This is a genomic window from Agromyces chromiiresistens (assembly GCF_029167465.1).
Classification (GTDB): Bacteria; Actinomycetota; Actinomycetes; order Actinomycetales; family Microbacteriaceae; genus Agromyces; species Agromyces chromiiresistens.
The window spans coordinates 282,397-337,181 of record NZ_JARFNL010000002.1 but is presented as its reverse complement, the minus strand read 5'-3'; the positions used below and the strand labels follow the sequence as shown (position 1 = coordinate 337,181).

Genomic DNA, 54,785 nt, shown 5'->3' with positions numbered 1-54,785 from the left:
ACACCGCCTCGACCATCGCGTCCTTCACGCCCTCGATGTCGTGCGGGTTGACGAGCACGGCCTGGCGCAGCTCATCGCTCGCGCCGGTGAACTCGCTGAGCAGCAGGACCCCGTCTTCGTCGAATCGGCACGCGACGTACTCCTTCGCGACGAGGTTCATGCCGTCGCGCAGCGCCGTCACGAGCATGACGTCGGCGGCGAGGTAGAGCGCCACCATCTCCTCGCGCGGGTAGCCGTGGTGCAGGTACGCGATCGCCTGGTGGCCGAGCGTCGAGTAGTCGCCGTTCAGGCGGCCCACCATGAGCTCGATCTCGTCGCGGAGCTGCCGGTACGTCTCGACGCGCTCGCGCGACGGACTCGCGACCTGCACGAGCGTGGCCTGCTGCACCGAGAGGCGTCCGTCGCGCAGCAGCTCGCCGAACGCCTTCAGCCGATGCCGGATGCCCTTCGTGTAGTCGAGCCGGTCGACCCCGAGCATGATCGTCTCGGGATCGCCGAGGCTCGCGCGGATCTCGCGGGCCCGGGCCTGCACCTCGGGCCGGCGGGCGATCTCCTCGAAGCCGGCCGAGTCGATCGAGATGGGGAACTGCCTGGCGACGACGTGCCGCACCTCGCCCGAGTCATCGGGCACGTCGATGACGCTGCCGCGCGTCGCGAAGCCGAAGAGCCGCCGCACCGCCCGCGTGAAGTTGCCGGCGTCGGCAGCGCGCTGGAAGCCGATGACGTCGGCCCCGAGCAGTCCGTGGACGACCTGGCGGCGCCACGGCAGCTGCGAGTAGATGCCGTACGCCGGGAACGGGATGTGGTTGAAGAAGCCGATCACGAGGTCGGGCCGGCTCTCGCGCAGCATGCGCGGCACGAGCTGCAGCTGGTAGTCCTGCACCCAGACGACGGCGCCCGGCGACGCGGCCCTGGCGGCCGCCTCGGCGAAGCGCCGGTTGACGCGCACGTACGCGTCCCACCACTCGCGGTGGTACGACGGCGGCGCGATCACGTCGTGGTAGAGCGGCCAGAGCGTGTCGTTCGAGAACCCCTCGTAGTACTCCTCGAGCTCCGACTCGCTGAGCGGCACCGGGATGATGGAGATGCCGTCGTGCTCGAACGGCTCGAACTCGCGGTCGGCCACGCCGGCCCACCCGATCCAGGCGCCGTCGGCGGTGCGCATGACCGGCTCGAGGGCGGTGACGAGCCCGCCGGGCGAGCTCTTCCACTGCGTCTCGCCGTCGGGCCCCGCCTGGTAGTCGACGGGCAACCGGTTCGAGACCACGATCATGTCGTAGGCGGCATCGACGTACAGGTCGTCGCGTGATGGTTCGGGGGCGTTCATAGAGCGGATGTCCCTCCTCGCGCTGTCCTCAGGCTAACAGCGCCCCCGCATGCGCCGGACGGTCGGGTCGACGCGCACCCCGATGTCGGGGGTTCCTGCCAGCATCGGGTCATGGACATCCAACGCCTCCAGCCAGACGGGCTCGTCGTGAGCCCGGCGTTCAGCCACGTCGCGATCGTTCCCGCCGGCGCGACGACCGTCTACCTCGGCGGCCAGAACGGCGTCGACGAGACGGGCTCGGTCGTCTCGGGCGACATCGCCGAGCAGGCCGTGCGCACCATCGACAATGCGGCCGTCGCCCTCGCCGCGGCGGGTGCGTCGCTCGCCGACGTCGTGCAGTGGACCGTGCTCATCGCCGACGGCGCCGATCTGCGCGCCGCCTACGGCGCGATCGCGCCGCGCCTCGCCACGGGCGGCGCGCCGCCCCTCGTCACCGCGGCGACGGTCGCGGGCCTCGGGGTGCCGGGCGCGCTCATCGAGGTGAGCGCGATCGCTGCGCTGCCCGCCTGATTCCACCGCCGGTCGAGTAGCGCCCGAAGGAGCGTAGCGAGACCACCACCGCAGGTGCCCCGATACCCTCCCGGCGCGCCGACTCGACCGGCGGCGGGTTCGCTCAGCCGAGCGCTGCGGCCGCGAATCCGATCGAGCGGATGCCTCGGCGTCGGCCGACCACGATCGCGGTGCCGACGACCCCGATCACGCCGAACAGCGCGATCACGCCGGCCGCGCCCGCGACGGCTCCCCCGCCCGCACCCGACACGATCGTCTGCATGCCCTGCACCGCCCACGTGAGCGGCAGGAACGGGCTGATCGCCTGGTACGGCCCGCTCAGCACCTCGATCGGCACGAGCCCGCCCGTCGACGTCAACTGCAGCGCGACGAGCACGAGCGAGACGAGCAGTCCGGCCCGGCCGAGCCACGCCGTGAAGAACGCGTGCAGCGCCGTGAAGGCGAGCGCGAGCAGAGCCGAGAACGCGAGGGTCTGCGGCAGCAGGCTCCATGCGACGCCCAAGGCGCCGTGCAGCAGGAGCACGACGGCGACCGCCTGCGCGAGCGCGATGAGCCCGGCGCGCGCGAGGGAGCGCCAGACGAGCCCGCCGGTCGAGGCCGTGCTGCGCAGCGCTTCGCGGCCGAACGGCCGGAACACGAGGAAGAGCGCCATCGCGCCGAGCCAGAGCCCGATCGGCACGAACAGCATGCCGATGACCTCGCTCGTCGAAGCGATCTCGTTCTCGCGCGACGTGTCGACGCTCACCGGTTCTGCGACGACGTCGGCGGTCTTCGCCGCGTCGATGTCGCCGAGCTTCTGCGCCTCCTTCGCGCCCGAGGCGAGGCCGTCGGCGAGGGAGTCGGCGCCGGTCGCGAGCTTCGTGGCGCCGTCGGCGGCGCCGTCGGCGCCCGACTCGAGCTGGCCGAGCCCGCCGGCGAGCTCGCCGATGCCCGAGGCGAGGCCGTTCGCGCCGTCGCTCAGCCCCGCGGATCCGGCCGAGAGCTGCTGCGCGCCCGATGCGAGTCCCGCAGCGCCGTCGCGAAGCCCGGCCGAGCCGGCCGAGAGCTTCGCGGCGCCGGTGGAGAGCCCGCCGATGCCCTCCTGCAGCGCCGGCAGCCCGGCCCCGCCGGCGGCGAGCGGTGCACCTTCCGTCGAGAGGGTTTCGGCGCCGTCGCCGACGCCGACGACGCCCGCACGCATCTCGCAGAGGGAGGTGAGCTCTGTCGGCAGCGGCTTCGTAGTGCAGTCGGCGGCTCCGCCGGTCGCGGTCGAGATGGTCTGGTCGATCAGGGCGAGGAGGCCGGGTTCGAGCGCGGCATAGTTGTCCGAGAGCGCCGTGACGCCCCCGGTGTACGCCACGACGCCGTCGCCGAGCTGGCCCAGCTGGTCGGTGTTCTGCTCGAGCTGTGAGAGCCCGCTCGCGATGCCGTCGACGCCCTGGGTGTACTGGGCGACACCGCTCGAGTAGCTCGAGAGGCCGCTCGCGATGCCGTCGACGCCCTGCGTGTACTGGGCGACCCCACCGGCGTACGCCGATGCTCCGTCCGCGGCATCCGAGGCACCGGCGGCCGACTGCGCGACGCCGTCGGCGAGCTGGCCGATGCCGTTCGAGAGCGAGCCCGCGCCGCTCGAGAGCTGGGCCGCGCCGTCGGCGGCGTCGCCGAGCGAGCCTCCCATGGTGGCGAGGTTGCCGTAGAAGCCCTCGAGGTACTGGGTCGTGAGTTCGCGACCGAAGGCGGTCGACATGGCGTCGCCCACCGACTGGGCGACCGAGCCGGTGAGGTAGCCGTGCGCGTCGTCGGTGCGGATGTCGAGGTTCGCACGGGTCGGCGACTCCCCCGAGATCGACGTGACCGACTCCGAGAAGTCGGAGGGGATGGTGAGCACGGCGTACGCCTCGCCCGAGGCGAGCTTGTCGGCGGCCTCGTCGTCGTTCGAGATCGTCCACTCGAACCCTGCGGTGTCGGGCCCGGTGAGCTCGGTCACGAGCTGGCGGCCGGCGAGCACGGGCTGCTCGGTGCCGTCGGGCAGGGTCATCGTGACCATCTCGTCGTTGTTGACGACGACGGCGGGGATCTGCTCGAGATTGTCGTCGGCGCCGCCGAGCGCGCCCGAGACGAGCCCGGTGACGGCGAGGGGGACGGCGATCACGGCGGCGACGAGCACGCCGTAGCGCACGCGGCGTTGGGCGGGGGTCGAGCCGAACAGGCGGGCGAGTCGGGAGCTCATCGCTGTGCCTCCAGGGAGCGTGAAACGGGTTCGATGAATCGGATGCCTCGGGCTGCGAGCTCGGGCGCCGCGTCGGGCGTGCACGACCCGTCACCGAGCCCGACGATGAGGGTGACCTGCGCGGGCAGGAGCCGGCCGAGCGCGGCCCAGAGCTCGTCGCTCGCGTCGCCCGGATCGTCGTCGATGTCGACGACGACGACTCCGGGACGCTCGGCGAGCGCCGCCGCCACGGCGACGACGGTGCGGGCTTCGGCACCGAGCGCCGACAGCGGGGTGTCGACGCCGAGCCGGGTCCGGTCGACGCCGAGCGCGGTCGCGGCACGGTCGGCCCACTCGCGGACGAGCGAGCTCGACGGGGCGAGCCGGTACCACGGACGGGTCGCGTCGAGGCGGGCGGCGATGAGCTCGCCGACGGTCGAGCCGGTCGGAGCGTCGGAGGCGACCTCGGCCATGGCGACCTGCCGCATGACCCGCCCCGCGCCCGTCGGCAGGGGTGTGCCCTGCACCGCGACCCGGCCCGAGACCGGTGCGAGCCGGCCCGCGAGCGACGCGGCGACGACACGGCGGTCGACGGCCTCGCCGCGCACGACGAGCACGCCGCCGGTCGGGACCTCGACCGCGAGCGGCCCGATCGGCCGCTCGGGCAGCCCGAAGACCGCTTCGTCGAGGTTGACGGCCGCCGGTCGCGCCGCCGCCCACTCGGCCTGCTCGAGGTGGGCGCGCAGGCCCTCGCCCTCGATGTCGACGTCGGGGAGGATGCGGGCGAGCCACTTCGGCAGCCACCACGCCGACGTCCCGGCGAGCGCCATCGCGGCGGGCACGAGGGTCATGCGCACGAGGAAGGCGTCGAAGGCCACGCCGATCGCGAGGGCGAACGCGATGCCCTTGATGACGCCGGACCCCTCGGGCACGAACGCGAAGAAGACGAAGAACATGATGAGCGCGGCAGCCGTGACGACGCGTGCGGCGTGCTGGAACCCGTGCACGATCGACGTGCGCGGCTCCTTCGTCTTCACGAACTCCTCGCGCATGCCCGACACGAGGAACACCTCGTAGTCCATCGCGAGGCCGAACAGCACGGCCATGAGCAGGATGGGGAGGAAGCTCAGGATCGGGCCGGGCTCGACGTGCAGCAGGTCGGCGAACCATCCCCACTGGAAGATCGCGACCGTCGCGCCGATGGCGCCGAACGCCGACAGGAGGAAGCCGAGTGCGGCCTTGATCGGCACGAACACCGAGCGGAACACCATGAGCAGGAGCACCACCGAGAGTCCGACGACGATGAGGGCGAACGGCACGAGGGCGTCGGCGAGCCGGTTCGAGATGTCGATCGCGACCGCGGTGAAGCCGGTCACCGCGATCGGAGTGCCGTAGTCCCGCTCGATCGACGGGGCGAGGTCGCGGATCGAGGCGACGAGCTCCTTCGTCTCGGGCGAGTCGGGCGCCGACTCGGGGATGACCTGGATGATCGCCGTGTCGACCGTCTCGTTCGGCAGGCCGTCGCCGACGTAGGCGACGTCGTCGAGTTCGGCGATGCGGGCGCCGATCGCGTCGAGGTCGTCGAAGATGTCGGTCGTCTGCGTGATGTCGACCGTGACGATGAGGGGGCCGTTGTACCCGGGGCCGAAGCCGTCGTCGATCATCTCGTAGGCCTCGCGCTGGGTCGATCCGGCCTCGCCCGAGCCGTTCGGCAGGTTGAGGTCCAGGCTGAGCGCCGGCACCGCGGCCAGGCCGAGCAGGCCGACCACGGCGACGACGAAGACGACGGGCGCCTTGAGCACGAGGTCGACCCAGCGGCGGCCCATCGTGCGCTCGCCGCCCTCGTCGGCGGCGTTCGCCCGACGGTGCGCACGGCTGCCGGGCTTCGGCGTGAGCTTGCGCCCGAAGACCCCGAGCAGCGCCGGCAGGAGCGTGACCGCACCGGCCACCGCGATGAAGACGGCGAACGCGGCGCCGACGCCCATGACGCTGAGGAACGGGATGCCGACGACGAGGAGTCCGAGGAGCGCGATGATCACCGTGAGTCCGGCGAAGACGACGGCGCCGCCCGCGGTCGCGACGGCCTCGGCCGCGCTCTCCTCCGGGTCCTGTCCGCGGGCGAGCTGGTTGCGGTGCCGCGAGAGGATGAACAGGGCGTAGTCGATGCCGACCGCGAGCCCGATCATGACGGCGAGCATGGGCGCGGTCGACGAGACCGTCGCGAACGCCGCGACGATCGTGATGCCGCCGACGGCGGTGCCGACGCCCACGAGTGCGGTGAGCAGCGGCATCCCCGCGGCCAGCAGCGACCCGAAGGTGATGATCAGCACGACGGCGGCGAACAGCACGCCGAACACCTCGGTGATCGTGAGGCCGAAGCTCGTCTCCTGGAAGACGTCGCCGCCGAACGCGACCTGGAGCCCCGCGTCGGTGCCGATGTCGCCGGTCGCGGTGACCTCGTCGAGCGTCTCGGGGGTCACGTCGGTGACCTGTCCGTCGAAGGTGATCTGGATGTACGCGGTGCGCTCGTCGCCCGAGACCTGGTCGCCCGCGTACTCGTCGAAGGGTCCGAGCACGCTCGCGATGCCGTCGACGTCCTCGAGGGCGGATTCCATGTCCTCGATGGCGCCCTGGTACTGCGCCGATTCGACCGACTCCCCTTCCGGGGCCTCGACGACGGCCTTCGCCGACGCCCCAGCGGTCTGCGGGAAGACGGCGGCGAGCTGGTCGATCGCCTGCTGCGACTCGGTGCCGGGGATGGCGAACGAGTCCTGCAGCTGGCCGCCGAGCGCGACGCCGGTGCCGAGGACGGCGCCGAGCGCGACGACCCACGCGACGATGACGAGCCAGGCGCGGCGGTAGGCGAATCGCCCGATGCGATGGAGGAGCAGAGCCATGGGCGGTGCCTTAACGGGTCGGCCGGCCGTCGGCCGGGATCAGCAGTTCGGTGAGCACGTCGACGAGGGCCGTGCGCACCTCGTCGTCGGAGTGGGTGTTCATGAGCTCGCTCATCTCGTCGTCGTCGAAGAACGTCGCCCCGGCGACGAGGGCGTAGGTGGCCCCGGCGAGCGCGACGCCGAAGCGCATCTGCTCGGCGAGCGAGGCTCCCGAGCAGATCGCGTCGGCGAGGACGCGGATCGCGGCGTTGCCGCGCTTCACGATCGGGATGTCGCCGAGCGAGTGCCCCTGGCTCACGAAGAGGTGCACGGCGAGGCGCTCCCCGAGCAGCAGGTCGACGAACCGGCCGATGAACGCGCCGCGCGCCGCATCGGAGCGGCGCCCCTCGGCGAACTCGGCGACGAGCACCTCGAGCCGCTCGATCGCGGGCGCGATGCCGGCCTCGAGCAGCGCCTCCTTCGAGGCGTAGTGGTAGAGCACGCTCGACTTCGAGTAGCCGGCGTGGTCGGCGATCTGCTGCAGCGACGTGCCGGCGAAGCCGACGGTGGCGAACTGTTCGAGGGCGGCGTGCAGCAGCTCGTCGCTCGCGCGGGCGCGCGGAGGTGCGGTCGCATCGGTGGGCATGCTCCGACGGTACTTGACCGATCGGTCAGATCCTGCACGATCGGTCAGATTCACGGATGACTCCCAGCACGGGCGGGTGGCGCGGTAGCGTGGCGCCATGCGCAAGTACCTCTTCAGCGGAGCCGTGATCTCAGCAGCCGTCAGCGGCATCACCGTGATCAAGGCCACCGCGTCGGGTCCGCGCGACTGGCGACTGCTGCTGCTCTGGATCTCGTGGGCCGCGAGCCTCGCGATCGCGATCGGCACGGTGGCCGAAGAGACGAAGCGACCCGAGCTCGGCGAATAGCCGGTCGCAGCCGCCGCTCTGCGGCGTGTCTTGCGGAATCCGCTCCGCCGTGCCCGAAACTGGAGCGAACGACCCGAATATCGCAGTACCCGCTGCAACACGACGAGAGGGGCCACCGATGTTCCGCCGTTGGCGACGCGCTCGGCTTGCCGCCCAGGCCTCCGCACACGCTGCCGCTCCCGCTCCCGCACCGCGCCCCACCGCGGCCGACCTGCGCGGCGAGCACATCTTCGAACTGCTGAACGCCCGCCTCTCCGAGTTCATCGGCCCGGGCGGCGGCTGGTCGCTCGTGCGCCGCAGCGACGGCGACACCGACCGCATCTTCCACGCGATGCTGACGCACCAGATCGCCGCTGAACTCACCCGTGCGATCCTCGACGAGCGCGACTCGGTCGCGGTCGTGGTTCCCGCAGGCGAAGAGTCGATGGCGCTCGGCTGGGAGCCCGCGCCGCTCATCGTCTGGGCCGACCCCATCGAGACCTCCGGTTCGATCGACGCCGACGCCGACGCATCCGCCCTCGAAGCCGACGTGCGGCCGTTCGGTCCGCTCACCGAGCTCGAGGCTCGCGCCGCCGCCTGACCCCGTCGAGCGGGGTGACGAGCGAGCGCCGGCGCGCCTCGAGACCCCCACCGTGCGCTTCCAAAATCGACCCCCGATTCTTGTACGGCTGGGGCGACGCGACCCCTCCCCGCCCTCATAGCGTGATTCACGGGCACTCCGCCCGCACGCCTTGAGAGGGGATCCCGATGAGCACCGCACCGAGCAGCACCCCGCCCACCGCCGGCCCGACGAGCGGTTCGGAGACCGACGTCGTCGACGCGCCGACGCGGCGCCACACCGCACGCGACCTCGCGCAGATCGCGGTCTTCACCGGCCTCATCGCCGCGCTCGGCCTGCCCGGCGCGATCTACCTCGGCGGCACCGCGGTGCCGATCACGTTCCAGACGCTCGGCGTCATGCTCGCGGGCGCCATCCTCGGTGCACGCAAGGGCTTCCTCTCGGTGCTGCTGCTCATCGCCCTCGTCGCCGCGGGACTCCCGCTCCTCTCCGGCGGCCGCGGCGGGCTCGGCGTCTTCGTCGGCCCGTCGGTCGGCTACCTGATCGGGTGGCTCGTCGGGGTCGTGGTGATCGGCTGGGCGACCGCGCGCCTGCTCCCCCGCTACCGCGTCGTGCCCGCACTGCTCTCGACGGCGCTCGGCGGCATCGTCGCGATCTACGCCGTCGGCATCCCCGTCCTCGCGGCGATGACGGGCACCCCGATCGGCGTCGCCGCCGCCGGCTCGCTGCTGTTCCTGCCCGGCGATGCGCTGAAGGTCGTCATCACGGTGCTCGTCGCGAAGGGCGTGCACCGCGCCTGGCCGGGCCTCATCGAGCCGCGTTCGTGGCCGTGGCCGCGCCGCGCCGCGCTCGACGCCAGGGCGGTCGACGCCGCGTGAGCGAGTGGCTGCGGGGTTCGCCCGGTGCGCCCGCCCTCGCGTTCGGCGGCGACGTCGTGCGCGTGGGCGAGCTCGCCGCGGCGGTCGCCGCGGCCCGCCTGCCCGGCGGCACCGGGTTGGTGCCCTGCCCCGTCGGCACGGCACCGGTCGAGCTCATCACGACCGTGCTGGCGGCCCTCGAGCGCGGTCGGCCCGTCCTCGTCGGCGGGTCGTCCGACGAGGCACGGCGCCTCGACGACCTGCTGCCTGCGGCCACCGCGATCGCGCTGCGCACCTCGGGCTCGTCGGGCACCGCGCCCACGGTCGTGGCCCGCACCGAGGCATCCTGGCTCGAGTCGGCTGCGCCGCTGGCGCAGCTCGCCGGCATCGAGGCCGCCGACCGCGTGGCCGTGACCGGGCCGCTGCACGTCTCGATGCACCTCTACGCGGCGCTGCACGCGCTGTGGGCGGGCGCGGTCGTCGGCGACTCCGTTCGCGATGCGACGGTCGTGCACGCGACGCCGACGAGGCTGGCCCGTCTCCTCGACGGCGGTCTCGACGCCCGTGCCGCCGTGGTCGCGGGCGCCGCGCTCCCCGAGCGGGTGCGGCACACCGCCCGTGCGCGCCTCCGGCTCACGGAGTACTACGGTGCGGCCGAGCTCTCGTTCGTCGCGGCCGGGCACGGCGAGGGGCTCGTTGCGTTCCCGGGTGCCGAGATCGAGCTGCGCGAGGCCGCCGGCGGTCGTGAGCTCTGGGTGCGGTCGCCCTATCTCGCGATCGACGCGGTCGGCGGGATGCTGCGCCGCGACGCCGCCGGTTTCGCCACCGTCGGCGACCTCGCCGAACTGGGCGCTGACGGCACCCTCATGATCCTCGGACGCGGCGATGCGGCGATCACGACAGCCGGTGCCACCGTGATCGCAGAACGGATCGAGGGCGTGCTCGCCGGCCTCCCGGGCGTCGCCGCGGTGGCCGTCGTGGGCGAACCGAACGAGCTGCTCGGCGAGCGCGTGGTCGCGATCGTCGAGCTCGACGAGCTTGACGAGCGCGTCCGCGCGACCGATCGCGACGCATTCGGCGGCGACGACGAGGCCGCGGACCCCCGCGACGCGACCGACCTCCGCGACGAGATCGTCGCGGAGGCGAGGGCGCGCCTCGAGGTCGCCGAGCTGCCGCGCCGCTGGTTCTTCGCCCCGCTGCCGCGCACCGACTCGGGCAAGGTCGCCCGCGGCGCGCTCCGGTCGGCGCTCGCCGCCGGCGGGCTCGACGGCGAGCACCGGGCCGCAGCCCGCCGCCACGACGCGATCCGCGCCGTCGCAGCAGGCGCCGCACCGACGAACGCCGCACCACCGACGGGAGGACCCGCATGACCGCCGCCCCGACCCCCGTCCTCGTCGCCGGCCGCCGTACGCCCATCGGCACTGCCGGCCGCGGCTTCGCCGGCCACTCGGTCGATGCGCTCGCCGCGCCCGTGCTCGCGGCCGTGGCCGCGCGGGTCGCGCCGGCCGAGGTGCCGATCGACGACGTCGTGCTCGGCAACTGCATGGGCCCCGGCGGCGACCTCGCCCGCGTCGCCGCGCTCCGCGCCGGTCTCGGCGTCGGCGTTCCCGGTGTGACCGTCGACCGGCAGTGCGGCTCGGGTCTCGACGCGGTCATGCAGGCGGCGGCCCGCGTGCGGGCGGGCGACGGCCGGCTGCTCGTCGCCGGCGGCGCCGAGTCGGCGTCGACGGCGCCGGTTCGCAACTGGCGCGACACGGGTGCCCGGTACGACCGTGCACCGTTCGCCCCGCCCGGGCTGCCCGACCCCGACATGGGTCCCGCCGCCGACCGGCTCGCCGCCGTCGCCGGCATCTCCCGCACACGCCAGGACGCCTGGGCCGAGCGCTCGCACCGTCTCACGCTCGCCACCCATCGCTCGGGCGGCTTCGATGCCGAGCTCGTCGCCGTCGACGGGGTCGTCCGCGACGACCGGCCGCGCCGGCTGAGTCTCGAGACGCTCGCACGATTCGCGCCCGCCTTCGTGTCGGACCCGGCGGACGAGAGCGATGCCGCCGGTGCCGGCACCGTCACGGCCGGCAACTCCTGCGGCTTCTCCGACGGCGCGGCGGCGATGGCCGTGACCACGCCGGAACTCGCGCGCGAACTCGGGCTGCCCGCGCTCCGCGTCCGCGCGGCCGCCGTCGCCGCGGGCGACCCCGCCCTGCCCGGGCTCGGCGCCGCGCCGGCCGCGCAGGCCGCCCTGGTCCGGGCGGGCCTCGCCCCGGCCGACCTCGGCTTCGTCGAGATCACCGAGGCGTTCGCCGCGCAGCTCCTCGCCGTGACCGATGCCCTCGCGCTCGACGAGGAGATCGTCAACGCCGAGGGCGGTGCCATCGCGATCGGACATCCGTGGGGTGCCTCGGGCGCCGTGCTGCTCGTGCGGCTCGCCGCGCGCATGCTCTCCGCCGACGACGACCGCCCGGGCCTCGCCGCGTGCTCGATCGGCGGCGGCCAGGGCATCGCGATGATCGTGGAGCGCGTCGCATGAGCGGGATCGTCTTCGACCGCGTCTCGCACGACTTCGGCGCCGAGCCGATCGTCGACGACGTCTCGCTCGTCATCGACGAACGACGGGTCGGCATCGTCGGCGCGAACGGCTCGGGCAAGTCGACCCTCGCCCGCATGATCAACGGCCTCGTGACGCCGAAGACGGGTCGGGTGATCGTCGACGACCTCGACGTCGCGCGACGCGGTCGCGACGTGCGCCGCCGGGTCGGCTTCGTGTTCACGAACGCCGACAACCAGATCGTCATGCCCACGGTCCGCGAAGACGTCGCATTCACCTTGCGCCGCCATCGGCTGCCGGCCGAGGATGCCGCGGCGCGCGTCGAGGCGACGCTCGAGCGCTTCGGGCTCATGGGCCTCGCCGATCGACCGGCGCACCGCCTCTCGGGCGGGCAGAAGCAGCTGCTCGCCCTCGCGTCGGTGCTCGTCGCCGACCCGGCGATCGTCGTCGCCGACGAGCCGACCACACTGCTCGACGCGCGCAACGCCCGGCTCGTCGCCGACCACTTCCGCGCGCTCGACCAGCGGCTCGTCGTCGTGAGCCACCAGCTCGAACTGCTCGAGGACTTCGACCGGGTGATCGTCATGGAGTCGGGCCGCGTCTTCGCCGACGACGAGCCCGCCGGTGCGCTCGCCGCCTACCGGTCCCTGATCGGCTGAGCGGCGGAATCGTGATCGGCGTCTTCCACCACGGCGACTCGCTCGTGCACCGGGCGCCCGCGCTCCTGAAGCTCGGGCTGCTCGCCGTGCTCGTGACCGTCGTCGCGGTGCAGAGTTCGCTCGTCGTCCTGGGCGCCGCCGCTGCGGCGACCATCGTGCTGTTCCTCGTCGCGCGCCTTCCGGCGCGCGCCGCCTGGCGGCAGATCGTCCCCATCCTCTGGGTGCTCGCGTTCGCCGTGCCCGTGCAGTGGCTGTTCTCCGGCTGGGAGTCGGCGGCCACGATGGCGTTCCGGCTCGCGATCGCCGTTGCGCTCGCCGCGCTCTACACGCTCACGACGCCCGTCTCCGCGACCCTCGATGCCATGCAGCTGCTCTTGCGCCCGCTGCACCGATGGGTCGACGCCGACCGAGTCGGCCTCGCCCTCGCGCTCGCGATCCGCTGCGTGCCCCTGCTCGCCGACATCGTTCGCGAGGTGCTCGAGGCGAGGAAGGCCCGAGGTGCGGAGGGTTCGGTCATGGCGCTCGCGGTGCCCGTCATCGTGCGCGCGCTGCGCACGGCCGACCATCTCGGCGAGGCGCTCATCGCCCGCGGCTTCGACGACTGAGACGCCCGCCTCGGCGCGCTCGCGTCGCGGCCGCCGCCGCGTCGTCCACCATCGGGGGTACATTGAGGGTCACTCGTCGGAAACCCTCGCGGAGGTGCGTGATGGATTGGTCCTTCTGGCTCGCGATCGGGGTGCTGATCGCCGTCTGGGCGGTCGGCCAGTGGATGTACACGCGTCGCCGCAAGGCCGGCCGCTCCAGCCGACCCGCGCCCGGCGGCACGGACGTCGCGAACTCGGTCGACGTCGAGCGCGAGAAGTCGATGCGGCAGATGCGCGGCGGCATGATGCCCTGACGTCCTCGCGAGAGGTGCGCGCCGCACGACCGCACACGGAAGAAGCCCGGAACCACGCGATTCGCGTGCGTTCCGGGCTTCTCTTGGTGCACCCCCAGGGACTTGAACCCTGAACCCACTGATTAAGAGTCAGTTGCTCTGCCGATTGAGCTAGAGGTGCATCGATTCGGGGCTGTTTTTCAACAACCGAACCGAGCGTCAACGTTATCAGGTCGTTCGCCGCTGCGCCAATCGAGCACGGCACGGCGTGTTCACCCGCGCCCGATAGCCTGAATCGCGTGACCGACCACGCCGAAACCACCGCCCTCGACCTCGCCGACGACCTCGAACTCGCCCTCGAGCTCGCCGACCTCGCCGACGCCGTCGCGATCGCGAAGTTCCGCGCCGTCGACCTCGCCGTGTCGACGAAGCCCGACCGCACGTTCGTGACCGAGGCCGACCTCGCCGTCGAACGGGCGATTCGCGATCGGCTCGCCGAGGCGCGCCCCGCCGACGGCATCCTCGGCGAGGAGTTCGGCACGTCGGGCGACACGACGCGTCAGTGGATCATCGACCCGATCGACGGTACGTCGAACTTCATGCGCGGCGTCCCGGTGTGGGGCGCGCTCATCTCGCTCGCGATCGACGGCGTGCCCGTCGTCGGCGTCGCCTCCTCCCCCGCGCTGGGCCGGCGCTGGTGGGCGGCGCGCGGCGCCGGCGCGTTCACGACGGATGCCTCGGGCGCGACCCCGCGCCGCATCGCCGTGTCGCAGGTGGCCGACCTCGCCGATGCCTCGCTGAGCTTCCAGAGCATCGCCCAGTGGCGCGAGGCCGGCTACCTCGACCGCCTGCTCGCCCTCGCCGAACGGGTCTGGCGCGATCGCGCCTACGGCGACCTGTGGTCGTACATGCTGCTCGCCGAGGGGCTCATCGACGTGACCGGCGAGTTCGACGTGAAGCCCTACGACCTCGCCGCGCTCGTGCCGATCGTCGAGGAGGCGGGCGGGCGATTCACCTCGATCACCGGCGAGCCCGGCCCGTGGCACGGCTCGGCGCTCGCGACGAACGGCCGGTTGCACGAGACGGTGCTCGAGGCGCTCGGCGAGCGGGCGTGACCGGCATGGAGTTCGTCGTCTTCACCGAACCGCAGCAGGGCGCGAGCTACGACGAGCAGCTCGCCCAGGCGCAGGCCGCCGAGCGCCTCGGCTTCGACGGCTGGTTCCGTTCCGACCACTTCCTGCGCATGGGCGACGGCGACCCGCTGCCCGGCCCGACCGACGCGTGGGTGACCCTCGCGGGCCTCGCCCGTGAGACCGAGCGCATCAGGCTCGGCACCCTCGTCTCGTCGGCGACGTTCCGCCACCCGTCGCTGCTCGCGATCCAGGTGGCCCAGGTCGACGCGATGTCGGGCGGCCGTGCCGAGTTCGGCCTCGGCACCGGATGGTTCGCCGAGGAGCACACCGCCTACGGCATCCCGTTCCCGCCGAAGCGCTTCGACCTGCTCGAGGAGCAGCTCGACATCGTCACGGGCCTCTGGGCGACGCCGGTGGGCGAGGCCTTCGACTTCGCCGGCGAGCACTATACGCTCGCCGGCGCACCGGCGCTCCCGAAGCCCGTGCAGTCCCGCGTGCCGGTCGTCATCGGCGGCGCCGGGCTGAAGCGCACCCCCGAGCTCGCGGCGCGGTTCGCGACCGAGTTCAACCTCGGCTTCCGCTCGGAGGACGAGATCGCCGCCGCCTTCGAGCGCGTGCGCCGAGCCTGCGAGGCGATCGGCCGCGACCCCGCGACGATGCGCACGTCCGTCGCACTGCCGACGGTCGTCGCGGAGCACGACGCCGACTACCTGCGCCGCCTCGCCGCGATCGACGAGGACCCCGACGACTTCGCCGAGGTCAACATCGCCGGAACGCCGGCGGCCGCGGTCGAGAAGCTCGAGCGGCTGCGCGAGCTCGGCGCCGACCGCGTCTACCTGCAGCTCGTCGACCTGCACGACCTCGACCATCTCGAGCTCATCGCGGCCGAGGTGCTCCCCGCGCTTCGCTGACCCCGCGACGGATGCCTCGTGGCCGCCGCCGGCCACGAGGCATCCGCTCGCTCATCGACGGGCCGGCCGTGACGGCCTGCGGCTCCACGCCACGCCGATGAGGCAGAGCGCGCCGCCCACCATGCCGAGGACGGTCGGCAGCTCGCCGAGCAGCAGCCAGCCGAGCAGCACGACGATCGCGGGGACGGCGAGCGTCGCCGAGGCGGTGACGCCGGCCGGACTGCGCTTGAGCACGTACGCCCAGAGCAGGAACGCGACCGCCGACGGGAACACCCCGAGGTACACCATCGCCCAGACCGCGGGCGCGGGCGCGGCGCCGACCTCGACGACGGTTTGCGGCAGGAAGGGCAGCAGGGCGGCGGCGCCGATCGCGCAGCCCACCCACGTCGCGCTCAGCGCGTCGGTGTCGCGCAGGGCGACCTTCTGCACGAGCACGCCGAGCGCGTAGAGCAGCGCGGCCAGGAGGCCGAGGACGACGCCCAGCGGATCGGCGTGATTGCCGACGCCGCCGGTCGCGATGAGCACGACGCCCGCGAAGGCGACGAGCATGCCGACCACGAGCGAGCGCGGGAAGCCCTCCTTGAGGAACACGCCGGCCGCGACCGCGACGATGAGGGGTGCGACGTTCACGAGCATCGCGGCGGTGCCGGCGTCGAGATGCCGCTCGGCGAGGTTCAGCACGAGGGTGTAGCCGGCGAACCAGAGCACGCCGTACAGGGCCACGAGTGCGAGCGAGCGTCCGCGCGGCAACGGCGGCCGGCGAACGAGGGCGACGGCGACCAGTGCCGCGGTGCCGACGAGTTGCCGGCCCAGCGCGAGGGGGCCCGGCGAGAGCGCGTCGCCGACGAAGCGGATGGCGATGAACGCCGAGGCCCAGAGCACCAGGACGACGAGCATCGCCGTCAGCACCTTCCACCCCGGCGAGGGTGTCGACGCGGTCACGGCTGGCGGATGGAGGCTCGGGGCGGCGGTTCGCATTCCCCCAGCCTGACGATCGGATCATCTCAGCACAAGCGAACGATCCTTGGGTTCGATTAAGCAGAACTGTACGATTGTGATCATGGTCGATCCGCACCGGCTCCAGGTCTTCCGCACCGTCGTGCTCACGGGCTCGATCAACCGCGCGGCGGCCCGACTCGGCTACACCGCGTCGGCCGTGAGCCAGCACGTCAGCGCCCTGCAGCGGGAGACCGGCCTGACCCTCGTCGAGCGCCGCGGTCGCGGCATCGTGCCGACCTCGGCCGGTGTCGCGGTCGCCGATCGCGCCGGTCGTGTGCTCGATCACCTCGCGGACTTCGATGGCGCGGTCGACGACCTGCGGGCGGGTCGCAGCGGCACGATGCGCATCAGCTGCTTCATGTCCGCGAATCGCGCATGGATGCCGCCCGTCGTGGCCGAGCTCGCCCGCACCTACCCCGACCTCCGGCTCGAGCTCTCGATGGTCGAACGAGCCGGACAGCTCTCAGGCGAGCCCGACCTCGAGCTCTACATCGCCGAGTCGATCCGCGGCGACCGCGACCCGGCGGTGGCCGACGGCTCGCCCGACGGCTACGACCTGGAAGAGCTGCGCACCGAGGGCTACGTCGTCGTGGTGCCCTCGGGACACCGGCTCGCCGCGCGCGAGTCGATCGGACTCGTCGAACTCGAGGGCGAGCCGTGGATCGACAACGACGACGCGCACGGGCCGTGCCGCGAGATCGTGCTCTCGGCGTGTGCGGCACTCGGGTTCGCACCGCAGTACCGCCTGCACGCGCCCGATTACACGAGTGCCTTCGACTACGTCGAGCAGGGCGTCGGCATCACCGTGCTGCCCCGCCTCGGCGCGATCGGACTGCCCGACGGCGTCGAACTGCGGCCCATCGCCGACACGGCCGCACGGCGCCGCATCATGATGCGGGTGAAACGGTCGATGCGCACCCACCCGGCGGTGCTGCGCGCCGCCGAGCTGCTGAGGGCGGCGGCCCGGCGCGACTGACCGCGGCGCCGGCCCCCTCGGATGCCTCGTGGCCGGCCACGAGGCATCCGGATCGTTCGACGCGTGCGATCAGGGTCGCAACTCGGGCAGCGGCCCGCCGCCCCGGGCGTCGGCCCAGAGGTCGATGCCGGCGTCGCCGGCGAACCGGTCGATCTCGGTGAGCTCGTCGGCGGTGAAGTCGCGGCGGTCGACCGCCGCGACGTTCTCCTCGAGCTGCCGCACGCTCGACGCCCCGACGACGAGGCTCGTCACCCGCTCGTCGCGGAGCGCCCAGGCGAGCGCGAGCTGCGCGAGCGACTGCCCGCGGCGCTCCGCGATCGCGGCGAGCCCGCGGATGCGCTCGAGGGTCTCGTCGGAGAGCATCGAACGGTCGAGCGACCCGTCGGCCGCCGCGCGCGAATCGGCCGGGATGCCGCCGAGGTACTTGCCGGTCAGGAGGCCCTGCGCGAGCGCGGTGAAGCCGATGACGCCGAAGCCGTCGTCGGCCGCCGCGTCGAGGAGGCCCTCGGTCTCGATCCAGCGGTTCAGCATGGAGTACGACGGCTGGTGGATCGTGAGCGGCGTGCCGCGCTCGGCGAGCAGGCGCGCCATCTCACGGCTCTGCTCGGCCGAGTACGACGAGATGCCGACGTACAGCGCCTTGCCCTGCCGCACGATGTGGTCGAGGGCGGCCGCCGTCTCTTCGAGCGGCGTGCCGGGGTCGGGGCGGTGGTGGTAGAAGATGTCGACGTGGTCGAGGCCGAGCGCGGTGAGCGAGCGGTCGAGGCTCGCGACCAGGTACTTGCGGCTGCCCCCCACGCCGTGCGGCCCCGGCCACATGTCCCACCCGGCCTTCGTCGAGACGACGATCTCGTCTCGGTAGGGGGCGAGGTCGCTCGCGAGGATACGGCCGAAGTTCTCTTCGGCGGCGCCGTACGGCGGGCCGTAGTTGTTCGCGAGGTCGAAGTGCGTGATGCCGAGGTCGAATGCCCGGCGCACGATCGCCCGCTGCGACTCGAGCGGCCGATCGTCGCCGAAGTTCTGCCAGAGCCCGAGCGAGAGCAGCGGCAGCTGCAACCCGGACCGACCGGTGCGGCGGTGTGGCATACGGTCGTATCTGGCGGCATCGGCGATGTACGGCATGCAGTCATGCTAGCCAGACTCACCGACACGGGCCGTGCGCGGCCCGGCCCGCCTCGAGCCGTATTCCGTTGCCGGTATCCGTCGCACCATGGACACGATGGACAATCGGCTCCGACAACTTCACCGCACCGGCCATATGGCGCCGTGCCGCGCGACTGGCATGATCTTCAACCATCGCGACGCGACTCCCCCACCGCGCGCAGCCCCGACGAAGGATCCGACGATGGACGAGCACCAGCCCGAGAACTGGTACTGCCCCGAGCCCGACTGCGACTACTGCGGGGGCGCGTTCACCGACTGAGCCAGCACGTCGTCCCCGACGACACCCGACCCGTACCGTCCCCGACGCAGAACGCCCGGCGACTCCGAGTGGAGTCGCCGGGCGTTCTGCGGTTTCCGCAGCGTGCGATGACGGCCGGTGGTGGAGATGGGGGGAATTGAACCCCCGTCCATCGCTGAGATTCCACGTCTTCTCCGGGCGCAGCCTGTGAAAGCGCTCTGCTCGGCCCCGACTCTTGCCACAGGCACCTGAGTCGACGGGCCCAGCCTGAAAGAGTCCCGCACGTCGCTCAGGCGACGACGCGCAGCAAGTTCCCTAGATGACGTCAGTGACCGGGGCGGGAACGAACCCGGACTGACGGACTATCGAGCTCGCTTAGGCAGCGAGGGCGAAGTCAGACTGCTTCTTATTGGCAGTTATTTGTTCGCAGGGGGCGTTCACGAGATAACCCTGCATCCTCGGCCCGCTTCTCGTGGGCACACAGGCGATGTCGAAACCGATCATCCCCATGTGACGTCGAACGGATTCGACGGACCTTCATCGCACGCTGTGGAGTTTCCAAGAGTCGCGACCCGTTCGCAGGACGAAGGGGTGCGCGGCCTTACAGTCTAGAACAGGCGACACCGCTCCGCCATTCCCAGACCTCGAGCGGATGCCTCGTGGAGGACCAAATGGCCACCGTCATCGCCGTTCGCGGCACCGCAGAAGAACGCGTCGACCCCGAGCTCGCCGCCGTCACGCTCACGATCGGGGTCTCCGAGCCCGAACGCGACACCGCGCTCGCCCGCACTGCCAGGGCGCGCGAGCGCCTCCTCGCCGAGGTTCGCGATCTCGAGGCCGCCGGGGCGCTCGACACCTGGTCGGCGGGTCAGCTTCGAGTGTGGTCGCACCGCCCGTTCAACAACGAGGGCCGGCAGTTGCCGCTCGTGCACCAGACCAGGTCAGAGGTCGAGATCGTGTTCAGCGACCTCGACCGGCTCGGCGAATGGGTGAGCCGGGTCTCCGACGGCGAGGCCGTCGACCTCGACGGCATCGACTGGCGCCTGACCGAGGCGACCCGCCGGCGCGTGCAGGAGCTCGCGCAGCGCGCCGCGGTCGCCGACGCCATCGCGAAGGCGCGCGTCTACGCGGCCGCCCTCGGGCTCGGTGCGCCGACGCCGGTGGAGCTCGCCGACACGGGACTCCTCACGGCCCAGCCGCTGCCGCCCGCACCGCGCGGCGGCATGAAGATGGCGATGGCCGCCTACGACGGCGGAGGCGCGGGGTCGGGCACCGAGTTCGCACCCGCCGTGCTCGTCGTCGAAGCCTCCGTCGAGGCGCGATTCCACGCCGAGGTCCGAACCGGCTGAGGCGCCGCCCGCGGCTCAGTCGCCGTCGATGAGCAGGCGTTCGAGACCGGCGAGGTCGCCGAGCCCGAGCCCTGACGCGAGCAGGTACTCGCGCACCGACCCGTGCGCGCGCTCGACCGTGTCGAGCACACCCTCGATCGCCTCCCGCGGGCTCCCTCCCATCAGGGTGCGCAGTTCCGGGGTGTCGGGCACGCCGTACTTCGCGATGACCGCGACCATGCCCTCGAGCCATTCGCCCGCGAGGTTCGCCTCGGTCCTGGCGTAGTCGTCGATCACGGCCTCGCGGTCGACGCCGACGGCCAGGAGCGCGAGCGCGACGACGATCCCGGTGCGGTCCTTGCCCGCGGTGCAGTGCACGATGACCGAACGCTCGCCCGCACTCGCGATCTCGCGCAGCGCCGCGACCACGACGCCCGCATGCTGCGTGACGATGCGGTCGTACAGGGCTTCGAGCGAGATGCCCGCCATGCCCTGCGAGGCGCCGGATCCCTCGAACACCGGCAGCCGCAGCACCTCGACGTCGAGCCCGTCGAGGTCGTCGGGCATCGAGCGGGCCTCGTTGTCGTCGCGCAGGTCGATCACGATGCCGACGCCGAGCTCTCGCAACTCGGCCTTGCCGGCGTCGCCGAGCCGGAACAGCCCGTCGGACCGGTAGAGCACCCCGTCGCGCACCCGGCCCGTGCGGGCGGGCAGTCCGCCGACATCGCGGAAATTGTACGTGCCGGGAACGGGGATGCGCATCGACGTCTTCATCGCGACGAGCCTACCTCCGGCGGCCGAGCGGGTCACCCAGGCTCGACCCGGCTCACTCGCCGAGGTGCCGGCGGCTCGCCATCGCGCGATCCGCCTCGCGCTTGTCCTGCCGCTCGCGCAGCGTCTGCCGCTTGTCGTACTCGCGCTTGCCTCGGGCGACCGCGAGCTCGACCTTCGCGCGGCCGTCGCTGAAGTAGATCGAGAGCGGGATGAGCGTGTAGCCCCCCTCCTTGATGCGGTGGCTGATCTTCACGATCTCCTGCTTGTGCAGCAGCAGCTTGCGCTTGCGCCGGGGCGCGTGGTTGTTCCACGTGCCCTCGGTGTACTCGGGGATGTGCACCGCATCGAGCCACATCTCGCCGCCGTCGATGAACGCGTACCCGTCGACGAGCGACGCCCGCCCCTCGCGCAGCGACTTCACCTCGGTGCCCTGCAGCACGAGCCCGGCCTCGTAGGTGTCCTCGATGAGGTACTCGTGCCGCGCCTTGCGGTTGGTCGCGACGACCTTCTGTCCGCGTTCCCTGGGCACGGTGATCTCCTTGCGAATCGAGCTGACACTGACGGATGCCTCCGGCCGATGCCGGGCGAGCCGTTCAGTCTATCCGACTCAGACGCGCAGGTACCGCCTGATCGCGATGCCCGCCGAGACGGCGGCGAGCAGTACCCCGACCACGACGAGCAGCGGCATCACGAGCAGCGCGTCGCCGTTGTCGACGAACGTGAGCGACAGGTTCTTCGCCAGGTAGCCCTGCACGAAGAAGTGCACGATCGCGACGACGGCGCCACCCGCGAGGAGCGACCCGACGAGCCCGGCGAAGACGCCCTCGAGCACGAACGGTGTCTGGATGAACCGGTTCGAGGCGCCGACGAGCCGCATGATGCCGAGCTCGCGCCGCCTCGAGAACGCCGACAGCCTGATCGTCGTCGCAATGAGCAGTGCGGCGGCGACGAGCATGATCGCGGCGATCGCGATCGCCGTGTAGCTCGCCGCGTTGAGCGCGTCGAAGATCGGATCGAGGTAGCGGCGCTGGTCGACGACCTGTTCGACGCCCGCCATGCCGGCGAGGCTCTCGACGATGACGTCCGACTGCGACGGGTCGATGAGGTTGACCCAGAACGCCTCGGGCAGCACGTCGGGGGTCACGTAGTCGGCCGACGGCGTGCCCTCGAACTGCTTCTGGAAGTTCTCGTAGGCCTGCTCGTGGTCCTCGAAGTAGAACTCGTCGATGAAGGGCTTCAGCGTGTCGGACTTCAGCTGCGCCTCGACGGCCGCCTTCTGCTCCTCGTTGGCCTCGCCGTCGGTGCAGCCCGCGGCCGTCGACATCGAGGTGCACAGGTACACCGCGACCTGGGCGCGGTCGTACCAGAAGCCCTTCATCTGGGCGATCTGCAACTGCATGAGCGCGGCGGTGCCGACGAACGTCAGCGAGATGAACGTGACGAGCACCACGGAGACGACCATGGTGATGTTGCGGCGAAGTCCGTTCGCCGCCTCGCGCAGGACGAGCCCGATCCTCATTTCGTCGGCCCCACTTCCTGGTCGCTGTCGCCTTCTCGCGGGCCTCCCGGCGCCCTGAGCCCCAACCGTTCGGCGAGGGTGAGCGGGGCGGATGCCTCGCCCGGGGCCTTCTCCTTCGGCACGAGCTTCTCGGGGTCGACCTCGATGGCACCGGTCGCGGCCTTCGTGATCTCGGCAGCGGCCTCGGTGACCTCGTCGGTCGCCTCGGGCTCGACGTAGAGGGGCTCGGCGTCGCGCATGACCTCGGCCGTGACCTTGGGTGCGGCCGCAGTGGTCGCAGCCATCGTCGCGGCCGGCTGCGCCGTCTCGGACGCCTGCGCCGACTCCGGAGGGACGGCGGCGGCGACGCGTTCGGCGTCGGTCGCGACATCCTCGACGGCCTCGCCACCCTGTTCGGGGACGTACTCGACGTCGCGGACGGTCTGGCCGTCGTAGCCGGCGCTGCGCTCGTCGCGCACGATGTCGCCGGCCGACAGCTCGATGACGCGGCGGCGCATCTGGTCGACGATGCCGGCCTCGTGCGTGGCCATGACGACCGTCGTGCCGCCCGCGTTGATCCGCTCGAGGAGGGTCATGATGCCCGCGCTCGTAACGGGGTCGAGGTTGCCGGTCGGCTCGTCGGCGAGCAGGATCTGCGGCTTGTTGACGATCGCGCGTGCGATCGCCACGCGCTGCTGCTCGCCGCCCGAGAGCTCGTGCGGCATGCGCTTCTCCTTGCCGTCGAGGCCGACGAGCTTCAGCGTCTCGGGCACCGCCGACTGGATGAAGCCGCGCGACTTGCCGATGACCCGCAGGGTGAAGGCGACGTTCTCGAACACCGACTTGTTCGGCAGCAGCCGGAAGTCCTGGAACACGACGCCGAGGTCGCGGCGGAAGTACGGCACCTTGCGGGTGGAGATCTTCCCGAGGTCCTGGCCGAGCACGTGGATCTTGCCCTTCGTCGGCTTCTCCTCCTTGAGGATCAGACGGAGGAAGCTCGACTTGCCGGAGCCCGATGCGCCGACGAGGAACACGAACTCGCCCCGCAGGATCTCGACCCCGATGTCATTCAGGGCGGGCCTCGATTGGCCGGGGTAGGACTTGGTGACGGAGTCGAAGCGGATCATCGTGTTCGAGCCTAGGCAGGCGGCACCCAAAAGTGGGCAGCGACACCGGAAATCGGTGCCGCCGCCCACTCGATCGGGACGACCGGCCCGGTCAGACGCCGAGGAACCCGACCACGAGGTAGCCGGCGAGGCTCAGCACGGCCGCGATCGCCGCGTACGGCAGGATCGCCGTCATCAGGTTGAGCGGCTTGATGCCGGTCGAACGCGACGCGAGGATGATGCCGTCGCCGTAGAGGCACGTCGTCGAACCGAGGGCGGCGCCCGAGAACACCGCGGCCCCGGCGATGATCGGGTTCACGTCCATCGCGAGCGCGAGCGGGATCACGATCGGGGTGATGACGGCGGCGAGGTCCCAGAACGACCCGGTCGCGTAGGCGTAGACGCCGCAGACGAGGAACACCATCGCCGGCAGCAGCGCTCCGATCATGACGGGCTCGGTCGTGGCGATCACGAAGTCGGCGAGCTTCAGGTCGATGTTCATGTGCTGCACCATGAACGCGAGGGCGGTGAGCACGATGACGAAGAGCATGCTGCCGACGCCGTCGAAGGCCGCGTCGAACACGCCCTTGATCTTCAGGCGGCGCTGCACCGTGTACATGACGATCGCGACGACGAGGGCGGCGACCGTGCCCTTCAGCACGTCGACCTCGGTGAGGATCGTGACGGCGATCATGACGGCGATCGGCACGAGGAAGTTCCACGGCCGGGGCTTCGCGATGTCGGGGGCCCGGGTTGCGACCGCGACCGGCGCGGCGGCGACCGCGCGTCCGCCGTCGTCGCCCGACGCGGCGAACTCGCCGACCTCGGCATCCGCCGGCAGCACGCCCTCGGCGAGGCGCTCCTCTTCGGTCGTGCCGGCCGGGAACACGTCGCCCGTGGTGTCGGCGCGCTTCGCGTCCTTCTTCAGCGCCCCGAGCCGCGGGAAGACGCCGAAGGCGACGAGCGCGGCGATCACGAGCGCGATCCAGCCGAAGAAGATGTAGGGGATCGCCTGGAGGTAGGCGCCGAAGCCGGAGCCGTCCACGGTGACGCCCTGCGCTTCGAGGAGACCCGCGAAGAACAGCGCCCAGGTCGAGAACGGCACGACGACCGCGATCGGCGCGGCGGTGAGCTTCATGATGGTGCCGAGCTCGGTGCGCGGCACCCTGTACCGGTCGGTGACGGCCTTCATCGAGGTGCCGACCGTGAGCACGTTGAGGTAGTCGTCGACGAAGAGCACGATGCTGAGCAGGAAGCTCAGCACCGTCGACTTGCGCCGCGAGTTCACGAAGCGCTCGGCCCAGGCGGCGAACTCGCGCACGGCGCCCGAGCGCTCGAAGAGCGTGATCAGGATGCCGAAGAGCACGACGACGAGCATGAGCCACTGCAGGGTCTCGTCGGCCATCGCGGTGCCGAAGTAGCCGATCCAGGAGTCGAAGAAGCCCCAGCCGCCGAGCAGCACGGCACCGACGAGCGTGCCGCAGAGCATGGCGAAGAGGGTGCGCCGGGTGAGCACCGCGACGAGCAGGATGATGACGACGGGGAGGAGCGCGAGCGCGCCGACGTCTTGCATGGTTGCCTCGGATTCGAAGGGGGTCAGGCGGCGGATGCCGCGGTCAGGGGTCGCCCGTCGACGATCGTCGTCAGCACGGGCAGGTCGAGCAGGTCGTCCGCTCCGACGGCGATCGGGCTGTCGGCCCAGACCACGAGGTCGGCACGGTACCCCGGCGCGATGACGCCGAGGTCGTGGTCGCCCTGGGCGAGCGCCGCCCACACGGTGTAGCCCTGTAGGGCCTCGTACGGCGTGAGCACCTGGTCGGGCTCGAACACCGGGGCGTCGGGATTGCCGGGCTCGCGGCGGAGCCGCGCCCAGGCGAGGCCGATGCGCGCGTCGGTCTGCGCCACCGGCCAGTCGGAGCCGAGTGCGACGGGCGCCCCGGCGTCGATCATGTCGCGCACGCGCCAGCCGAGCGCCGCACGCTCTGGGCCGAGCCGCTCGGCCCAGAAGTCGGAGCCGTCGGCCTTGCGCCACTGCATGTGCAGCGGCTGCACCGAGGCGGTGATGCCGGTCTGGGCGAGGCGCGCGAGGTCGCGGTCGGCGAGCAGTTCGAGATGCTCGATGCGGTGCGGGGCGCCCTGGGCCGACTGCACGCCCGCCTTCAGGTACGCGTCGATCGTCGCGCCGATCGCGCGGTCGCCGATCGCGTGGGTCGCGATCTGGAATCCGGCGGCGGAGTAGCGGGCGACGACGCGCTCGAACTCGTCGGGGTCGGCCCAGAACGAGTGGAGGCCCTCGCCGTGCGTGTCGGGCTCGTAGAGCCAACCGGTGCCGGTGTCGATGACGCCGTCGTTGAAGAGCTTCACGAGGCCGCCCCGCCAGCGCCGGCCGCGGCGATCGCGCTGCGCGAGGTGATGCTGCGTGCGCTCCTCGTCGTAGCCGGGGTTGTGCGCCATCGCCGAGACGATGCGCACGGGGAGCAGGCTTCGCGCGTCGCGGTCGTCAGGGGCGGCGGATGCCTCGCCGTCGAGTTCGTCGAGCAGGTCGAGGGTGCCCGGGTTGCCGTCCATGATGCAGCCGCCCGTGATGCCCGAGGCGGTGAGGCCGCCGAGGATCTCGCGGACCCGCTCGAGCGTCTCCTCACGGGTGTACTCGGGCGCGGTGCGCAGCACGATGTCGAACGCCGAGTCCTCGCGGAGCGCGCCCGTCGGACGGCCGGACTCGTCGACGACGATCTCGGAGGTGTCGCCGAACGTGCGGGCGCCCGTGATGCCCGAGCGCCGCAGAGCCTCGCTGTTGGCGAGCGCCGTGTGCCCGTCGAAGAAGAGCAGGAACGCCGGCGCCCCGGCGGTCGCGTCGTCGATCGCCGCGGCGGTCATCGGCAGGGTCGAGAACACGTCGTAGTCGATGTTCCAGCCGCGCACCCAGCCGCCCGCGGTGCCGCCTGCCACGCGCGCGGCCTCGGCGCGGAGCAGTTCGAGGAACCGCTCGGGGTCGCGCACTCCCCCGAAGTCGATGCCGACCGCGAGCTCGACGCCCTGGATGGGGTGCATGTGCGCGTCGATGAGGCCCGGCGTCACCGAGGCGCCGCGCAGGTCGTCGACCGTCGTCGCCGGTCCGCGGAGCTCGGCGAGCGTGGCGGCGTCGCCCACCGCGAGGATGCGTCCGCCCCGGATCGCGATCGCCTCGGCGACCGGCTGGCGCGGGTTCATCGTGATGACCCGGGCCCCCACGAGAATGGTGTCGGCGAAGATGCGCTGCATGCTGCTCGTTTCCGCGCCGTCGCCCTCGTTGGCCGGCTGCGCAATTTAACGTGATTAAATTCGGGCACACGTTACTCCGCCCGCGCAGCACGGCCAAATCGACGACCCGACGACCGACGACACCGAAGGAACCAGGTGAACCCGACCCCGACGAAACGCACCGCCGGTCGCCCGCGCACCCCCGTACTGAGCGCCGACCAGATCGTCGACGCCGCGTTCGACCTCGCGAAGACGGCCGGACCCGACGGGTTCACCATGGCGGCCCTCGCCCGGTCGCTCTCGGTGCACCCGCCTGCGCTCTACCACTACTTCCGCGGCAAGGCCGACGTCGTCCGCGCGATGCGCGGACGACTCGCCGACCTCCTCGACGTGTCGGGCTTCGAGTCCGACGAGGTGCCGCTCGCCGAGGCGGTGGCCCGGTGGGGCAGCTCGTACCGTTCGGCGATGGCCGCCAACCCCGCGGGCATCACCCTGCTCGCGACCACGCCCATCGACGGGCAGGCGCGCTCGGTCGCGAACTACGATGCGATCACCGGGCGACTGCTGCGCGAGGGCTGGCGCGCCGACGGCGTCGTCGACGCACTCGTCGCGCTCGAGTCGTTCATCATCGGGTCGTCGCTCGACGCGCTCGCACCCGCAGACATCATGTCACCGGGCGACGCCGCGGCGGACGCGCCGCAGTACGCCCACGTGGAGTCGCTGCGCTCGGCCGCGGCGTCGGCGCGAGGCATCCGCCCCACCGATCGCTCGTTCGAGCTTGGACTCGCCGCGCTCGTCACCGGCCTGCGGGCCGAGCTCGCAGACGACGAGGCCGGCCGAGCCGACCCGTCGGGCGCGGCGACGTCGGATCGTGGCTAGTCGTCGTCCTTGCGCTTGCGCTTGCGCCACTTGATGCCGGCGGCGATGAGGCCGTCGAGGTCGCCGTCGAAGACGGTGGCGGGGTTGCCGACCTCGTAGCCGGTACGCAGGTCTTTCACGAGCTGCTGGCCGTAGAGGAAGTACGAGCGCATCTGGTCGCCCCAGCTCGCGGTGATCGTGCCGGCGAGCTCCTTCTTCTGCGCCGCCTCCTCCTCCTTCTTCAGCAGCAGGAGGCGGGTCTGCAGCACGCGCATCGCCGCGGCGCGGTTCTGGATCTGCGACTTCTCGTTCTGCATCGAGACGACGATGCCGGTGGGGAGGTGGGTGATGCGCACCGCCGAGTCGGTCGTGTTGACCGACTGGCCGCCGGGGCCCGAGGAGCGGAAGACGTCGACGCGGATGTCGTTCTCGGGGACCTCGACCTCCGTCGCCTCCTCCATGACCGGGATGACCTCGACCGCGGCGAAGCTCGTCTGGCGCTTGTCGGCGCCGCCGAACGGGCTGATGCGGGCGAGCCGGTGGGTGCCCGCCTCGACCGAGAGCGTGCCGTAGGCGTAGGGGGCGTCGATCTCGAACGTCGCCGACTTGATGCCGGCACCCTCGGCGTACGAGGTGTCGAGCACCTTCACCGGGTAGTCGTGCCGCTCGGCCCAGCGCAGGTACATGCGCATGAGCATCTCGGCGAAGTCGGTCGCGTCGTCGCCGCCGGCCCCCGAGCGGATCGTCACGACCGCGCCGCGATCGTCGTACTCGCCGTCGAGGAGCGTCTGCACCTCGAGGTCGCCGATCGTCTTCTGCAGGGCGGCGACCTCGGCGCGCGCCTCGGCGGCCGAGTCCTCGTCCTCCATCTCATTGGCGAGATCGATGAGCACGTCGAGGTCGTCGAGCCGCTGCCCGACCTCGGTGATGCGCTTCAGCTCGGACTGGCGATGGCTGAGCGCGCTCGTCACCTTCTGGGCGTTCGCGGTGTCGTCCCAGAGGTCTGGAGCGCCCGCCTGCTCGGAGAGCTCGGCGATCTGCGCCTCGAGCGCGTCGACGTCGATCACGGTACGGATGTCGCCGAAGGTGGCGCGCAGCGCCGCGATCTCCTGCGAGAGGTCAAGTTCCAACATGGCGCCCTCCAGCCTAGTCGGCTGCGGGGTGGATGCCTCGCGCCGGCGCCTCAGACCCAGGAGCGCCGCACAGCCTCGGCACCGAGCTGCATGCGGCTCGTGACCCCGGCCGTCTCCATGAGCTCGGCCACGCGGCGCTGCAGGGTGCGCAGCGAGATCCCGAGCTGCGAGGCGGCGCCCGCATCGGTCACGCCGAGCAGCAGCAGCCTGAGGAGGTCGCGGTCGATGTCGTCGGAGGACGGTGCCGCGGCGATCGGCAGGAACTCGGTGGCAGAGCGCCAGTACTCCTCGAAGATCGAGATCACGAGGTCGAGCAGGCCGCTCGGGTGGATGAGCAGCGCGCCGAACCCGCGATCCTCCCCCTGCGAACGCATGGGCACGAGCGCCATCTGGTCGTCGGCGATGAACATCCGCGTCGGCAGCGTCGGCAGCACCCGGATCTCCTCGCCGATCTGCGCCATCTCGCGCGCGACGGCGAGCCATCCGGGGCGCTCGAGCACGCCGCTCTCGACGATCACCCGGTAGCGCACCCCGCGTTCGAGCGCGCGGTCCTCCTCGACGTTCTCCTCGCCGCTCAGCAGGGCGACATCGTGCAGCACGAGCGCCCGCACCTGCTCGGTCGACGCCGCCTGCAGCTGGGCGACCCGCTGCCGCACGGAATCGTCGCCGATGACGACGTCGACGACGTCGGCCACGCTCCGCTGATCCGCCGAGCGCCGGTAGAGCTCGCCGAGCTCGACGAGGGCCTCGTGCGCGCGGGTGAGCCCGCGCTCGCGTTCGAGCAGCAGCGGGCGGAGCGAGATCGACGGCGGCGACGCGACGAACCGGTCGCGGTTCGAGCCCTGCCGTGCGAGCAGCCCGAGCCCCTCGAGCTCGGTCGCGATCGAGCGAACGCGCGGCACCGACATGCTGAGCATCGCGCCGATCTCGGCGGTCGACGCAGACGGCTGCTGCAGCACGCACCGGTACACCGCGGTGTGCGCCGCGTCGAGCCCGAGCGCCTCGAGCACGTTGACCTCCTCGCCCGCCCGACCGTGGCGGATCATGGCCATGGCGGGACTCCGCCACCACTTTAGGCGAGCGGGCGGCGAAGGTGGGAGACGGAATCCCCTACACCGAGAGGCTCGCGCATGTCACGACCCCAACCCTTCGGTCGCCGTCTGCTTCCGATCGTCGCCGCCACGAGCGGCCTGGCGATCGGCATCGCAGGCGTCGGCCTCTCATCCCTGCCGGCGGCCGCCGGCCCTGCGTCCGGCGTTCCCCACGCCAGTGCGGCCGCCGGCAGTGCCCACACCGTCACGCTGATCACCGGCGATCGCGTCACGGTCACCGACCTCTCCGACGGTACGCACACCGTCTCCGTCGACACCGCCGTCGACGGAGCCGGCGTGCAGACCTTCGAGACTGGGGGCGACCTGCACGTCGTCCCGCAGGGCGCGATGCCCTACCTCGCGTCGGGAGCGCTCGACGGCGACCTGTTCAACGTGACGAAGCTCATCGAGTTCGGCTACGACGACGCGTCGGTCGATGCGACCCCCGTCATCGTCGAGCAGGACGGCGCGGCCGCCCGCACGTTCGCCGCGCCCGTGCCCGGCCTCGAGGTGCGGGCGCAGCTCGAGAGCATCGGCGGGGCCGCGGCGACGCTCGGGCACGACGACGCGGCATCGGCGTGGCAGGCGCTCACCGCGCCGAGCGGGGCGGCCGCCCGCAGCACCTCGGCGGCGCCGTCGCTCGCCGACGGCATCGAGACCATCCACCTCGACGGCAAGGTGAAGGCGTCGCTCGATTCGAGCGTGCCCTTCATCGATGCCCCCGAGGCCTGGGCCGAGGGGTACACGGGCGACGGCGTCACGGTCGCGGTGCTCGACACCGGCTACGACGACACCCACCCCGACCTCGCGGGTCGCGTGCTTCCCGCGTCGAAGAGCTTCGTGCCCGACTCGGACGTCGCGACCGACGTCAACGGGCACGGCACCCACGTCGCCTCGACCATCGCAGGCAACGGCGCCGCGAGCGGCGGCACCCACCGCGGCGTGGCCGACGGCGCCGACCTGCTCGTCGGCAAGGTGCTCGGCGACGACGGCTACGGCCAGGACTCGTGGATCATCGAGGCGATGGAGTGGGCCGGGCAGAACGCCCCGATCGTCTCGATGAGCCTCGGCTCGATGGAGGCCTCGGACGGCGAGGACCTCATGGCCGAGTCGCTCAACCGCATCGCGGACGAGACCGGCGCGCTGTTCGTCGTCGCCGCAGGCAACGCCGGAGCGGCCGAGACGATCGGTGCCCCCGGCTCCGCCGCCGAGGCGCTCACGGTGGGGTCGGTCGACGACCCGTCGGGCGACCTGTCGTGGTTCTCGAGCCAGGGGCCGCTCACGCGCTCGGGTTCGCTGAAGCCCGACGTGACCGGCCCCGGCAGCGACGTCACCGCCGCCCGATCGGCCGACAGCGCCGGCTCGGGCGACTACGTCGCCATGAGCGGCACCTCGATGGCGACCCCGCACGTCGCCGGCGCTGCGGCGATCATCAAGCAGCGGCATCCCGAGTACACCGCCGACCAGCTGAAGGCGGCGCTCGCGAGCACCGCGGTCGACCACGGCCAGACGCCGTACCAGGGCGGAGCGGGCGTCATCGACGTCGACGCCGCCCTCGACGCCCCGGTGATCGCCGCCGGCTCGGGCGACTTCGGCATGCTCCGCTGGGGCGAGGAGCCGACGCCCGTCGAGCGCACGGTCGAGTACACGAACCGCACCGACGCGGAGATCACGGTCGCGCTCGAGGCGACGCTGAACGACACGACCCCCGGCGGCGGAGTCGACCCGGGCCCGCTCTCGGCGGGCATCGCGTTCGACGCCCTGACCCTCGACGTCGCGTCGCTCACGATCCCGGCGGGTGAGACCCGCTCGGCGACCATGACGGTCGACCCGGCCGTGGTTCCCGCGGGAAGCCAGCTGTCGGGCGCGCTCGTCGGCACGGTCGACGGCCAGCCGGTCACCCGCACGGCGCTCGGCACGATCGCCGAGGCGGAGCGCTACGACCTCACCATCACGGCGACCGACTTCGACGGCGAGCCGACGGCGACCTACGCGTACCTCTGGAACCCCGCCACGCAGTTCGCAGAGCCCGTGTGGGTCGACGGTGAGACGACGCTGCGCATCCTGAAGGGCGACTACACGCTGATGTCGTTCATGGAGCTGCAGCGCACGCCCGACACGCTCGCGAGCGTCATGGTCGGCGAGCCGACGCTGCACCTCGACGAGGACAGCACGGTCGCGCTCGACGCGCGCACGACCGAGCAGGTCACGCTCGACGTCGGCGAAGACGGGCTCGACCCGGTGTTCCGGCGCATGGACATGAAGGTCGACGACTTCCTCGCGAGCGCGATGATGCCGATCTGGACCGACGAGATGTGGGCGCAGCCGATGACGGTCGACGACGCCGACTTCGACTTCACGACCCGGTGGCGCCTGCAGAAGCCGTTCCTCGAGGTCACCGCGGGCAAGCACCAGCTCGACGTGATCGTGCCCGGCGGTTCCGCCCTGCTCGACGGCTCGCTGAAGGCCACGGCGGTCGACGCCGGCACCGGCACGCCGGAGGAGCTCGCCGCAGCGGGTGCGGCCGGCAAGGTCGCCGTCGTCACGCGCACCGCCGAGCGCTCGGCCTCGCAGCAGGCTGCCGACGCGGCCGCCGCCGGAGTGAAGCTGCTCGTTCTCGCGAACGACCAGGACGCCGAGTTCAACGCGTGGGTCGGTTCCGAGACGGACTTCTCGGACGTCGCGATCCCCGTCGCGACCATCAGCGGCATCGAGGGCCGCGAGCTCATCGCCCGGCTCGCGAAGAACAAGAAGCTGACGGTCTCGGCGATCGGGACGCACTACTCGGACGTCGTCTACGACATCGCGGAGTACGGCGACGGCGAGATCCCGTCGGACCTCGCGTACACGCACTCGAAGAAGGACCTCGCCCGTATCGACACCCGCTTCCACGGACAGCAGGAGGAGCTCGCGGAGTTCCGCTACGACTTCGTGCCCGGTGCCCAGTACGGCAGCGGTTTCCCGATGATCGCCCAGCGCGGCATGGATCGCACCGAGTGGGTCAACACCGAAGGACTGCGCTGGAACCAGTGGGTCGCCGTCAGCTCGGTGCTGTGGGAGATCCGCGACATCCAGCACACCTACGAGCCCGGCGAACGCACGTCGGCCGAGTACTTCGGCGGCATCGTACGCCCGTACGTGGCGACCGGGTTCTGGGTGCCGTACCGCGTCTCGGACTACGCGCAGATCAACGTGCCCAGCTGGGCCGACGGCGGCAGCGCCGATCGCACGGGCACCTTCGACACCTGGGTGGAGCCCTCGACCGTGACGCAGACGACCGACGTGTACTTCGACGGCGAACTGGTCAAGCAGGCCGAGCATCAGGGCGTGAACGTCTACGACCTGCCCGACGGCGAGCAGCAGATCCGCGTGGTGAGCACCGCGACCCACGACGGCTCGCACCTCGAGGGCTCGACGAAGACGGTGAGCGACTGGACGTTCACCTCGGAGGGCAAGCTCGGCGACTGGACCAACCGGCTGCTGCCGATGATCCAGGCGTACTACGACCTCGACGTGAACGCCGCGAACGAGGCCGGCGACGGTCGCCGCAAGGGCACCGGCATCGCGCTCGGCCTCGAGCTCGGCCACGTCGCGGGCTCCGCGCCGGCCGGCGCGATCACCGAGGCGACGCTCGAGGCCCGCGCCGCCGGCGGCGACTGGGTAGAGGTCGCGCTGCAGCCCGCGAAGACCGATGCCCCGACGGGTGCGGTCGAGGGCGACGGCGACGTCTTCGTGAAGAGCCGCGCCTGGGTGAGCGGCTACGCCGCGAAGGTGCCGGTCGCCGACAAGGGCGGCTGGGTCGACCTGCGGGTGACGGCGAAGGATGCCGCGGGCAACACCTTCTCGCAGGAGATCGACCGCGCGTTCGAGGCCGCGCCCGCGAAGGGCGTTCGCTGAACTCACTCCCCCGTGAGAGGCGAGGGGCCCGGCCGTCACGGCCGGGCCCCTCGTTCGCGTCGCACGGGCCGCGGCTCGCATGCGTCCGCACCGCGTGCCGGGTGTAGCGTCGAAGGCGATGACCGACTCCGCCGCCCCGTTCTCGTGGCGCGGCATCGTCCTCCCGGCCTACCTGCCGACGCTGCTGTTCTCGCTCGGCGAGGGGGCGATCATCCCCGTCATCCCGGTCGTCGCGACCGAGCGCGGCGCCTCGCTCGCGCTCGCGGGGCTCATCGCCGCGATGCTCATGGTCGGCGAGCTCGTCGGCGACCTGCCCTCGGGGTGGGTCGTCGCCCGCATCGGCGAGCGCAACGCCATGATCGGGGCGGCGCTGCTCGCGGTGACCGGCGTGCTCGTCGCGCTCGCGTCGCCGACGACGGTCGCGCTCGGTGTCGGGGTGTTCCTGCTCGGGCTCGCGACGGCGGTGTTCGGGCTCGCCCGCCACGCATTCCTCACGAGCTACGTGCCCGAGCGGGTGCGCGCCCGCGCGCTGTCGACGCTCGCGGGCGTGTTCCGCGCCGGCTGGGCGGTCGGCCCGTTCGTCGCGGCGGCGATCATCGCGTTCGCGGGCTCCTCGGAGCCGGTGTTCTGGGTGCTCGTCGCGAGCTGCTTCGCGGTCGTCGTGGTGCTCGTGCTGCTGCCCGACCCCGAGCAGGCATTCGGGGCCGCACGGCGCGCGCGTGAGGCATCCGCGGTCGAAGGGCGTCGCGGCACCGCCGGCGAGGCCGACGCGGCGGCCGCATCGCACGGCGTGTTCCGCGCGATCGTGGTGCACCGCGAGGTGCTCGCACGCATCGGCACGGGCATCGGCATCCTCGCGGCGCTGCGCGCGAGTCGCACGATGATCCTGCCGCTGTGGGCGGTGTCGATCGGTATGCCGCCCGAGCAGGCGGCACTCGTGATCGGCATCTCGGCGACGATCGACTTCGCGCTGTTCTACGTGAGCGGGCAGGTCATGGACCGGTTCGGCCGCATGTGGAGCGCCATCCCCGGGCTGCTCGGGCTCGCGGTCGGGCACCTCGTGCTCGCGTTCACCCACGACGTGCCCGCTGCGGCCGCGTGGTTCACGGCGGTCGCGCTGCTCTTCGGCGTCGCGAACGGGCTGTCGAGCGGGGTGATCCTGACCCTCGGCGCCGACCTGGCACCGAAGGCGAACCCGGCCCCGTTCCTCGCCGCGTACCGCACGATCGGCGACACCGGCCAGGCGGTCGCGCCGCTCGTCGTCGCGGGCGTGACGTCGCTCGTGTCGATCATGGCCGCGAGCGCGACGATGGGCATCGTCGGCCTCATCGGGGCGGGCGTGCTCTGGCGCTACATCCCGAGGTACGTGCCGCGCCGCCTGCGCTGACCGGCGCCGTCAGCGGCCGTTGACCTTCTCGAGCTGCATGACGAGGATGACGCGGTCGGCGTGGTCGGCGGGCACCGCGGTGTCGGGGTCGCCGTACCGCTGCCCGAGGTGCACGTAGAACGCCCCCTCGGGGTCGGGGACGACTTCGGCGAGCCGGCCGCGCACCTCGACGTACTTGTGCGCGTTCTCTGGGTCGGTCATCGCGAGCGTCATCGCCGGGTTCTTCTGCAAGTTGCGGAACTTCGCGCGCTTCGTCGTGTGCGTGAAGCGGATGGTCTGCGTGTCGGCATCGAACTCGAACCACATCGGGTTGATCTGCACCTCGCCGTTCGGGCGCGTGGTGCCGAGGAAGGCGAACACGGGCGCGTTGAGGATGCGGGCGAAGTGGTCTGAGATCTCGATCGTCATGCTTCAAGTCAATCAGGCGCGGGCGGCCGCATATTCCCGATCAGGCAGCGCGCGGGCCATCGTGCGTCAATGGAAGACCGACCGCGCGGTCGCCGTCACCTCGATGGGCACCGCCACCGGGATGAGGTCTGTCGAGATCGGCGCGTGCCACACGGCCCGCAGGGTCACGGTCGCGGTGCGGCCGTCGCTCGACGTCGCCTCGACGAGTTCGACCGCGTCGAGTTCGTGCACGGCGTCGCCGAGGTAGTCGTTCGCGGCGCGCAGGACGCGGGCGTCGTCGAGTTCGACGGAGAGCGCACCGTCGTCGACGCGCACCTCGTCGAGGTTCCACATCTCGGCGCCGGCGAGCGCGGCCCCGTCGGCGAGGGTGAAGAGTCGCTTCCGGTCGAGATAGAGCGACGTCGCCGATGCGACCACGAGCACGAGGGCGAGCCCGAGCGCGCAGAAGAAGATCGTGAGCAGCATCGTGGATCCGCGTTCGTCGCCGCCGGCACCGGCATGGCACTCGCGTCTCGGCTCCGCTCCCCGGCGGAACCGTGCGGCCCAGCGCGTCACGGGCGATCACCCGCGAATCGCGACACCGTCTGCGTCGCGCTCGCATCGAGCGGAACGCTGCCGACCCGGTCGAGGTCGAGCACGTCGGGGACGAGGGGCAGGCGCACCGTGGCCCGGACCGACACCCGCACCCGGCTGCCGGGTGCGGCGCAGTCGCCCGCCTGGCAGTCGAGCTCGACGGACGCCTCGCCGGCCTCGATCCCGTAGTCCGCGAGCGCGACCGCCACCGCGCGCTCGACGGCGATCTCGGCGTCGCCCCGACCACCCGCCTCGACGGCGACCCGGGCGGCCTGGCGGGCGGCACCCTCGACCGCGAGCGCACCACCCTGCACGGCGGCGATCGCGAGCACCAGGTAGACGAGCGGCACGAGCAGCAGCATCCCGACCGTCAGGAACTCGAGCGATGCGGAGCCCCGCTCGCCGTCGTCGCCACTCGGGCCCGCCGGCCACCGCAGCTCAGCCGAGGCGTTCGACCGCCGCATGCCCGGTCACCTCCAGCCCGCGATCGAGGCCGAGCAGTCCGACGACGGGCAGCGTCGCACGAACGGTCACTGCGACGACCGGAACGCCGTCGATCGTCGTGCGCGACGCGCTCACCTCGCCCGCATAGTCGCTCGAGATCGCAGCCGAGATCAGCTCCCGCGTGCGCACGACGCCGTCGGCATCGCTCGACCCGGCGAGCGATGCGTACCGGGCTCCCTCGGCCGCAGCATCGAGCACCGTGTTGCGCACATGGAGCGCGAGCCCGAGCTGCACGACCGCGAGCGCGAGCACCGTCAGCAAGACGCCGACGAGGGTGAACTCCGCGACCGCCGAGCCTCGTTCGTCGGCGAGTCGCGCCCGCACCACCGCGAGCGAGCGCCGGATCAGATGCCGAGCACTCGATCGATCGCCTGGTTGAAGACGTCGCTCAGCGCGGGACCGGCGAGGCCCCAGATGACGATCACGAGCCCGGCGGTCATGAGGGTGATCAACACCCAGCCGGGCACGTCGCCGCGCTCGTCGTGGATTCGGCGCATGATCTGCTGTCGCATGGGAGTTCCTTTCGTCGTCGGGCATCAGAAGCCCTCCTGCAGTACGAGGTAGCCGGGGAAGAGCGCGAAGGCGATCGTGACCGGGAGGATGAGGAAGATCAACGGCACGAGCATCGCGATCTCCTTGCGGCCGGCCGCCTCGATGATCGAGCGCTTCGCGGCCTCGCGGGCGTCGCCGGCTTGGGCGCGCAGCACGGCGGCGAGGGGTGCCCCGCGCTCGAGCGCTCCGAGCACCTGATCCAGCGCGCGAGTGAGCCCGGGATGGTCGACACCGTCGCGCAGCTCGGCGAGCGCCGTCGCGAGCGGTACGCCGGTGCCGACCGTCGCGACGACCCGACCGAACTCGGTCGGCAACTCGCCGGTGCCCGCTGCCGACACCCTGCGCAGCGCGTCGAGCATGCCTTCGCCTGCGGTGAGGCTCAGCGTCAGGAACTCGAGGACGGTCGCGAGCTCGGATGAGATGCGGGCGAGGCGCCGTCTCGCGCTCCGCTGCAGGACCCAGTCACGTCCGATCGCGCCGAGCGCCGCCGCGATGAACGGAGCCGTGATCCGCACGATCGCGGGCAGCGTCGCGAAGCCGGGTGCCGCCACGGCGAGAGCTGCCCCGAACACGAACCCGCCGGCCGCCCACGCGAGCTGCTCGCCGCGGAATCGCTCGACACTCGCCGACGAGCCCGCCTGCCGCAGGCGCCGTGCGATGAGATCGTTGCCGCCGAGCCACGACGACAGCACTCCGCGCAGCCGCTGGGCGGTCGGCGCGACGAGCGCTGCGAGCACGGGGCCCGGGTCGGCGGGTCGTCGTGCGAGCATCGCCCGTGCCTCCGCAGAGAGGTCGGCGACGTATGGTGCGACGCGTTCCGCGAGGCGCGGACGGCCGATCCGCGGCAGCGTCGACACGAGCATCCAGAGACCGAGGCCGGCGGTGACGCCGAGGACGAGGCTCAGTGCCCCGACGGTCGTCAGTTGAACCATCGTCGCTCCTCGGGAAGCCGGCCGAGCGCGATCATGGCGCGATACGCAACGAGGGTCACGCCGAGGCCGACGAGGATGAGGACGGCTCCGGCCGGGCTGTCGTAGGCGATGATCGCCTCGTGCCGCGAGGCGAGCACGAGCAGCAGCAGCCAGGGGGCGGCAACGCCGAGCCGAGCCGCGTTGCGGATCCAGGACTGGCGCGAGACGACCTCGGCGCGGAGTGCCGCGTCTTCACGGAGGTACCCGGCGAGCGCGCGCAGGACTGCGGTCACGTCGCTGCCGCCGACCTCCCGCGCCATGCGCAGTGTTTCGAGGATCCGGTCGGAGACGGGATCGGCGAGCTCGGCCTTGAGCCCGTCGAGGCAGGCGGAGAAGTTCGCCGTGCGCCGGTACTCGCGTTCGAACGCGGCGAACGCGGGTCGCGTCGGAGCCGGGCCGAGCTCCGCGAGGGCTCCGAGGCTGTCGGGCAGCGACATGCCCGCCCGAACCGACGCGACCAGGTGGTCGACGACGTCGGGCCAGACCGCGCGATTCGCCGCGCGCCGGCGGGCCGCGCGGCCGCGCACGACGAACGGGACGAGCGCGCCACCGAGGAGCGCACCGATCGCGGTCAGGAACGGTATGCCGAAGATCGCCTGCGCGAGGGCGGCGCCGACGAGGGCGAGCGCGAGGCCGACGGCCACGATGACGGGCAGCGGCACGCCGCCGAGCCCCGCCAGGGCGAGTTCGCCGCGAAGGCGGTCGAGCGAGTCCGTCGCCCTCGCGGAAGCACCCGCGACGCGCGGCCAGAGCAATGGTGCGGCGATGAGCAGGATGCCGAGGCCGAGCACCGCGCCGAGCACGAGACTCATTCGACCACGCCCAGGACGTGGTCGGGGTCGAAGCCGCGGGCCTCGAACTTCTCGAGGCGGGCCGGGCGCGCCCCGGTCGCCCTCAGCACGCCGTCGCTCGTCGCGAAGATCGCCTCCGCGTCGACACTCGCCCCGCTGGCTGCACCGGTGGGCGCGAGGATCTCGGCGACGCGGCGGTGTCCGTCCCGGTCGATCGCGAGGTGGACGACGAGGTCGATGCAGCTCGCCACCGTCGGAACGACGAAGGCGGAGTCGATGTTCCGTCCGGCGAGCAGCGGCAGCGTGCACAGCTTCGCGAGTGCGTCGCGAGCCGAGTTCGCGTGGATGGTGCACATGCCGGGAAGACCCGAGTTCAGCGCGATGAGCAGGTCGAGGCTCTCGGCCTCTCGCACCTCGCCCACGATGAGCCGGTCGGGGCGCATGCGCAACGCTTCCTTGATGAGCCGTCGCAGGGTGATCTCGCCGGTTCCCTCGAGGCTCGGCTGCCGGCACTGGAGGGCGACGAGGTCGCGCACGTCGAGGTCGAGCTCGAAGGTCTCCTCCACGGTGACGACCCGGTCGCCCGTCCGCGCGCCCGACATGAGGGCGTTGAGCATGGTGGTCTTGCCGGTGTGCGTCGCCCCGGAGACGAGGATGTTCGCTCCGGCGAGCACCGACATGCGCAGGTACTCGGAGGCCTGGACCGTCAGCGATCCGAGCTCGACGAGCGCCGCGAGCGACCTGATGCGCCGCTGGAACTTTCGGACGTTGACCGCCCAGTGCTCCCTCGCGACGTCGGGAATCGCCACGTGCAACCGCGATCCGTCGGGCAGCGAGGCATCGACGAACGGCGAGCTGAGGTCGACGCGCCGTCCGGTGTGCGCGAGCATGCGCTCGACGAGTTCGCGCACCTCGCGGTCGCTCAGCACGAGGTTCGTCAGTTCGGAGACGCCTCCGCGCGCCACGAACACGCGGGCCGGACCGTTGATCCAGATCTCTTCGACGGTGTCATCGTCGAAGAAGGGCTGCAGGGCGCCGTACCCGGTGAGCGCGGCGACGACGTCTCGCGCGGTGCCCGCCTCGTCGACGAGCCCCGAATGGGCGCCCGCGAGCGCCCGCTCGCTGTACCGTCTCACCTCGTCGTGCGCATACCGGGCGGCGACGTCGTCGTCGCCCGCGAGATCGACCCCCTCGCGCAGCACCCGCGTGCGCACGCGCTCGGCGATGGTGCGGACGGCGTCGGACATGGCATCCATCATGCGGTGGGACCCGACGACTGCGTCGAAGTTATCCACAACGCCAGCCGCGAGCCATCCACGTCGTCGTCGCACCACCCTGCGACATCCATTTCTTGTTCACATTTATTACTTGATCTGTTACAGTACTTCACATGATCCAAGATTCAGCGGCATCCGGCGACGCCTTCGCGGCCGACCTGCTGCGCGGGCACACCGACACGATCGTGCTCGGCGTGCTGCGCGAGCACGACAGCTACGGCTTCGAGATCTACAAGCACATCCGCGATGCCACGGGCGGGGGCTACGAGATCAAGGAGGCCACCCTCTACGCCAGCTACCGCCGGCTCGTACGCGACGGTCTCGCAGAGGCGTACTGGGGCGACGAGTCGCAGGGCGGCCGCCGCAAGTACTACCGCATCACCGACGCGGGCCGCGCCGCCTTCCGCCAGAACGTGGCGAGCTGGGTGGCCACCCGCACCGTCATCGACTCCCTGCTCGGCAGCCAGACGGCGCCGGCGAACACGAAAGGCTCCCTGCGATGAGCGACAACCGCAGCCCCCGCACCTCGACCGAGGTGCACCGCCTCCTCGACGAGGCCTTCGCGGGCATCGACCCCACCCCCGAGGCGCAAGACCTGAAGGAGGAGATCCGCGACAACCTGCTCTCGCGGGTCGCCGAGCTCGAGGTCGCCGGCGCCTCCCCCGTCGAGGCCGCCCGCCGAGCCGTCGACGAGCTCGGCGACGTGCGCGAGCTCGTCGCGGCGGCGACCGGCGACGCGGATGCCTCGGCACCCGCCGCACCCGCCGCACGCGCCGCTCGCCCCGCGGCATCCGCGGCCCAGACGGCCCTGCGCCACCGGGTGCGCCCGAAGCCCGCGTTCGTCGTGCGCACCGTCGTGCTCTCGATCGTCGCGGCGGCGGCGCTCGTGACCCTCGTGCTCGGCCTCACCCCGCTCATGCCGCTCGCCGCCGGGCCGCTCATCGCGATCGCCGCCGCGCTCGGGCTCGCGATCGGCGTCATCACGGCCGACGCGCTCCGCCAGGAGACCACGACGAACTACCCGCTGCCGACCGGCCGCGCCGTCGCGTTCGGTGCGGCGACCGGCACGCTCGTCGCCTCGCTGGGCTTCGCCGCCGTCGTCGTCTGGCGGCTCGAGCTCGTCTGGCTCGTGCTCGCCGCGGTGCTCGCCGTCGCCGCGATCGCCGTGCTGAGCGCGCTCGGTGCCACCCAGACGAACCGGCACAAGCCGTGGGTGGTCGCGATGCACCGCGACGCCGTCGAGGTCGGCAACCGCTTCGAGCAGGACCCGGCCGCGGCCGCCCGCTTCGGCATCTACAGCGCCGTCATCTGGCTCACGGCGTTCGCGCTCGTGCCCGTGCTCGGCTTCACGGTCGGCTGGTGGTGGGCGCCGCTGCCGGTGGTCGCCGCGTTCATCGTCATGATGCTCGTGCTCGCGCGCATGCTGTTCGGCCACGACGCTCGCTCATCGCACTGATCGCCTTCCGGGGGGCGCCATCCGCCATCCGCATCGTCACTCGGCGCGGAGCGGCGGAGGGCGACCCCCGAAGCGGTTCCGCTGGGGCACCGATGCGGGCGTCCACAGGCTCACTCGCGGAACCGCTCGGCGTTGCTAGGCTCGGCCCGCCGACCCGAATGACGAGGAGCCAGGCCGACATGACCGCAACGCCGCGATCGAGCCCCGCCGCGCGATCGGGCGCTCCCGCTCCGACCGTCACCGCCACCGCCGAACGCGCCGATGCCGCCCGGGCCGCAGCACTCGCCTCGCGCGACCTCGTGGTCGACCTCGCCCGGGTCGGGTGCATCCTGCTGGTCGTCGTCATCCATCTGCTCATGATCGGCGTCGGGTACGCGCCCGACGGAGCGCTCGTCGTCTCGCGTCCGCTCGAGGCGCAGCCGTGGTTCGCCGCCGCGACCTGGGTCGGCCAGATCATGCCGCTCTTCTTCGCGGTCGGCGGCTTCACCGCCCTCGCGGCCTGGCGCAGCCTCGCCCGTCGAGGCGGCGACGCGACCGCGTTCGTGCGCGGCCGCGTGCTGCGACTCGCCGGGCCGTCGCTGCCGCTCTTCGCGTTCTTCGCCGTCGTGCTCGGCGGGGCGACGCTCGCGGGCGTCGACCCGGCGCTCCTCGACACCGTCGCGACCGGGGCGGGCTCACCGCTCTGGTTCCTCGCGGCGTTCCTCATCGCGCAGAGCGCAGTGCCGTGGATGACGCGGCTGCATGCCCGCGCACCACGGACGACGCTCGGGGTGCTCGCCGCGGGCGCCGTCGCGGTCGACGCGCTGCGCATCGCCTCGGGCGTCACCGAGATCGGGCTCCTCAACCTCCTGTTCGTCTGGCTCTTCGTGCAGCAGCTCGGCTTCTGGTACGCCGACGGCTGGTTCCGGCGCCGGCGCGTCGTCACGCTCGTCGGGCTCGCCGCGGCGGCGTACCTCGTGATCTGGCCGCTCGTCGCGGCGGGCTGGTACTCCCCCGACATGCTCGTGAACCTCAACCCGCCCACGGTGCCGCTCATGCTGCTCGGCGTCGCGCAGCTCAGCCTGCTGAGCGCCCTGCACCGTCCGCTCGACGCGCTCATGCGGCGTCGCCCCGCCCAGGCGGTGGTCTACCTCGTCGGCAGCCGTGCGATGACGGTGTACCTGTGGCACCTTCCGGTCATCGTCGTCGTCGAGGGGCTGTCGCTGCTCGTGCCCGGCGCCGCACCCGAACCCGGCAGCGCCGCCTGGTGGCTCACGCGCCCGATCATGTTCGTCGTCGTGCTCGCCGTCGTGTTCGCGATCGCGCCGCTGCTCGTGCGTTTCGAGCGGATGCCGACGGCGATCCCGGCCGGGCGGACCGCTCCCTCGCCCAAGGTCACGGCTGTCGCGACCCTCTTGGCGATCGTGCCGCCGTTCCTCGTGATGCAGTGGTTCCTCGACCTGCAGATCGCGGTCGTCGGCACGGTGCTCGTCGCGCTCGCGCTCGTGCTGCTGCGACCGCGCGGCATCCGCGGTGCGACGCCGGCGACGGCCCGAGACCGTCGACGGCCCGTCTAACCGGCTCGGTCCACCTCGTCGACGTTCATGTTCACCACGTCGACGCCGTCGATGTGATCGAGTTCGACCGACAACGGCAGCGCATTCTGGTTCGCGAACTCGTCGATGCCGTTCAACCGTGCGTCGTCGATCCGCGAGACGTCGAGTGAGACGTCCGTACCCGCCGAAAGCTGGGCGATCGCCTCCTCCAGTGCCGCGATCCGTCCGGCCTGCTGGGCGATGAGTGTCTGGTTGTGGGCGACGATCGGCAGGACCCCGTAGTTGAATCGCTTGACGACTCCGTCGATCTCGACCGATGCGCCGGAGAATAGTCCGGCCCACACGTTATTGAGCCTGTTCCGGTCGGAATTCTCGAACATGTCATCCTCCTTGAGTCCTGCAATCACACTCTCGATTCCGATGGCCGGACCGATGAGCCTCATCGGGTCCTCCACCGTTCCCTCGAAGATCGAGCTCGCAGCCGGCCCGAGCGTGGTGTGTGAGTGAGCCCCGTCCCAGGACTCTCCCGGGTCGTCCTCGCGTCCCGCGATGTGGGCGATCGTGTCGCCTGGACCGATGTCGTCTCCCACGTCGACGACGACCCTCATCGCGTGCGCCCAACCGGCGAAGCGGCCTTCATCGAGGCGGACGATGACGCAGGTTCCGAGAAACTGCGAGTGCTCGATGGCGTCGACGCGCCCGGCTCGATACGCAGGAATCGGCGTTCCGCGATCGTGGATGAAGTCCCGCCCTCGATGACCCTGCGGACCGTAGTAGCGCGAGTTCGGGAGGATGCCGAATGCGTTGCCCCCCGCTCGATAGAACTCCTGCCACGCCATGGCGCACCTCGATCGGCCGAGTGGGCGCCCGACCCACGCGCCAGGCGCTGGAGCGCAAGTTTCCCGCAGCCGCCTCGGAGCCGAATCAGTGCTGGCACGGACATCGTGTGCACCAGGCAGGCGCGGCTCGGCGAAAGCGCACCCGCATAGACTGAACGGGCACTCGCGGGAGTGGTGAAATCGGCAGACACGCAGGATTTAGGTTCCTGTGCCTTCGGGCGTGTGGGTTCAAGTCCCACCTTCCGCACGCGACGCGACGCGACGCAGCCCGACGGCGCTGCGTTCGACCGTTTCCGTCCTACCCGACTCGCCATGCATCAGGTCACGGGCCCCGTCAACCCCTCGCGGAGGAATCGGTTCCCGTGTTCTGCTGAGAGAGTCGCAGGGACGACGCCCCGGTGGTTCGGTCATCGGGATCAGGGGAAATACGGCCCGGGCTCGTGTGATCGACGCGAGCCCGGGCCGACTCCGTGTCAGCGGTCGATGACGGGCGGACCCGCCGCGAGCCGCGCTCTCGAGTACTGCTCGATGCGCTCGGCGGGCACCGACCAGTCGGTGTCGAGCCACCACGTCGCCCCCGCCTCGGCCCAACTGCGGACGACCGCGGCGTCGGAGGCCGGGTCGAGCCCCGCCGTCGTGCCCTCCTGCACCCAGTCGAACGGCTCGTCGGCGAGGCCGAGGCGCTCGCGCTCGGCGCGCAGCCACGCCATCGCCTCGGCGCCGATCTCGGGCGTGAACAGCTCGCGCTGGGCGTCGGGCCCCGCGGCGCCCTCGCCGGGCGGCGCGTAGTTGGGCAACCACCCGTCGAGGCGGGCGACGCGTCGCATGGACTTCGGGCGCGGCCACAGGCCGACCGCCCAGATCGGGATGCGCGGTTGCTGCACGGGCGGCAGCGGCAGCATGCGGTCGGTGCGCCGCACCGTGTAGTGCGCCCCCTCGTGCTCGAAGGGCTCGCCCCGCCAGAGCTTCGGCAGGAGGTCGAGCGACTCGTCGAAGACGTCGGCCCGCTCGCGCCGGCCCGGGTCGTGCTCGAAGATCCAGAAGCGGTCTTCGGCGTCTTCGGCGACGCCGAGCCCGGCCGACAGGATGACGCGCCCGCCCGAGAGCCGGTCGACCGTCATCGTCTGGCCCGCGAGCTCCCACACCCGGCGGCGGGGCACGGGCGTGAGCATCGTGCCCAGTCGCACGTTCGTCGTGCGCATCGCCGCCGCCGCGAGCACCGACCACGGGTCGGTCGCCCAGATGCCCTCCCACACGAAGAAGCCATGCCAGCCGTACTGTTCTGCGAGCCCGGCCAGCTCGACCGCGAGTTCTGGGTCACTGCCGGGATAGATGAATCCGTAGCGCATGTCGGCGACCCTACGCGCGACGACCGACACGCTGCGACCTCGGCGGCGGCGCGCGGACGAGCGCGGCCGGTGCCGCGCATCTCACCCCTCGGGGTGAGCCCCGGGTCATCCTGCAGTCGGATGCCGCGTCCAGGGGCCGCTCGGTAGACTCACGTCATACCCACGCCGCCCGCCGACCCGGTACCGCCGGGTCCGACGACTGGAGCCCATCCGCATGGTCCACACCGCCCTCATCCCGTGGCTCGACCCCGAGACGATCATCGGCGGCGCCGGGCCGTGGGCACTGCTCGTCGTGTGCGGCATCATCTTCGCCGAGACGGGCCTGCTCGTCGGGTTCCTGCTGCCCGGCGACACCCTCCTCGTGATCTCGGGGCTGCTCTCGCACCCGCTGCCCGGTTCGCCCGAGGGCGTCTTCGGCATCAGCGTCTGGTGGGTGTCGCTGCTCATCGGACTCGCCGCGTTCATCGGCGGCGAGGTCGGCTACCTCATCGGCCACAAGGCCGGCCCGGCGATCTTCGAACGAAAGGAATCGGGCCTGTTCAGCGTCAAGAACGTCGAACGCACGAACGCCTTCTTCGACCGGTTCGGCGCCCTCGCGGTCATCCTCGCGCGCTTCGTGCCGATCGTGCGCACCTTCACCCCCGTCGCCGCAGGCGTCGGCCACATGCACAAGGGCAAGTACACGCTCTACAACCTCGTCGGCGCCGTGCTCTGGGGCTTCGGACTCACGATGTTCGGGTACGCGATCGGCTTCATCCCCCCGATCGCCGACTTCGTCAAGGAGTACATCGACCTCATCCTGCTCGCCGCGGTCGGCGGCACGGCCATCGTGACGCTCTGGCACTACCTGCGCGAGCGGTCGAAGGCGAAGAAGGCCGCCGCCGCCGGCGAAGACGTCGTCACCGACGAGACCGAGGCCGCCGAGCTCGTGCTCGACGCCGACGTCTTCGAGCGGGGCCCCAAGCACGACGAGCACTGACGGGGATGCCTCGGCCGAGGCATTCGCTCGCCTGAACCGCGCCTCGCGGCTTCAGCCCGCGTACCACCCGCTCGGCGCGACCTCGGTGCCCATCCGCGGCACGTACTGGTCGAAGTATACGCGCGAGATGAGCTCGCGACGGCTGCGCACCCCAGCCTTCTCGAACACCGACTTCAGGTGGTCCTGCACGGTGTAGGCCGAGACGTGCATGGTCGCCGCGATCTCCTTCGTCTCGACGCCCTGCAGCACGAGCCTCGTGACGTCGCGCTCGCGGGGCGTCAGCCCGAACGCGGCGACCACGAGTGCGACGATCTCGGGCGGGCGCGCCTCCTCGATCGTGATGACGACGTCGCCCGCTGCGCCGTCGGGACCGGCCAGCGGCGAGGCGTGCAGCACGAGCCAGGTGCCCGCGGCGGTGCGCACGCGCGCCCGTGGGATCGGCGAGCCGGGCACGGCGAGCATGCGCCGGGCCGCGCCGACGAGCGAGGTCACGAGGCTCAGCGGGTCGCCGCTGTGCTGGGTGGTCGCGAGCTGGGCGAGCCGCTCCTCGGCACCCAGGCTGATCTGCGAGACCTCGTCGTCGGTTCCCACGATGACGACCGCCGGCCCGCAGACGTCCGACTCGGCGACCGGTGACGCCGAGAGCCGGGTCAGCATTCCGGCGCGGACGCCGCGGGCGAACGACTCCGACAGGGTGCCGAGGAAGTCGACCTCATCGCGCGAGAACTTCGCGTCGTCCGTTCCCCGGAACATCGCGAGGCACCCCCACACGCCCGCACCGTCGCGGAACACGAGGCGGGCCTCGTCGCCGAAGCCGTAGACCGGGCGCATGAGGCGGTTCGTGCGCTCCGACCGGTCGGCGTCGACGTCGTCCGAGGCGTGCATGCCGATCGCGCGCGCCTCCGACCTGGCGAGCGCGCGGAACGAGCTCGGCTCCTCGGCCCCGTACTCGAGGAGGCCGAACAGCATGTCGTGCTCGTTGTTCGCGACGAGCGAGCCGTACTTGCGGGCGCTCGTCAGCATCATGGTCGACGGGTCGTGCGTGCCGACGCACGCGCCAACCCACGGCGTCGCCCGGCCGACGGTCTCGGTCGCCTCGGCGATGAAGTCGTCGAGGTCGAGGCCAGCGCGCGAGAGCACGTCGAGATCGCCGCGAGCGCGTTCGGCGCGCAACCGGTTGTGCATGCGATCAGTATGCGCCCGCCGGCCCCCGCCGCGATATCCCAGAACACTGGGATCCGGAAATCCCCCCACAACTGGGATGGCTCGGGGCCGGCGCCGTTCGCAGGCTTGGATCCGTGACCACCACGATCCACTCCGAGCCCGTCGACGAGCGCGGCGATCTCGTGCACGCCGACGACGCGACCGCGCAGCTGTGCCTCGCGTTCGTGCGCCTCGAGCACGACATCGTCGACCGCGGGCTGCCGCTGACCGCGCTGCGCCGGCTTCGCGTGCACAACGCGTCGGCCGAACCCGCCGACGAGCTCGTGGGCATCCTCGCCGAGCGACTCGGCGACGCGACCCGCGACGTCCGCGTCGAGGTCGTCGCCGACGAACGCGAGCGGCCCGCGGGCATGCTCGTGCGACTCGAGGCGACGGTGGCCGCACCCGCTCCGACCCATCACGAAGGAATCAGCATGAACCCGATCCTGACCGGCCTCGCCGCGCTGCGCGAGCTCGAGGTCGTCCTCCTGCCGGGCGACACCGGCTACGACGACGCCTGCCGCCCGTGGAACCTGGCCGTCTCGCAGCGGCCGGCCGCCGTCGCCGTGCCGCGCACCGTCGCCGAGGTCGTCGCCGCCGTCACGGCGGCCGGCGCCGACGGACTGCGGATCGCGCCGCAGAGCACTGGCCACGCGGCATCCGCCATCGCCGGCGACCACCTCGAGGAGGCGCTGCTCCTCCGCCTGCACGCCCTCACGGGTGTCGAGGTCGACCCGGCCCTGCGTACGGCGCGCGTCGCCGGCGGCACGCTCTGGCAGGACGTCGTCGCCGCGGCGGCCCCGCACGGCCTGACCGCGCTGCACGGCAGCGCGGGCGACGTCGCGGTCGCGGGCTACCTGCTCGGCGGCGGACTCTCGTTCTACGGGCGCGCGCACGGGCTGGCCGCTTCATCGGTGCGGGCGATCGAGCTCGTCACGGCCGACGGCGAGCTCATCCGTGCGAGCGCTGAGCAGCACGCCGCCCTGTTCTGGGCGCTCCGGGGCGGCGGTGGCGGCTTCGGCGTCGTCGTCGCCGTCGAGATCGACCTGCTGCCCATCGCCGACGTGGTCGCGGGAATGCTCCTGTGGGACCTCGCGGCGGCGCCGCAGGTCGCCCGCGCGTGGGCGGAGTGGACGAGCACGGTGCCCGAGTCGGTCACGACCTCGCTGCGCCTCATGCGCTTCCCGCCGCTGCCCGAGCTGCCGCCCTTCCTCAGCGGCCGCGAGCTCGTCGTCATCGACGGCGCGCTGCTCGAGGACGACGAGCGGGCGGCCGAGCTGCTCGCCCCCCTCCGCGACCTCGCACCCGAGCTCGACACCTTCGGGCGGATGCCGTCGTCGGGGCTGCTCGCGGTCCACATGGACCCGCCCGCGCCGACCCCCGGCGTCTCCGACCACGCGATGCTCGCCGGCCTTCCGGAGGCGGCGATCGACGCGCTGCTCGCCGCGGCGGGGCCCGGCGTCGAGACGCCGCTCATGATCGCGGAGCTCCGTCACCTCGGCGGGGCGCTCGCCCGCCCGCACGACGGCGCGCTCGCCCGCCTCGACGGCGCCTACGCGCTCTTCGCCGTCTCGCCCGCGCCGACCCCCGAGCTCGCCGAGCTCGGCGAGCAGGTCACCGCCGCGGTCGCCGGCGCGCTGCAGCCCTGGTCGACGGGCGGCACCTTCCCGAACTTCGCCGAACGCCCGGACGCGAGCTCGGCGTTCTCCGAGGCGGCCGACCGCGAGCGGCTCGTGCGCGTGCGCGACCTCTACGACCCGCGGCGCGTCTGGATCGCATCGCACGCGGTCGAGCGCGACTGAGCGTCGCGCGGCGGCATCGGACCCGCGAACTCGGCCACCCGCACCGAGCCGCACCCGCACGCAACCGCACGCCGAACCCGCACCCGAACCCGAACCCGAACCCGAACCCGAACCCGAACCCGAACGAAGGAAACCACCACCATGCGCACCATCCACCGCACCATCGCCGCGACGCTCGTCACCGCCGCGGCCGTCACCCTGTCGGCGCTGCCGGCGCAGGCCCACGACGGCGAACACCCGCTCGACCCCGGCCCCACGACGCCCGAGATGCGGCGCGTCGTCGCCGACGTGCGTGCCGCGACCGCCCGATTCCACGACGTCGACGCCGCGATCGCGGCGGGCTACGTGCCCGCCGGCGAATGCGCCGCGAGCCCCGACGGAGCGATGGGCTTCCACTACGTGAACCCGGCGCTCGTGCGCCCCGGCGCACCGGTCGACCCCGCCGCGCCGCCGATGCTCACCTACGGCCCGTCGCCGTCGGGCGAGCTCCGCCTCTGGAGCGCCGAGTTCTTCGAGCCCGACGTCGGCCAGCCCGTGCCGATGCTCGGCACGCGGCCGTTCGACGGCCCGATGCCCGGGCACGAGCCAGGCATGCCGACGCACTACGACCTGCACGTGTGGGTCGGAGCGCACAACCCGGCGGGCGTCTTCACGCCGTTCAACCCCGCGGTGAGCTGCTGATCGCCCTCGGCAGACGGCGCCGAGGCCCGCCTCGCATCCGCGCGGTGGGCCTCGGCCGCTTCGCGCGCGCCGGTCAGCAGTGCGAGCCCTGCTCCTGCTCCGCCCGGCCGGCGGGCTCGAGCTGGAAGGTCGAGTGCGCGACGTCGAAGTGCTCGCTGAGGCATCCCCCGAGCTCGTCGAGCAGCGCACCCGCGCGCCCCGCCTCGAAGACCTCGGGCTCGACCTCGACGTGCGCCGTGAACACCGGCTGGCCTGAGGTGATCTGCCAGACGTGGATGTCGTGCACCGCCACCACTCCGGCGGTGCCGAGCAGGTGGTCGCGGATCTCGGCGACGTCGGTGTCGGCGGGCGCGCTCTCGCTGAGCACTCGCACGACGTCGCGCAGCAGCGACAGCGCGCGCGGCACGATCAGCACCGCGATGCCGAGCGAGGCGATCGGGTCGGCCGCGTTCCAGCCGGTCAGGAGGATGACGATCGCCGCGATGATGACGAGGGCCGAGCCGATCGTGTCGCCGAGCACCTCGAGGTACGCGCCGCGCAGGTTGATCGAGTCCTTCGCTCCGCCGCGCAGCACGAGCATCGCCGCGATGTTCGCGACGAGCCCGAGCACTGCGATGACGAGCATCATGCCGCCCTGCACCTCGTGCGCCTCGCCCTCCGCGCCCGTGACGAGCCGGCCGATCGCGCGGATCGTGACGGTCACTGCGACGACGACGAGGATCACGCCGTTGATGAGCGCACCGAACACCTCGGCGCGACGGAATCCGTAGGTCTGCCGGTCGGTCGCCGGGCGGGCGGCGACGAACGCGGCGACGAGCGCGACGATCAGGCCGATGAGGTCGCTCGTCATGTGCCCGGCGTCGGCGAGCAGTGCGAGGGAGCCGCTCAGCAGGCCGCCGATGACCTGCACGAGCACGAACGCGCCGATGATCGCGATCGCGATCCAGAGTCGGGTGCGGTTCGCCGTCGCAGCGTGGTCGTGCGCGTGATCGTGTGCCATGTCGCTTCCAGCGTAGGTCGGCCGGGGCGCGCCGGGAGCGAATCGCCCCAATCAGGAATGAGTCGCGTTCTCACCGGCATGGCAGCGCACGGGGGGGGTCGCGGTCGCGGCGGGTCCCGCCCTAGGCTGCGGTGCATGCCGTCGCGCCGCACGCTCGCCATCGCCCTGACCGTCGGATGCCTCGTCGCCGCGCTCTCCGCATGCGCGGGCGGTCCCGGAGGCGGCGGCGGAGCGACGAGCGGCGCCGACGCGTCGGCGACGGCCGAGCCCGCCGCCGAGCAGCCCACGCCGCCCTCCGAGCAGTGCGGCGACACCGGCGTCGAGTCGAGCGCGATGCTGCTGCCCGTCGGCGAGGCGCTGTTCGACGTCGGCGTCGCAGGCTCCGGCACGACGACCGCGATCTTCGCGCACCAGCGGAATCAAGACGAGTGCGGATTCTGGCCGTACGCGTCGAGCCTGGCCGAGCAGGGCGTGCAGGTGCTGCTCGTCAACAACTGCGGCTACGGCGCGACCGAGTGCCCCTCCGGCGCGAACCACGTCGTCGACGACGGTGCCGACGCCCTGCTCGCGGCCGCCGACTGGGCGCGCGAGCACGGGGCGGAGCGGGTCGTCGTCATCGGTGCCTCGATGGGCGGAACGGCGGCCGTCGTCGCGGGCGGGCGGGACGGCGATGCCGCCGTCCTCGACGGCGTCGCCGACCTGTCCGGACCGATCTCGTTCCGCGGCTACGACTCGATGGACGACGCACCGGCGCTCGCGGCGCCGCTCTTCCTCGCGGTCGCCCCCGACGACTCGACCGTGAGCGTCGACGAGCTGCAGCAGCTCGCCGACGCGAGCGCGAGCGACGACGTGACGATCGTCGGCGACGGGGTCGGCCACGGGTGGGCGATGCTCACCACCGGCACGGCGTTCAACGAGTTCGCCGACCGGTTGACGACGTTCGTCACCGGGTGACGTCGGGCTTGGGCAGGGGCATCCGCTATTCGGCGGGAATGACGCCCGCCGCGATGCGCTCGAGCTCGGGGATGAGCGCCTCGAACGCCCGCGCCCGGTGGCTGATCGCGTTCTTCTGCTCGGGCAGCAGCTCGGCGGCCGTCACCTCGTGCCCCTCGGGCTCGAACACGGGGTCGTAGCCGAATCCGTGCGAGCCGCGCGGCTCGTAGGCGAGCGAACCTCGCCAGAGTCCCTCGGCGACGAACTCCTCGTCGGCATCGGCGTCCCGGAGCACGGCCGACGGCACGACGACCGCGATCGTGCAGTGGAAGGCCGCGCCGCGATTCGGCCGGCGCACGTCGCCGAGCTGCGCGAGCAGCAGCCGCACGTTCTCCTCGTCGCCGGCGCGCTCGCCCGCCCAGCGGGCTGAGAAGATGCCGGGGGCGCCGCCCATGACGTCGACCGTGATACCCGAGTCGTCGGCGAGTGCGATGCGCCCGGTGTGCTCCGCCGCGGCGCGAGCCTTGATGAGCGCGTTCTCGGCGAAGCTCGTGCCGTCCTCCACGGGCGACGGGCCGTCGTAGGCGAGCACCGTGAGTCCCGGCATCCGCTCACCCAGGATGCGCTGGAACTCGGCCACCTTGTGCGCGTTGTGGGTGGCGAGCACGACCTCGAGCGCACCCGATGCGGCCGTGGCGTTCGCCCCGGTCACGCGCGCTCCCCCGCCGCCTCGGCGAGCGCGGCGCGCTGCAGCTCGGTGAGCGATGCGGTGCCGGCGAGGGCGAGGTCGAGCAGCGAGTCGAGCTCGCGCCGGTCGAACGGCGCACCCTCGGCGGTGCCCTGCACCTCGACGAAGAGCCCGCGCCCGGTGGCGACGACGTTCATGTCGGTCTCGGCGCGCACGTCCTCGACATAGGCGAGGTCGAGCATGGGGACGCCGTCGATGATGCCGACCGACACGGCCGAGACGGTGTCGATGAGCGGAGTCGCCTTCTGCCCGATGAACTTCTTGTCGCGGGCCCACTCGATGGCGTCGGCGAGCGCGACGTACGCGCCCGTGATCGCGGCGGTGCGCGTGCCGCCGTCGGCCTGCAGCACGTCGCAGTCGATCACGATCGTGTTCTCGCCGAGCGCCTTGGTGTCGATGACGGCGCGGAGGCTGCGACCGATGAGGCGGCTGATCTCGTGGGTGCGCCCGCCGATGCGGCCCTTCACGCTCTCGCGGTCGTTGCGGGTGTTCGTCGAGCGGGGCAGCATCGCGTACTCCGCCGTGACCCAGCCCTTGCCCTTGCCGGTGAGCCAGCGCGGCACGCCGTTCGTAAAACTCGCGGTGCACAGCACCTTCGTGCCGCCGAACGAGATGAGGGCGCTGCCCTCGGCATGGGCGCTCCAGCCGCGCTCGATGGTCACCTCGCGCAGCTGGTCGGGCGCGCGCCCGTCGGCTCGGACGATCGGGGTGGCGGATGCCTCGGTCATGCGTTGTTCTCCTGTCGAAGCCGTGCGCGGTCGGGAAGGGGGATGACGCCCGTCTGCACGAGCTCGACGCTCGGGATCTCGGGGGCGATCAGTCGGTGTGCGAGGTCGAGGAAGGCGCTCGTCGAACGACCGGTCGCCTCGTAGCGGTAGCTGGGCGGCGTCGGGTCGCGCCGCTCCATGCCCGTCGAGACGAGCACGCGGTAGACGTCGTTCGCGGTCTCGACGTCGCTCGAGACGAGGGTGACGCCCTCGCCCATGACGTACGAGATGGCGCCTTTCAGGAACGGGTAGTGGGTGCAGCCGAGCACGAGCGTGTCGATGTCGGCGCGGCGCAGCGGCGCGAGGTACTCCTCGGCGACGGCGAGCAGTTCGTCGCCCGTCGTGATGCCCGCCTCGACGAACTCGACGAAACGGGGGCACGCCTGCGAGAAGAGCTCGAGGTGGGGTGCCGCGGCGAACGCGTCGTCGTACGCTCGCGACGAGACGGTGCCCTGGGTGCCGATCACGCCCACCCGGCCGGTCTTCGTCGCCGCGACCGCCCGGCGCACGGCGGGCTGGATGACCTCGACCACGGGCACGTCGTAGCGCTCGCGCGCGTCGCGCAGCATCGCCGACGAAGCCGTGTTGCACGCGATCACGAGCATCTTCACGCCCTGCGCGACGAGGTCGTCGAGCACGGCGAGCGCGTAGCCGCGCACGTCGGCGATCTTCTTCGGCCCGTAAGGCGAGTGCTCGAGGTCGCCGATGTACAGGATCGACTCGTTCGGCAGCTGGTCCTTCACCGCGCGGGCGACGGTGAGGCCGCCGACCCCTGAGTCGAAGATCCCGATCGGTGCGTCCGTCACGAGGTTCAAGCTTAGGCGAGCGGGCCGGTCGCGTAGGCCTCGCGGATGGCGCGCGCCAGTCTCGTCGTCGCCGGATGCCGCCACGATCGGTGCCAGGCGAGGTGCACCTCGATCGGCGGCGCATCGGTGAGCTCGGCGAACACGATGCCCGGCCTCGGGTACTGGTGGGTCGTGGCCGCCGCCGTGACGCCGATGACCTCGCCGGCGGCGATGAGGTCGAGCCAGTCCTCGAAGTCGGTCGTGTCGGTGATGCGGGGGGGTTCGAGCCCGGCGTCGGACCACAGCGAGGTCGTGGTCGTGCCCGTGTACCGGTCGACCGCGACGACGAACGGCGTGAGGTCGGCGAGTGCGACCCGCGACCGGTCGGCGAGCTCGTGGTCGACCGGCATCGCCACGTAGCGGCGTTCGTGGCCCACGACCTCGTCGACGACGTCGGGCACGCGCACGTCGCCGCGGATCACGGCGAGGTCGACCCGGCCGTCGGCGAGGCCGGCGTCGCGCCGGTTGATGCGGCTGAGCCGCAGCGGCTCGTCGGGGTGCGCGCGGTT

Annotated in this window: 54 protein-coding genes, 2 tRNA genes and 1 other RNA gene (2 of these 57 only partly in view); 25 read left to right on the top strand and 32 right to left on the bottom strand. The window is 72.1% G+C overall.

Features of this window, described 5'->3' with window-relative positions; translation table 11 throughout:
• Positions 1–1,327 carry the 5' portion of a bifunctional alpha,alpha-trehalose-phosphate synthase (UDP-forming)/trehalose-phosphatase gene (locus PX701_RS05805; RefSeq protein WP_231430648.1) on the bottom strand. Its footprint begins 920 nt before the window's first position, so 1,327 of the gene's 2,247 nt are visible here — the first part of the coding sequence; it begins with the start codon at positions 1,325–1,327; its stop codon lies beyond the left edge, outside the window.
• 111 nt (positions 1,328–1,438) lie between these two features.
• Here PX701_RS05805 and PX701_RS05800 point away from each other — a divergent pair, with 111 nt between their 5' ends.
• Positions 1,439–1,837 (top strand): RidA family protein, encoded by a 399-nt coding sequence (locus PX701_RS05800; protein ID WP_231430647.1) that lies wholly within the window; start codon positions 1,439–1,441, stop codon positions 1,835–1,837.
• Between the two features lie 103 nt (positions 1,838–1,940).
• On the opposite strand, the gene PX701_RS05795 is transcribed toward PX701_RS05800, so the two are convergent.
• The 3 genes from PX701_RS05795 to PX701_RS05785 are packed head-to-tail and all read right to left on the bottom strand — an operon-like array spanning position 1,941 to position 7,547.
• The gene (locus PX701_RS05795; RefSeq protein WP_275505744.1) at positions 1,941–4,046 is read right to left on the bottom strand and encodes a YhgE/Pip family protein; all 2,106 of its coding nucleotides are present in this window, start codon (positions 4,044–4,046) and stop codon (positions 1,941–1,943) included.
• Complete coding sequence (locus PX701_RS05790; protein WP_275505743.1) at positions 4,043–6,922, bottom strand: MMPL family transporter; 2,880 nt, start codon at positions 6,920–6,922, stop codon at positions 4,043–4,045. The genes PX701_RS05795 and PX701_RS05790 overlap by 4 nt, the downstream gene beginning before the upstream one ends.
• A gap of 10 nt (positions 6,923–6,932) precedes the next feature.
• Positions 6,933–7,547: a TetR/AcrR family transcriptional regulator gene (locus PX701_RS05785; RefSeq protein ID WP_231430644.1), complete on the bottom strand. Its 615-nt coding sequence runs from the start codon at positions 7,545–7,547 to the stop codon at positions 6,933–6,935.
• A 97-nt stretch (positions 7,548–7,644) separates the two neighbouring features.
• Between PX701_RS05785 and PX701_RS05780 the strand changes: the two genes are divergently transcribed.
• The 8 genes from PX701_RS05780 (at position 7,645) to PX701_RS05745 (ending at position 13,351) form a co-directional block, all read left to right on the top strand.
• On the top strand, positions 7,645–7,833 hold the full coding sequence (locus tag PX701_RS05780) for a hypothetical protein (protein ID WP_231430643.1): 189 nt from the start codon (positions 7,645–7,647) through the stop codon (positions 7,831–7,833).
• Positions 7,834–7,951: 118 nt separating this feature from the next.
• Positions 7,952–8,413, top strand: coding sequence for a hypothetical protein (locus PX701_RS05775; protein WP_275505742.1), 462 nt, complete (start codon positions 7,952–7,954; stop codon positions 8,411–8,413).
• 167 nt (positions 8,414–8,580) lie between these two features.
• Positions 8,581–9,270 carry a biotin transporter BioY gene (locus PX701_RS05770; RefSeq protein ID WP_275505741.1) on the top strand — a complete coding sequence of 230 codons (690 nt, stop codon included), beginning with the start codon at positions 8,581–8,583 and terminating at the stop codon, positions 9,268–9,270.
• Positions 9,267–10,619 (top strand): AMP-binding enzyme, encoded by a 1,353-nt coding sequence (locus PX701_RS05765; protein WP_275505740.1) that lies wholly within the window; start codon positions 9,267–9,269, stop codon positions 10,617–10,619. Before PX701_RS05770 ends, PX701_RS05765 begins: the two co-directional genes overlap by 4 nt.
• Positions 10,616–11,776: a thiolase family protein gene (locus PX701_RS05760; RefSeq protein WP_275505739.1), complete on the top strand. Its 1,161-nt coding sequence runs from the start codon at positions 10,616–10,618 to the stop codon at positions 11,774–11,776. The genes PX701_RS05765 and PX701_RS05760 overlap by 4 nt, the downstream gene beginning before the upstream one ends.
• Complete coding sequence (locus tag PX701_RS05755; RefSeq protein ID WP_275505738.1) at positions 11,773–12,453, top strand: energy-coupling factor ABC transporter ATP-binding protein; 681 nt, start codon at positions 11,773–11,775, stop codon at positions 12,451–12,453. Before PX701_RS05760 ends, PX701_RS05755 begins: the two co-directional genes overlap by 4 nt.
• A gap of 11 nt (positions 12,454–12,464) precedes the next feature.
• A complete protein-coding gene (locus tag PX701_RS05750; RefSeq protein WP_275505737.1) occupies positions 12,465–13,058 on the top strand; it encodes an energy-coupling factor transporter transmembrane component T family protein in 594 nt (197 codons plus the stop codon).
• A 101-nt stretch (positions 13,059–13,159) separates the two neighbouring features.
• Positions 13,160–13,351 carry a hypothetical protein gene (locus PX701_RS05745; protein WP_231430634.1) on the top strand — a complete coding sequence of 64 codons (192 nt, stop codon included), beginning with the start codon at positions 13,160–13,162 and terminating at the stop codon, positions 13,349–13,351.
• Between the two features lie 84 nt (positions 13,352–13,435).
• Here PX701_RS05745 and PX701_RS05740 read toward each other — a convergent pair.
• Positions 13,436–13,511, bottom strand: a tRNA-Lys gene (locus PX701_RS05740).
• 118 nt (positions 13,512–13,629) lie between these two features.
• Here PX701_RS05740 and PX701_RS05735 point away from each other — a divergent pair.
• A complete protein-coding gene (locus PX701_RS05735) occupies positions 13,630–14,445 on the top strand; it encodes an inositol monophosphatase family protein (RefSeq protein WP_231430632.1) in 816 nt (271 codons plus the stop codon).
• 5 nt (positions 14,446–14,450) lie between these two features.
• The gene (locus PX701_RS05730) at positions 14,451–15,374 is read left to right on the top strand and encodes an LLM class F420-dependent oxidoreductase (RefSeq protein ID WP_275505761.1); all 924 of its coding nucleotides are present in this window, start codon (positions 14,451–14,453) and stop codon (positions 15,372–15,374) included.
• Between the two features lie 51 nt (positions 15,375–15,425).
• Here PX701_RS05730 and PX701_RS05725 read toward each other — a convergent pair whose 3' ends face one another.
• On the bottom strand, positions 15,426–16,316 hold the full coding sequence (locus PX701_RS05725; protein ID WP_275505736.1) for a DMT family transporter: 891 nt from the start codon (positions 16,314–16,316) through the stop codon (positions 15,426–15,428).
• Positions 16,317–16,434: 118 nt separating this feature from the next.
• On the opposite strand from PX701_RS05725, the gene PX701_RS05720 reads away from it, so the two are divergent.
• Complete coding sequence (locus PX701_RS05720) at positions 16,435–17,349, top strand: LysR family transcriptional regulator (protein ID WP_231430629.1); 915 nt, start codon at positions 16,435–16,437, stop codon at positions 17,347–17,349.
• Between the two features lie 69 nt (positions 17,350–17,418).
• Here PX701_RS05720 and mgrA read toward each other — a convergent pair whose 3' ends face one another.
• Positions 17,419–18,471, bottom strand: coding sequence for an L-glyceraldehyde 3-phosphate reductase (mgrA, locus tag PX701_RS05715; RefSeq protein ID WP_231430628.1), 1,053 nt, complete (start codon positions 18,469–18,471; stop codon positions 17,419–17,421).
• Positions 18,472–18,631: 160 nt separating this feature from the next.
• On the opposite strand from mgrA, the gene PX701_RS05710 reads away from it, so the two are divergent.
• Positions 18,632–18,772, top strand: coding sequence for a hypothetical protein (locus PX701_RS05710; RefSeq protein ID WP_275505735.1), 141 nt, complete (start codon positions 18,632–18,634; stop codon positions 18,770–18,772).
• Positions 18,773–18,890: 118 nt separating this feature from the next.
• Here the strand turns inward: PX701_RS05710 and ssrA are convergent.
• Positions 18,891–19,259: a transfer-messenger RNA gene (ssrA, locus tag PX701_RS05705) on the bottom strand.
• Between the two features lie 163 nt (positions 19,260–19,422).
• Here ssrA and PX701_RS05700 point away from each other — a divergent pair.
• On the top strand, positions 19,423–20,100 hold the full coding sequence (locus PX701_RS05700) for an SIMPL domain-containing protein (RefSeq protein WP_231430626.1): 678 nt from the start codon (positions 19,423–19,425) through the stop codon (positions 20,098–20,100).
• Positions 20,101–20,115: 15 nt separating this feature from the next.
• Here PX701_RS05700 and PX701_RS05695 read toward each other — a convergent pair whose 3' ends face one another.
• From PX701_RS05695 to PX701_RS05670, 6 genes are all read right to left on the bottom strand, one after another.
• Positions 20,116–20,853 carry a tyrosine-protein phosphatase gene (locus PX701_RS05695; protein ID WP_231430625.1) on the bottom strand — a complete coding sequence of 246 codons (738 nt, stop codon included), beginning with the start codon at positions 20,851–20,853 and terminating at the stop codon, positions 20,116–20,118.
• A gap of 52 nt (positions 20,854–20,905) precedes the next feature.
• Positions 20,906–21,382: an SsrA-binding protein SmpB gene (smpB, locus tag PX701_RS05690; protein WP_231430624.1), complete on the bottom strand. Its 477-nt coding sequence runs from the start codon at positions 21,380–21,382 to the stop codon at positions 20,906–20,908.
• Positions 21,383–21,460: 78 nt separating this feature from the next.
• On the bottom strand, positions 21,461–22,372 hold the full coding sequence (ftsX, locus tag PX701_RS05685; protein ID WP_231430622.1) for a permease-like cell division protein FtsX: 912 nt from the start codon (positions 22,370–22,372) through the stop codon (positions 21,461–21,463).
• Positions 22,369–23,478: a cell division ATP-binding protein FtsE gene (gene ftsE, locus PX701_RS05680; protein WP_231430621.1), complete on the bottom strand. Its 1,110-nt coding sequence runs from the start codon at positions 23,476–23,478 to the stop codon at positions 22,369–22,371. Before ftsE ends, ftsX begins: the two co-directional genes overlap by 4 nt.
• 91 nt (positions 23,479–23,569) lie before the next feature.
• A complete protein-coding gene (locus tag PX701_RS05675) occupies positions 23,570–25,030 on the bottom strand; it encodes a Na+/H+ antiporter NhaC family protein (RefSeq protein ID WP_231430620.1) in 1,461 nt (486 codons plus the stop codon).
• Between the two features lie 23 nt (positions 25,031–25,053).
• On the bottom strand, positions 25,054–26,718 hold the full coding sequence (locus tag PX701_RS05670) for an amidohydrolase (protein WP_275505734.1): 1,665 nt from the start codon (positions 26,716–26,718) through the stop codon (positions 25,054–25,056).
• A 135-nt stretch (positions 26,719–26,853) separates the two neighbouring features.
• Between PX701_RS05670 and PX701_RS05665 the strand changes: the two genes are divergently transcribed.
• On the top strand, positions 26,854–27,576 hold the full coding sequence (locus tag PX701_RS05665) for a TetR/AcrR family transcriptional regulator (RefSeq protein ID WP_231430617.1): 723 nt from the start codon (positions 26,854–26,856) through the stop codon (positions 27,574–27,576).
• Here the strand turns inward: PX701_RS05665 and prfB are convergent.
• Positions 27,573–28,688, bottom strand: a complete 1,116-nt coding sequence (gene prfB / locus PX701_RS05660; protein ID WP_275505733.1) for a peptide chain release factor 2 — start codon at positions 28,686–28,688, stop codon at positions 27,573–27,575. The two genes, PX701_RS05665 and prfB, sit on opposite strands and share 4 nt — an antisense overlap.
• Before the next feature lie 50 nt (positions 28,689–28,738).
• Complete coding sequence (locus tag PX701_RS05655) at positions 28,739–29,740, bottom strand: transcriptional regulator TrmB (protein ID WP_231430614.1); 1,002 nt, start codon at positions 29,738–29,740, stop codon at positions 28,739–28,741.
• A 78-nt stretch (positions 29,741–29,818) separates the two neighbouring features.
• Here PX701_RS05655 and PX701_RS05650 point away from each other — a divergent pair, with 78 nt between their 5' ends.
• Together PX701_RS05650 and PX701_RS05645 are read left to right on the top strand one after the other, a co-directional pair.
• Positions 29,819–33,676 carry a S8 family serine peptidase gene (locus tag PX701_RS05650; RefSeq protein ID WP_275505732.1) on the top strand — a complete coding sequence of 1,286 codons (3,858 nt, stop codon included), beginning with the start codon at positions 29,819–29,821 and terminating at the stop codon, positions 33,674–33,676.
• Positions 33,677–33,794: 118 nt separating this feature from the next.
• A complete protein-coding gene (locus PX701_RS05645; protein WP_275505731.1) occupies positions 33,795–35,063 on the top strand; it encodes an MFS transporter in 1,269 nt (422 codons plus the stop codon).
• Between the two features lie 9 nt (positions 35,064–35,072).
• Here the strand turns inward: PX701_RS05645 and PX701_RS05640 are convergent, their stop codons facing one another.
• The 8 genes from PX701_RS05640 to PX701_RS05605 form a co-directional block, all read right to left on the bottom strand.
• The gene (locus tag PX701_RS05640; protein WP_275505730.1) at positions 35,073–35,471 is read right to left on the bottom strand and encodes a TIGR03618 family F420-dependent PPOX class oxidoreductase; all 399 of its coding nucleotides are present in this window, start codon (positions 35,469–35,471) and stop codon (positions 35,073–35,075) included.
• Between the two features lie 66 nt (positions 35,472–35,537).
• On the bottom strand, positions 35,538–35,936 hold the full coding sequence (locus PX701_RS05635; protein WP_275505729.1) for a pilus assembly protein TadG-related protein: 399 nt from the start codon (positions 35,934–35,936) through the stop codon (positions 35,538–35,540).
• An 86-nt stretch (positions 35,937–36,022) separates the two neighbouring features.
• Positions 36,023–36,508, bottom strand: a complete 486-nt coding sequence (locus PX701_RS05630; RefSeq protein ID WP_231430608.1) for a hypothetical protein — start codon at positions 36,506–36,508, stop codon at positions 36,023–36,025.
• Positions 36,483–36,872 carry a TadE/TadG family type IV pilus assembly protein gene (locus tag PX701_RS05625; protein WP_231430607.1) on the bottom strand — a complete coding sequence of 130 codons (390 nt, stop codon included), beginning with the start codon at positions 36,870–36,872 and terminating at the stop codon, positions 36,483–36,485. Before PX701_RS05625 ends, PX701_RS05630 begins: the two co-directional genes overlap by 26 nt.
• Before the next feature lie 20 nt (positions 36,873–36,892).
• The gene (locus tag PX701_RS05620; RefSeq protein ID WP_231430606.1) at positions 36,893–37,060 is read right to left on the bottom strand and encodes a hypothetical protein; all 168 of its coding nucleotides are present in this window, start codon (positions 37,058–37,060) and stop codon (positions 36,893–36,895) included.
• A gap of 24 nt (positions 37,061–37,084) precedes the next feature.
• A complete protein-coding gene (locus tag PX701_RS05615) occupies positions 37,085–38,032 on the bottom strand; it encodes a type II secretion system F family protein (protein ID WP_275505728.1) in 948 nt (315 codons plus the stop codon).
• Complete coding sequence (locus PX701_RS05610; RefSeq protein ID WP_231430599.1) at positions 38,020–38,883, bottom strand: type II secretion system F family protein; 864 nt, start codon at positions 38,881–38,883, stop codon at positions 38,020–38,022. Before PX701_RS05610 ends, PX701_RS05615 begins: the two co-directional genes overlap by 13 nt.
• Positions 38,880–40,109, bottom strand: a complete 1,230-nt coding sequence (locus PX701_RS05605; protein ID WP_275505727.1) for a TadA family conjugal transfer-associated ATPase — start codon at positions 40,107–40,109, stop codon at positions 38,880–38,882. Before PX701_RS05605 ends, PX701_RS05610 begins: the two co-directional genes overlap by 4 nt.
• A gap of 143 nt (positions 40,110–40,252) precedes the next feature.
• Here PX701_RS05605 and PX701_RS05600 point away from each other — a divergent pair, with 143 nt between their 5' ends.
• The 3 genes from PX701_RS05600 (at position 40,253) to PX701_RS05590 (ending at position 43,151) form a co-directional block, all read left to right on the top strand.
• Positions 40,253–40,642, top strand: a complete 390-nt coding sequence (locus PX701_RS05600) for a PadR family transcriptional regulator (protein WP_275505726.1) — start codon at positions 40,253–40,255, stop codon at positions 40,640–40,642.
• Positions 40,639–41,595 (top strand): permease prefix domain 1-containing protein, encoded by a 957-nt coding sequence (locus PX701_RS05595; RefSeq protein WP_231430595.1) that lies wholly within the window; start codon positions 40,639–40,641, stop codon positions 41,593–41,595. The genes PX701_RS05600 and PX701_RS05595 overlap by 4 nt, the downstream gene beginning before the upstream one ends.
• A gap of 179 nt (positions 41,596–41,774) precedes the next feature.
• Positions 41,775–43,151: an acyltransferase family protein gene (locus tag PX701_RS05590; protein WP_275505725.1), complete on the top strand. Its 1,377-nt coding sequence runs from the start codon at positions 41,775–41,777 to the stop codon at positions 43,149–43,151.
• Here PX701_RS05590 and PX701_RS05585 read toward each other — a convergent pair.
• A complete protein-coding gene (locus PX701_RS05585) occupies positions 43,148–43,969 on the bottom strand; it encodes a M23 family metallopeptidase (RefSeq protein WP_275505724.1) in 822 nt (273 codons plus the stop codon). The genes PX701_RS05590 and PX701_RS05585 overlap by 4 nt on opposite strands.
• Before the next feature lie 165 nt (positions 43,970–44,134).
• On the opposite strand from PX701_RS05585, the gene PX701_RS05580 reads away from it, so the two are divergent.
• Positions 44,135–44,216 (top strand) — tRNA-Leu (locus PX701_RS05580).
• A gap of 226 nt (positions 44,217–44,442) precedes the next feature.
• Here PX701_RS05580 and PX701_RS05575 read toward each other — a convergent pair.
• On the bottom strand, positions 44,443–45,318 hold the full coding sequence (locus tag PX701_RS05575) for an LLM class flavin-dependent oxidoreductase (protein WP_275505723.1): 876 nt from the start codon (positions 45,316–45,318) through the stop codon (positions 44,443–44,445).
• Positions 45,319–45,532: 214 nt separating this feature from the next.
• On the opposite strand from PX701_RS05575, the gene PX701_RS05570 reads away from it, so the two are divergent.
• Positions 45,533–46,297, top strand: a complete 765-nt coding sequence (locus tag PX701_RS05570) for a DedA family protein (protein WP_231430592.1) — start codon at positions 45,533–45,535, stop codon at positions 46,295–46,297.
• A gap of 51 nt (positions 46,298–46,348) precedes the next feature.
• Here the strand turns inward: PX701_RS05570 and PX701_RS05565 are convergent, their stop codons facing one another.
• A complete protein-coding gene (locus PX701_RS05565) occupies positions 46,349–47,482 on the bottom strand; it encodes a response regulator transcription factor (protein WP_231430591.1) in 1,134 nt (377 codons plus the stop codon).
• A 113-nt stretch (positions 47,483–47,595) separates the two neighbouring features.
• Here PX701_RS05565 and PX701_RS05560 point away from each other — a divergent pair, with 113 nt between their 5' ends.
• Together PX701_RS05560 and PX701_RS05555 are read left to right on the top strand one after the other, a co-directional pair.
• Entirely contained in the window at positions 47,596–49,302 is a 1,707-nt protein-coding gene (locus PX701_RS05560) for an FAD-binding oxidoreductase (RefSeq protein ID WP_275505722.1), read from the top strand.
• A 141-nt stretch (positions 49,303–49,443) separates the two neighbouring features.
• Positions 49,444–49,983, top strand: a complete 540-nt coding sequence (locus tag PX701_RS05555; protein ID WP_231430588.1) for a hypothetical protein — start codon at positions 49,444–49,446, stop codon at positions 49,981–49,983.
• Positions 49,984–50,056: 73 nt separating this feature from the next.
• Here PX701_RS05555 and PX701_RS05550 read toward each other — a convergent pair whose 3' ends face one another.
• On the bottom strand, positions 50,057–50,983 hold the full coding sequence (locus tag PX701_RS05550) for a cation diffusion facilitator family transporter (RefSeq protein ID WP_275505721.1): 927 nt from the start codon (positions 50,981–50,983) through the stop codon (positions 50,057–50,059).
• 135 nt (positions 50,984–51,118) lie between these two features.
• Between PX701_RS05550 and PX701_RS05545 the strand changes: the two genes are divergently transcribed.
• A complete protein-coding gene (locus PX701_RS05545) occupies positions 51,119–51,937 on the top strand; it encodes an alpha/beta hydrolase family protein (RefSeq protein ID WP_275505720.1) in 819 nt (272 codons plus the stop codon).
• 25 nt (positions 51,938–51,962) lie between these two features.
• On the opposite strand, the gene rdgB is transcribed toward PX701_RS05545, so the two are convergent.
• The 4 genes in view from rdgB to PX701_RS05525 are tightly spaced (at most 11 nt apart) and all read right to left on the bottom strand, a layout consistent with a single transcriptional unit that may run on beyond the window.
• Positions 51,963–52,628, bottom strand: coding sequence for an RdgB/HAM1 family non-canonical purine NTP pyrophosphatase (gene rdgB / locus PX701_RS05540; protein WP_275505719.1), 666 nt, complete (start codon positions 52,626–52,628; stop codon positions 51,963–51,965).
• On the bottom strand, positions 52,625–53,392 hold the full coding sequence (rph, locus tag PX701_RS05535; RefSeq protein WP_231430583.1) for a ribonuclease PH: 768 nt from the start codon (positions 53,390–53,392) through the stop codon (positions 52,625–52,627). The genes rdgB and rph overlap by 4 nt, the downstream gene beginning before the upstream one ends.
• Entirely contained in the window at positions 53,389–54,237 is an 849-nt protein-coding gene (gene murI / locus PX701_RS05530; protein ID WP_275505718.1) for a glutamate racemase, read from the bottom strand. Before murI ends, rph begins: the two co-directional genes overlap by 4 nt.
• An 11-nt stretch (positions 54,238–54,248) precedes the next feature.
• Positions 54,249–54,785, bottom strand: partial view of a LysR family transcriptional regulator gene (locus tag PX701_RS05525; protein ID WP_275505717.1) — the 3' portion only. 333 nt of this gene lie beyond the right edge of the window; 537 of the gene's 870 nt are visible here — the last part of the coding sequence; its start codon lies beyond the right edge, outside the window — the gene reads right to left on this strand; the stop codon is at positions 54,249–54,251.

What these genes read in the sequence shown, in the direction of transcription:
- PX701_RS05800 (WP_231430647.1), top strand. Translation starts at nt 1,439, where the DNA reads ATGGACATCCAACGCCTCCAGCCAGACGGGCTCGTCGTGAGCCCGGCG.
- PX701_RS05795 (WP_275505744.1), bottom strand. Translation starts at nt 4,046, where the DNA reads ATGAGCTCCCGACTCGCCCGCCTGTTCGGCTCGACCCCCGCCCAACGC.
- PX701_RS05790 (WP_275505743.1), bottom strand. Translation starts at nt 6,922, where the DNA reads ATGGCTCTGCTCCTCCATCGCATCGGGCGATTCGCCTACCGCCGCGCC.
- PX701_RS05785 (WP_231430644.1), bottom strand. Translation starts at nt 7,547, where the DNA reads ATGCCCACCGATGCGACCGCACCTCCGCGCGCCCGCGCGAGCGACGAG.
- PX701_RS05780 (WP_231430643.1), top strand. Translation starts at nt 7,645, where the DNA reads ATGCGCAAGTACCTCTTCAGCGGAGCCGTGATCTCAGCAGCCGTCAGC.
- PX701_RS05775 (WP_275505742.1), top strand. Translation starts at nt 7,952, where the DNA reads ATGTTCCGCCGTTGGCGACGCGCTCGGCTTGCCGCCCAGGCCTCCGCA.
- PX701_RS05770 (WP_275505741.1), top strand. Translation starts at nt 8,581, where the DNA reads ATGAGCACCGCACCGAGCAGCACCCCGCCCACCGCCGGCCCGACGAGC.
- PX701_RS05760 (WP_275505739.1), top strand. Translation starts at nt 10,616, where the DNA reads ATGACCGCCGCCCCGACCCCCGTCCTCGTCGCCGGCCGCCGTACGCCC.
- PX701_RS05755 (WP_275505738.1), top strand. Translation starts at nt 11,773, where the DNA reads ATGAGCGGGATCGTCTTCGACCGCGTCTCGCACGACTTCGGCGCCGAG.
- PX701_RS05745 (WP_231430634.1), top strand. Translation starts at nt 13,160, where the DNA reads ATGGATTGGTCCTTCTGGCTCGCGATCGGGGTGCTGATCGCCGTCTGG.
- PX701_RS05730 (WP_275505761.1), top strand. Translation starts at nt 14,451, where the DNA reads ATGGAGTTCGTCGTCTTCACCGAACCGCAGCAGGGCGCGAGCTACGAC.
- PX701_RS05720 (WP_231430629.1), top strand. Translation starts at nt 16,435, where the DNA reads ATGGTCGATCCGCACCGGCTCCAGGTCTTCCGCACCGTCGTGCTCACG.
- mgrA (WP_231430628.1), bottom strand. Translation starts at nt 18,471, where the DNA reads ATGCCGTACATCGCCGATGCCGCCAGATACGACCGTATGCCACACCGC.
- PX701_RS05710 (WP_275505735.1), top strand. Translation starts at nt 18,632, where the DNA reads ATGATCTTCAACCATCGCGACGCGACTCCCCCACCGCGCGCAGCCCCG.
- PX701_RS05700 (WP_231430626.1), top strand. Translation starts at nt 19,423, where the DNA reads ATGGCCACCGTCATCGCCGTTCGCGGCACCGCAGAAGAACGCGTCGAC.
- PX701_RS05695 (WP_231430625.1), bottom strand. Translation starts at nt 20,853, where the DNA reads ATGAAGACGTCGATGCGCATCCCCGTTCCCGGCACGTACAATTTCCGC.
- ftsX (WP_231430622.1), bottom strand. Translation starts at nt 22,372, where the DNA reads ATGAGGATCGGGCTCGTCCTGCGCGAGGCGGCGAACGGACTTCGCCGC.
- ftsE (WP_231430621.1), bottom strand. Translation starts at nt 23,478, where the DNA reads ATGATCCGCTTCGACTCCGTCACCAAGTCCTACCCCGGCCAATCGAGG.
- PX701_RS05675 (WP_231430620.1), bottom strand. Translation starts at nt 25,030, where the DNA reads ATGCAAGACGTCGGCGCGCTCGCGCTCCTCCCCGTCGTCATCATCCTG.
- PX701_RS05670 (WP_275505734.1), bottom strand. Translation starts at nt 26,718, where the DNA reads ATGCAGCGCATCTTCGCCGACACCATTCTCGTGGGGGCCCGGGTCATC.
- prfB (WP_275505733.1), bottom strand. Translation starts at nt 28,688, where the DNA reads ATGTTGGAACTTGACCTCTCGCAGGAGATCGCGGCGCTGCGCGCCACC.
- PX701_RS05655 (WP_231430614.1), bottom strand. Translation starts at nt 29,740, where the DNA reads ATGGCCATGATCCGCCACGGTCGGGCGGGCGAGGAGGTCAACGTGCTC.
- PX701_RS05650 (WP_275505732.1), top strand. Translation starts at nt 29,819, where the DNA reads ATGTCACGACCCCAACCCTTCGGTCGCCGTCTGCTTCCGATCGTCGCC.
- PX701_RS05645 (WP_275505731.1), top strand. Translation starts at nt 33,795, where the DNA reads ATGACCGACTCCGCCGCCCCGTTCTCGTGGCGCGGCATCGTCCTCCCG.
- PX701_RS05640 (WP_275505730.1), bottom strand. Translation starts at nt 35,471, where the DNA reads ATGACGATCGAGATCTCAGACCACTTCGCCCGCATCCTCAACGCGCCC.
- PX701_RS05635 (WP_275505729.1), bottom strand. Translation starts at nt 35,936, where the DNA reads ATGCTGCTCACGATCTTCTTCTGCGCGCTCGGGCTCGCCCTCGTGCTC.
- PX701_RS05630 (WP_231430608.1), bottom strand. Translation starts at nt 36,508, where the DNA reads ATGCGGCGGTCGAACGCCTCGGCTGAGCTGCGGTGGCCGGCGGGCCCG.
- PX701_RS05620 (WP_231430606.1), bottom strand. Translation starts at nt 37,060, where the DNA reads ATGCGACAGCAGATCATGCGCCGAATCCACGACGAGCGCGGCGACGTG.
- PX701_RS05615 (WP_275505728.1), bottom strand. Translation starts at nt 38,032, where the DNA reads ATGGTTCAACTGACGACCGTCGGGGCACTGAGCCTCGTCCTCGGCGTC.
- PX701_RS05610 (WP_231430599.1), bottom strand. Translation starts at nt 38,883, where the DNA reads ATGAGTCTCGTGCTCGGCGCGGTGCTCGGCCTCGGCATCCTGCTCATC.
- PX701_RS05605 (WP_275505727.1), bottom strand. Translation starts at nt 40,109, where the DNA reads ATGTCCGACGCCGTCCGCACCATCGCCGAGCGCGTGCGCACGCGGGTG.
- PX701_RS05600 (WP_275505726.1), top strand. Translation starts at nt 40,253, where the DNA reads ATGATCCAAGATTCAGCGGCATCCGGCGACGCCTTCGCGGCCGACCTG.
- PX701_RS05595 (WP_231430595.1), top strand. Translation starts at nt 40,639, where the DNA reads ATGAGCGACAACCGCAGCCCCCGCACCTCGACCGAGGTGCACCGCCTC.
- PX701_RS05590 (WP_275505725.1), top strand. Translation starts at nt 41,775, where the DNA reads ATGACCGCAACGCCGCGATCGAGCCCCGCCGCGCGATCGGGCGCTCCC.
- PX701_RS05585 (WP_275505724.1), bottom strand. Translation starts at nt 43,969, where the DNA reads ATGGCGTGGCAGGAGTTCTATCGAGCGGGGGGCAACGCATTCGGCATC.
- PX701_RS05575 (WP_275505723.1), bottom strand. Translation starts at nt 45,318, where the DNA reads ATGCGCTACGGATTCATCTATCCCGGCAGTGACCCAGAACTCGCGGTC.
- PX701_RS05570 (WP_231430592.1), top strand. Translation starts at nt 45,533, where the DNA reads ATGGTCCACACCGCCCTCATCCCGTGGCTCGACCCCGAGACGATCATC.
- PX701_RS05565 (WP_231430591.1), bottom strand. Translation starts at nt 47,482, where the DNA reads ATGCACAACCGGTTGCGCGCCGAACGCGCTCGCGGCGATCTCGACGTG.
- PX701_RS05555 (WP_231430588.1), top strand. Translation starts at nt 49,444, where the DNA reads ATGCGCACCATCCACCGCACCATCGCCGCGACGCTCGTCACCGCCGCG.
- PX701_RS05550 (WP_275505721.1), bottom strand. Translation starts at nt 50,983, where the DNA reads ATGGCACACGATCACGCGCACGACCACGCTGCGACGGCGAACCGCACC.
- PX701_RS05545 (WP_275505720.1), top strand. Translation starts at nt 51,119, where the DNA reads ATGCCGTCGCGCCGCACGCTCGCCATCGCCCTGACCGTCGGATGCCTC.
- rph (WP_231430583.1), bottom strand. Translation starts at nt 53,392, where the DNA reads ATGACCGAGGCATCCGCCACCCCGATCGTCCGAGCCGACGGGCGCGCG.